Consider the following 57,333-nt stretch of genomic DNA (forward strand, 5'->3'; position numbering starts at 1 on the left):
GCGATGCCGTTCGGTCCTGGAGGGGCCCCTTACCGCCAGGGCAGTTTTGCCCCACCCCGCAAGACTTCTTCGACGTCTCGCGCTCCATGGGAGGGCGGGGCGCGTTCATATAAGTGACCGGCAGCCCCCGCAGGGGGATGTCGTATGGCACTTGGGTGCAAACGCCAACGCCGTTCAAGACGAACCAAAAACCCCACAAAACCCAGCCCTTGCTCCCAAAAGCCAATACCGCCAATACCACCAATACCGCCGACAAAACCATAAAAGAAAGGCCCCGCAAGGGGCCTTTCAAATGTACGGCTAGAAAACCGATGCAACTTACACAGTCACCGTATCCGCCACACCCTTGAAGTCCTCGATCTTGTCGAAGTTCAAGTACTTGTAGATCTGATCACCGTTGGTGGCCAGCACGCCCATGTCCGACATGTACTCTTCCTTGGTCGGGATGCGGCCAAGGCGCGAGCAGATCGCGGCCAGCTCGGCCGAACCCAGGTACACGTTGGTGTTCTTGCCCAGACGGTTCGGGAAGTTACGGGTGCTGGTCGACATCACCGTGGCACCTTCGCGCACTTGTGCCTGGTTACCCATGCACAGCGAGCAGCCCGGCATTTCGGTGCGGGCGCCAGCCGTGCCGAACACGCCGTAGTGGCCTTCCTCGGTCAGTTGCTTGGCGTCCATCTTGGTCGGCGGGGCAACCCACAGCTTGACGGGGATGTCGCGCTTGCCTTCGAGCAGCTTGGAGGCTGCGCGGAAGTGGCCGATGTTGGTCATGCACGAACCGATGAAGACTTCGTCGATCTTGGCGCCAGCCACTTCCGACAGGGTCTTGACGTCGTCCGGGTCGTTCGGGCAGGCCACGATGGGCTCATGCACGTCGGCCAGGTCGATCTCGATCACGGCGGCGTACTCGGCGTCCGCATCCGGCTCCAGCAGCTTGGGATCGGCCAGCCAGGCTTCCATGGCCTGGATGCGGCGCGACAGGCTGCGCGGGTCTTGGTAGCCTTCGGCGATCATCCACTTCAGCAGCGTGATGTTGCTGTTGATGTACTCGATGATCGGTTCCTTGTTCAGGCGCACCGAGCAACCGGCGGCCGAACGCTCGGCGGAAGCGTCGGACAGCTCGAACGCTTGCTCGACCTTCAGGTCGGGCAGGCCTTCGATTTCCAGGACGCGGCCCGAGAAGATGTTCTTCTTGCCTTGCTTGGCCACGGTCAGCAGGCCCGACTTGATGGCGTACAGCGGAATGGCGTTGACCAGGTCACGCAGGGTGACGCCAGGCTGCATCTTGCCCTTGAAGCGCACCAGCACSGATTCCGGCATGTCCAGCGGCATCACGCCGGTGGCAGCGGCGAACGCCACCAGGCCCGAGCCTGCCGGGAAGCTGATGCCGATCGGGAAGCGGGTGTGCGAGTCGCCGCCGGTGCCGACGGTGTCGGGCAGCAGCATGCGGTTCAGCCACGAGTGGATCACGCCATCGCCCGGGCGCAGCGAGATGCCGCCACGGGTGCTGATGAACTGCGGCAGCGTGTGATGGGTCTTGACGTCGACCGGCTTCGGATAAGCCGCGGTGTGGCAGAACGACTGCATCACCAGGTCGGCCGAGAAGCCCAGGCAAGCCAGGTCCTTGAGCTCATCGCGGGTCATCGGGCCGGTGGTGTCTTGCGAGCCCACCGAGGTCATCTTCGGTTCGCAGTAAGTGCCCGGGCGGATGCCCTTGCCTTCCGGCAGGCCGCAGGCGCGGCCAACCATCTTCTGGGCCAGCGTGAAACCGCGGCCAGTGTCGGCCGGGTTGTGCGGCAGGCGGAACAGCGTGGACGGGGCCAGGCCGAGCGCCTCGCGTGCCTTGGCGGTCAGGCCACGGCCAACGATCAGGGGAATGCGGCCGCCGGCGCGCACTTCGTCGAACAGCACGTCGGACTTGACGGTGAACTCGGCGATGACCTGGCCGTTCTTCAGGGCCTTGCCATCATAGGGACGCAGTTCGACCACGTCGCCCATTTCCATCTGCGACACGTCCAGCTCGATCGGCAGTGCGCCGGCGTCTTCCATGGTGTTGTAGAAGATCGGGGCAATCTTGCTGCCCAGGCACACGCCGCCGAAACGCTTGTTCGGCACGAAGGGAATGTCTTCGCCGGTGAACCACAACACCGAGTTGGTGGCGGACTTGCGCGAGGAACCGGTACCGACCACGTCGCCCACGTAGGCAACCAGGTTGCCCTTTTCCTTCAGCGATTCGATGAACTTGACCGGGCCGCGCTTGCCGTCTTCTTCCGGGGTGATGCCCGGGCGCGCATTCTTCAGCATGGCCAGCGCGTGCAGGGGGATGTCGGGGCGGGTGGTGGCGTCCGGCGCCGGCGAGAGGTCGTCGGTGTTGGTTTCGCCGGTGACCTTGAACACCGTCACGGTCAGGCTTTGCGGCACTTCCGGACGGCTGGTGAACCACTCGGCGTCGGCCCAGCTTTGCAGCACGGACTTGGCGATGGCGTTGCCCTTGTCGGCCTTTTCCTTGACGTCGTGGAAGGCGTCGAACATCAGCAGCGTCTTCTTGAGCGCTTCAGCGGCAACGGGACCAATCTCGGTGTCGTCCAGCAATTCGATCAGCGGGGAGATGTTGTAGCCGCCCAGCATGGTGCCCAGCAGCTCGGCTGCCTTGGCACGCGAGATCAGCTGGCAGGCTTCCTTGCCCAGCGCCACGGCGGCCAGGTACGAAGCCTTGACCTTGGCGGCGTCGTCCACGCCAGCCGGCACGCGATGCGTGATCAGGTCGACCAGGACTTGTTCCTCGCCAGCCGGCGGGGACTTCAGCAATTCGATCAACTCCGCAGTCTGCTTGGCGGTCAGCGGCAGAGGGGGGATGCCAAGCGCGGCGCGTTCGGCTACATGGGCGCGATAGTTTTCAAGCATGGGAACCTGCGGGGTGATAGGGTTATAAAAACCAGTTGTGCCGCGATTGTAAAATAAAGTGCCCCCTTGGGTCAAACGTCTTATATCTTATATAAGAGTTGAAAACAGAAAACCCAATCAAATCAAGGCCAGGCCGCATACAAGAGTTCCCCCGGCGCGATCAGGCCACCCGCCATCACTCCTGGCTCGGCGGCAGAAAAACCAGCTTCTCCTCCTCATACAGCCGGTAGATCATGTCCAGCATGGCGCTGATCTCCTCGGTCTCGTCGAGCCTGCGCATGCTCATGATGATGGGCGAGACCAGGTTGGGATCGTCCAGCTCCCGGTAGCTGATGTCGTCCCGCTTGAGGCCGTGCACGCTGCTCGGGACGATCGAGATACCCTCCCCGGCCGCCACCAGCCCCAGCGCGATCTGCAGCTCGCGCGCTTCATGGATGCGCCCGGGCTGCAAGGCCCGGTCGTGAAACGCTGCCAGCACCTGGTCGGCATAGCTTGGGCGGGGCGCCTTGGGAAAGATGATCAGGGTTTCGCCCAGCAGGTCGTGCAGGGCCAGCACGGGCTTGGCCAGCGAGAGCGGGTGCCCGACCGGCAGCGCCACGATCATCCGCTCCTCGCGCAGCACGACCCGGCGCACGTTCGGGTCCTCGTGCCGGATGCGGCCAAACCCCACGTCGATGGTGCCCTGCTTGAGCGCGGCGATCTGGTCCATGGTGGTCATCTCAACCAGGCTCAGCTCGATCTGCGGGTGCTCGGTGCGGAAGCGCCGGATGATCTTGGGCAGCATGCCGTACAGGGTCGATCCGACAAAGCCGAGCGACATCTTCCGCTCGATCTGCCCCACCCGCCGCGTCATCGACTCCAGTTCCGCGGCTTGCGCCAGCAACTGCTGGGCGTGCGCATAGAAAAAGCGCCCGGCCTCGGTCAGCTTGAGCGGGCGCGCGTTGCGCTCGAAGAGCTGCACCCCCAGGCCCTCTTCCAGTTGCTGGATCTGCCGGCTCAGCGGCGGCTGGGCGATATGCAGCCGTTCGGCCGCGCGGGTGAAGTTGAGCTCCTCCGCGACGGCAACAAAGTAACGTAAGTGACGCAAGTCCACGACTATACCTTTTGAGTATTCAGCCAATACTAAAACAGTGTTGGACCGCCGATTTTGGCACTCCTATCCTTCGCATCAGGCTGTGACAACGACTTTTTATACCTTTATGGCATTTTAGTTCGAATCACGCTGCCCTGGCGGAATGCCACTGCAAAGACGGACCCCACATAGAAAACCAGAGACAAGGAGCAGACAAATGACGCACCCGGAAATCGAAGCGCTGGTGAAAGCGTTCATCCTCGACACCGCCAACGGCAAGGCCGATGCGCGTGTGCAAAGCGTGGTGGTCCGCCTGACCACCGATCTCTTCAAGGCGATCGAAGACCTGGACCTGAGTGCCAGCGAAGTCTGGAAGGGGATCGAGTACTTCGCCGAGGCCGGCCCGGAACTTGGCCTGCTGGCCGCCGGCCTGGGCCTGGAGCGCTTCCTGGACATCCGCGCGGATGAAGCCGAGGCAAAGGCCGGTCTCGCCGGTGGCACGCCGCGCACCATCGAAGGCCCGCTGTATGTCGCCGGCGCGCCCGCGAGCGAAGGCTTCGCGCGGCTGGACGACGGCAGCGAAGATGGCCAGGGCGAAGTCCTGTTCATGCAGGGCACGGTGTTCGGCACCGACGGCAAGCCGCTGCCCGGCGCCGCGGTGGAGGTCTGGCATGCCAACCTGCTCGGCAACTACTCGTTCTTCGACAAGACGCAGTCCGACTTCAACCTGCGCCGCACCATCACCACCGATAGCGAGGGCCGCTACCAGTTCCGCAGCATCGTGCCGATGGGCTATGGCTGCCCGCCGCAGGGCACCACGCAGCGGCTGCTGGACCTGCTGGGCCGCCATGGCCGGCGCCCCGCGCACATCCACTTCTTCGTGTCCGCAGCCGGCCATCGCAAGCTGACCACCCAGATCAACATCGACGGCGACGAATACCTGTGGGACGACTTTGCCTTTGCCAGCCGCGAGGGCCTGGTGCCAGCGATCAGGCACATCGAGTCCCCGCGGGCACTGGCCGAGCACGGCCTGGACAAGCCGTTTGCCTCCATCGATTTCGATTTCCGCCTGTACGCCGATTGCGCGGCAGCGCCGGCACCGGAAGTGGAGCGCACGCGCGCCGCCGCGTAAGCCCCGGCGCCTGAGGCATCTCAGGCGCCTCCGACAGCATCAGCAACGACGCAGCAACATCAGGGCCGCCCTGAGGATCCCTCACGGCCCGGCGCATCCGCCACGGATGCAGGAGACACCTCATGATCCCCATTTACCCGGACCACAGCCCGGCCCTGAAGCGCCTGGACGACTACCTGGTGGAAGACCGCGAGACCGGCGACCACCGCCTGCATCGCAGCGCCTTCACCGACGAGGCCCTGTTCGAACTCGAGATGAAGCACATCTTCGAGGGCAACTGGATCTACCTGGCGCACGAAAGCCAGATCCCCGGCAACAACGATTACTACACCACCTACATCGGCCGCCAGCCGATCGTGATCGCACGCAACCGCCAGGGCGAACTCAACGCGCTGATCAACGCCTGTACCCATCGCGGCGCCATGCTGTGCCGCCACAAGCGCGGCAACAAGGCGACCTACACCTGCCCGTTCCATGGCTGGACCTTCAACAACAGCGGCAAGCTGCTCAAGGTCAAGGATCCGGAAGGTGCCGGCTACCCCGATTGCTTCAACAAGGAAGGCTCGCACGACCTGAAGAAGGTGGCGCGCTTCGAGAACTATCGCGGCTTCCTGTTCGGCAGCCTGAACCCGGACGTCGCACCGCTCAAGGATTTCCTGGGCGAGGCGGCCAAGATCATCGACATGATCGTGGACCAGTCCGCCGACGGCCTGGAAGTGCTGCGTGGCGCGTCCACCTATACCTTCGAGGGCAACTGGAAGCTGCAAACCGAGAACGGCGCCGACGGCTACCACGTCTCCGCCGTGCACTGGAACTACGCTGCCACCACCAATCACCGCAAGCAGGAAAACGCCCGCGAGGACAAGATCCGGGCCATGGATGCGGGCAACTGGGGCCGGCAAGGCGGAGGTTTCTACGCGTTTGACCACGGCCACATGCTGTTGTGGTCACGCTGGGCCAACCCGGAAGACCGGCCGAACTTCAACCGGCGTGATGAATTCGCCGAGCGCTGCGGTGCCGAGACGGCGGACTGGATGATCCAGAACTCGCGCAACCTGTGCCTGTACCCCAACGTCTACCTGATGGACCAGTTCGGCTCGCAGATCCGCGTGCTGCGCCCGCTGTCGGTTGGCAAGACCGAAGTCACCATCTACTGCATCGCGCCCAAGGGCGAAGCCGACGACGCGCGCGCGCGCCGCATCCGCCAGTACGAGGACTTCTTCAACGTCAGCGGCATGGCCACGCCCGACGACCTGGAAGAATTCCGCGCCTGCCAGCAAGGCTATGCCGGCAGCGCGGTGGCATGGAACGACATGTGCCGCGGCGCCACGCACTGGGTGGAAGGCGCCGACGAGGCCGCCCGCAAGATTGGCCTCAAGCCGTTGATGAGCGGCGTCAAGACCGAGGACGAAGGCCTGTACACGGTGCAGCACCGCTACTGGCTGGACGTGATGAAGCAGGCCACGGGTGCCGAAGCCAGCAAGATCAGCAGCGTCGGGAGCGAAGCATGAGCACGACCGCAGCTACCGCACCTACCGCACCCATCGGCCTTGCCGAGATCCAGGCCTTCCTCTACCGCGAAAGCCGCCTGCTTGACGACGAACAGTGGGATGAATGGCTGGCCTGCTATCACCCGGATGCCGCGTTCTGGATGCCGTCCTGGGACGATGACGACACCCTGGTGACCGATCCGCAGCGCGAGATCTCGCTGATCTACTACCCGAACCGCCAAGGCCTGGAGGACCGCGTGTTCCGCATCAAGACCGAGCGCTCCAGCGCCACCATGCCGGACACGCGCACCAGCCACAACCTCAGCAACGTCGAACTGGAGCGCCAGGAAGGCAACGTCTGCACGGTGCGTTTCAACTGGCACACGCTGAGCCACCGCTACAAGACCAACTACTGCTACTTCGGCATGTCGCGCTACGTCATCGACTTTGCCGGCGGGCGAGCGCAGATCCTGGACAAGTATGTCGTGCTCAAGAACGACTACATCAACCAGGTCATCGACATCTATCACATCTGAGCCGACGCGCCGGAGGAACCACGCCATGGAATACAACATCGCTCTGCAGTTTGAAGACGGCGTTACCCGCTTCATCACCTGCGCCGCCAACGAAACCCTGTCCGACGCCGCCTACCGCCAGCAGATCAATATCCCGCTGGACTGCCGCGACGGCGCCTGCGGCACCTGCCGCGGCTTGTGCGAATCCGGCGAGTACGACCTGCCGGCGTCGAGCTATATCGAGGACGCGCTGACGCCCGAGGAAGCGGCCAAGGGCTACGTGCTGGCCTGCCAGACCCGCCCGCGCTCCGATTGCGTGATCAAGGTGCCGGCCTCGTCGGCCGCCTGCAAGACCGGCGTGACCAGCTACCAGGGCAAGCTGGCGGCGGTGGACAAGCTGTCGGACTCCACCATCGGGTTCTCGATCGACCTCGGCGATACCGCTGCCCCGACCTTCCTGGCGGGACAGTATGTGAACGTGGAGATTCCGGGTACCGGCCTGACCCGTTCGTACTCGTTCAGTTCCGCCCCCGGCGCCGCGCGCACTTCGTTCGTGGTGCGCAACGTGCCCAACGGCCGCATGAGCGAGTTCCTGAGCAAGCAGGCGCTGCCCGGCCAGCCCATTTCCTTCGCCGGCCCCTATGGCAGCTTCTACCTGCGCGAAGTGGCCCGCCCGGTGCTGTTCCTGGCGGGCGGCACCGGCATCGCACCCTTCCTGTCCATGCTGGACGTGCTGGCCGCGAACGGCAGCCCGCATCCGATCCGCCTGGTGTACGGCGTGACGCATGAGATCGACCTGGTGGCCCTGGAACAGCTAGACGAAGCCAAGCGCAAGCTCGCCGGCTTCGAGTACCGCACCTGCGTGCTCGATCCGGTCAGCAGCGAAACCCGCAAGGGCTATGTCACGCAGCACGTGGAGCCGGACTGGCTCAACGGCGGCGATGTCGACATCTACCTGTGCGGCCCCGTTGCCATGGTGGACGCGGTGCGCGCCTGGCTGCAGGACGCCGGGGTGACGCCGGCCAGCTTCCACTACGAAAAATTCTCGGCCAGCAACGCTGCCTGACCCACCGTCCACGGATCACAGACATCACAGACAAGCCATGAACAACAACGCGCGCTTTAGCGGAAAAATCGCCGTGGTAACCGGCGCGGCGCAGGGGATTGGACGCGGCGTGGCGCTCGCCGCCGCGGCCGAGGGTGCCAGCCTGGTGCTGGTCGACCGCTCGGCACTGGTGCATGAGGTCGCCGCGCAAATCCTCGCGAACGGCGGCCAGGCACTGGCTGTGGAAGCCGACCTGGAGACCTATGCCGGCGCCTGCCTGATGACCAGCGCGGCGCTGGAGGCACATGGCCGCATCGATGTCCTCGTCAATAACGTGGGTGGCACTATCTGGGCCAAACCCTACCAGGAATACGAGGAAGCGCAGGTCGAGGCCGAGATCCGCCGCTCGCTGTTTCCCACCCTGTGGTGCTGCCGCGCCGTGCTGCCCGGCATGATCGCGCGCAAGCAGGGCGTGATCGTCAATGTCTCGTCCATCGCCACACGCAGCATCTACCGCGTGCCCTACGCAGCCGCCAAGGGCGGCGTCAACGCCCTGACCGCCAGCCTCGCCTTCGAGCACGCGCAGGACGGCATCCGCGTCAATGCGATCGCCACCGGGGGCACCGAAGCGCCGCCGCGCAAAGTGCCCCGCAACACGGCGGAGCAGACCCCGCGGGAAGCCGCGTGGTACCAGGGCATCGTCGACCAGACCATGGCATCCAGCCTGATGCACCGCTACGGCACCATCGATGAACAGGTGCGCGCGATTCTGTTTTTGGCGTCCGACGAGGCCTCTTACATCACCGGCACAGTGCTGCCCGTCGGCGGCGGCGACCTCGGCTGAGCCGCGGCGACGCCGGCTCGCGCCCTCCCCGATAGCCACCGCACGCGCTTCCAGCGGACTAACGCTTCGCATGTTCGTGTTTTTTCTTCCCGAAGCAGCTGGAGGCGGCGTTGTCGGGGCGACGCCCTGGATGGTGAGGCGCACAACGTATTGCCCACCTCCGGAATATGCCTTTAAGAGCATATTCCTGTACCGCCCCGGACGCGTAACGCCACACGCGAATGGGTTGACCCGGGTATGCGGATATCGCGGTCCGCAGCCGGCTCGCACGGCTCACCAGGCACGGCGTGGCGCCAGCCCCAGCTGGCACGCCGTTCTCCGCTCCGTCCCGGCGGCAGATTAAATCCGTAATCCAATCAATCACTTAGCAACGCGGCGCGACAAGCGGCGGCGCCATCGCCCGCGCCGACCCCACGCCCATGGCAGCCACCTGCGCCTGCCTGCCGCCATCTCGCCAACCTGGCAAATCATCGCGGTTTCCTGGTCCGTCACCCGCTATCCGGTACCCAGCGCGGCTTTTAGTCAAACATCCACTCAAGTTCCGTGCCCGTCATTCGTTAACCCCTGTAAGACCATCCGCGTAGCTCGGATGACAAGACCTGTTCGGCTCAAAGGGCCAAGCTGAGCGGGTTTCACCCTTTTTTTCGGCCCTTTGCTTGCCGGTCATTCCCTCAAGAATGGCAAGGCATTCCGATACAGGCATCTCATGGCGAATACGCTCACTTCTTCCCAGGCTGACGGCAACACGAGCAAGCGCGGGCGACTGCTGCTGGTGCTCGGCGTCGTGCTCGTCGCGGCGCTGGGTGCCGGGGGCTTTTTTCTGGGCAACATCCTGAGTAACCGCCAACCGGCCGCGCCTGCCGCTCCGGTTGTACCGCCGCCGATTTTTGTGCCGTTGGAAGCATTTACCGTCAATCTGAAGAGCGATGACGGCGACCGCTTCCTGCATACCGGTTTGTCGCTCAAGGTGGCGGACGCGAAGGACCAGGCGCGCATCACCGAGTACCTGCCGGAAGTCCGCAGCCGCATCTTGCTGCTGCTGTCGGCCAAGCAACCGCCCGATCTGGCGACGGTGGACGGCAAGCGCAAGCTGGCCCAGGAAATCAAGAGTGTCATCAGCCAGCCGTTCGCGCCCAACCTGCCCAAGCAGCAGATCCTGGACGTCCTATTTACTTCCTTCGTGGTGCAGTAAGCGCTTTGCCCTGCCCCACCAGCAACTCCGATATGAATGCGTCCTTGTTTTCCTTGCCTGTCTCACAGCGCGCGCGCCAACGCCAGCGCGCGGGCTGATCGGTACATGGTCGCTTTCATTCATCACGGCACTCAAGGGGCAGGACACTAGATGGCCTACGACAAGTTTCTCTCGCAGGACGAGGTAGACGAACTACTGAAAGGCGTGTCAGGCGAGACCGATACGCCCGAGGTCGCCGCGCCGGTCTCCGAGGATGGCGTGCGCCCGTACAACCTGGCCACGCAAGAGCGCATCGTGCGCGGCCGGCTGCACACGCTCGAAATCATCAACGAGCGCTTTGCCCGCCAGCTTCGGACCCAGCTGTTCAACTTCATCCGCCGCGGCGCCGACATCTCGGTTGGCTCGGTGCGGATCGAGAAGTACGGCGACTTCGTGCGCAACCTGCCGGTGCCGACCAACCTGAACCTGGTGCACATGAAGCCGCTGCGCGGCACGTCGCTGTTCGTGTTCGACCCCAACCTGGTGTTCCTGGTGGTCGACAACCTGTTCGGTGGCGACGGGCGCTTCCACACCCGTGTGGAAGGCCGCGACTTTACCCAGACCGAGCAGCGTATCATCCGGCGCCTGCTGGACCTTGCGCTCAACAGCTACGGCCAGGCCTGGAATGCCGTGCATCCCATCGAGCTGGAATATGTCCGCTCGGAAATGCACACGAAGTTTGCCAACATCGCCATGCTCAGCGAGGTGGTGGTGACCACCGCCTTCCATATCGAGCTTGGCGCGGTGGGTGGCCAGCTGCACGTCTGCTTCCCGTACTCGATGATCGAGCCGGTGCGCGACCTGCTGATGAACCCGCTGCAGGACGAGGTTGAAGTAGACAAGCGCTGGATCTCCCAGCTGTCGCAGCAGATTCGCTCGGCGGAGGTGGATCTGGTGGCCGAATTTGCCCACGTGGAAAGCACCGTAGCCGAAGTGCTGGCGCTGCGCGTCGGCGACGTACTCCCCATCGAGCTGCCCGAGCAGGTCTTCGGCAAGGTCGATGGCGTACCCGTGCTGCAGGCCGGCTTTGGCACCATGAACGGCCAGTATGCGTTGCGGGTAGAACGGATGATCAATCACCAAGAAATCGATTCCAACAAGGAAACCGACCATGACTGACGGCAAAGACGACAAGCCGGCCGACCCGATGGACGACTGGGCCAGCGCCCTGGCGGAGCAGACCAGCGCCGAGGATATCGCCGCTGCCGCCGCGCCTGCCCAGGCTGTCGCCGCCACGCCAGCCACAGCCACACCAGCCGCCTCCAAGGTCTTCCAGCCGCTGGAGAAGGAAACACCGAGCGGCTTCCACAACGATATCGAGATGATTCTCGATATCCCGGTCCAGCTCACGGTAGAGCTTGGTCGCACCAAGGTGCCGATCAAGACGCTGCTGCAGCTGGCCCAGGGCTCGGTGGTGGAGCTCGACGGCCTGGCCGGCGAGCCGATGGATGTGCTGGTCAACGGCTACCTGATCGCCCAGGGCGAGGTCGTCGTGGTGAACGATAAGTTCGGCATCCGCCTGACCGACATCATCACGCCGTCCGAACGCATCCGGAAGCTCAACCGATGAAAGCCGGCCTGCGCCGGACCGCCAACGCTGCGCTTGCCGCCGGCGTGGGCCTGGCGCATGCGGCGAGCGCGTACGCGCAAGCCAGTGCCGCGGTGGCCAGCCCCGCCGGTACCGGCACGATCGCCAGCAACGCCGGGGCCGGCAGCCATGTCCCGGTCAGCAGCGCAACGGGGCTGGCGCAAGCTGGCCTCGGCCTGTTCGCCGTCATCGCCCTGATCCTGTTGCTGGCCTGGCTGGCGCGCCGCGCCGGCCTGGTCCGGCACGGCCAGGGCGGCCAGATGAAGGTAGTAGGCAGCACCATGCTCGGCGCCCGCCAGCGCCTGGTGATGGTGGAAGTGGGCGACACCTGCCTGGTGCTGGGCGTGAGCGCCGGCGAGATTCGCACGCTCCACACGTTGCCCGCGCAAGCCGCGCACAAGCCGGACCACCCCTCCGGCAGCACGGCAACCCCGGGCTCGGCCGGCAGCTTTGGACAAAAGCTGCTGCGCGCCATGCAAGACAACCTGAAGTCATGAATTTCCTGCCTGACGCCTCCCGGCGCACTTTGCAACACCACCTGCAACGCCATCTCCGGTCCGTGCGCGAATGCGCCAGCCAACCCTCCCGGCTTGCGCTTGCGGCATTGCTGGTGAGCGCCTGCCTTGCGCTGGTGCTGTTGCCCGCCATGGCCCAGGCGCAGGCATTGCCCGGCCTGACCAGCAAAGCCGGCCCGGGCGGCAGCCAGACCTGGTCGCTGTCGGTGCAGACGCTGGTCCTGCTCACCTCGCTGTCGTTCCTGCCCGCGGCCATGCTGATGATGACGGGCTTCACCCGCATCATCATCGTGCTGGGGCTGCTGCGCAATGCGCTGGGCACGGCCAGTTCCCCGCCCAACCAGGTGCTGGTGGGGCTGTCGCTGTTCCTGACCTTCTTTGTCATGTCGCCGGTGTTCGACCGCATCTACACCGACGCCTACAAGCCGCTGTCCGAGAACAAGCTCAGCCTGGAAGACGCCGCCGCCAAGGCCGCCGCGCCGCTCAAGACCTTCATGCTCAAGCAGACCCGCGAGAAGGACCTGGCGCTGTTTGCCCAGATGGCCAAGGTGCCCGAGATGCAGGGCCCCGAAGACGTGCAGATGCACATCCTGGTGCCCGCCTTTGTCACCAGCGAGCTCAAGACCGCGTTCCAGATCGGCTTTACCGTCTTCATCCCCTTCCTGATCATCGACCTGGTGGTAGCCAGCGTGCTGATGGCGATGGGCATGATGATGGTGCCGCCGGCCACCATCGCGCTGCCATTCAAGCTGATGCTGTTCGTGCTGGTGGACGGTTGGCAATTGCTGCTGGGCTCGCTGGCGCAGAGCTTCCTGAACTGATCACGGGGCGCTAGCCCCACCCAAGGCCTTCGCCATGACGCCGGAAACCGTAATGAGCATCGCCACCCAGGCGATGAAAATGACCCTGATGCTGTCCGCGCCGCTACTGCTGGTGGCGCTGGTGGCCGGCCTGGTGGTCAGCCTGTTCCAGGCCGCCACGCAGATCAATGAAATGACGCTGTCCTTCATCCCCAAGCTGCTGGCCCTGTTCGCCACCATGGTGCTGGCCGGCCCGTGGATGATCAACACCTTTGTCGACTACATGCGCGAAGTGTTCCAGGGCATTCCCGCCCTGGTGCATTGAGTCTGATGCGTCCGATAAGCCTGGCGTCGCACCTGGCTGCGCTGGGCGACATCTAACGCCGCAATAGCTGCAACAGCCGTATCCGCCGCAACAGCCGCCGTGCTCTCCGTCACCTCCGCCCAGCTCTACGCCTGGATCGCCGCCTTCCTCTGGCCCTTGTTCCGCCTGCTGGCCCTGATCGGCACCGCCCCGCTGTTTGGCGAGTCGACCATCCCGAGACGCGCCAAGGTTGGCCTGGCGGCCATGATGGCGGTGATCATCTCGCCCACCATCGACCACCTGCCGCTGGTGCCGGTGTACTCGCTGGAAGGCTTCCTGATCATCCTCAACGAGGTCGGCATCGGGCTGGCAATGGGCTTCAGCATGCGGCTGGTGTTCTCCGCTGTGCAATTCGCCGGCGAAACCATCGGCCTGCAGATGGGCCTGTCGTTCGCCTCCTTCTACGACCGCTCCTCCGGCGGCCAGACCATGGTGCTGGCGCGCTTTCTCAACGTGGTCGCCATGCTGATGTTCCTGGCCATGGACGGCCACCTGCTGCTGCTGGCCACCATCGCCGATAGCTTCGCCAGCCTGCCCATCGCCGCTCAGCCCCTCACCGGCGCCGGCTGGGCAGCAGTGGCCGCCTCCGGCGCCACCGTGTTCTCCTCGGGGATGCTGCTGGCCCTGCCGCTGATCGCCGCGCTGCTCACGCTCAACCTCGCCATGGGCATCCTGAACCGCGCATCTCCCCAACTGTCGATCTTCGCGGTCGGCTTCCCGGTCACGCTGGGCGGCGGCATCCTGATGATGATGCTGATCATGCCGCAGATGAGCACCTTCATGGCGCGGCTGATCGAGGGCGGGTTGAGTACGGTGGCGACGGTGTTGGGGCAGTTTGGGCGGTGAGGGTCAGGTCTCGGCAGACCCGCCCCCTCACGCAACCACCACCCGCGTACACCCGTCCACCGCTTCAAACCCGATATCCACCGGCAGGAACTTGGCAATCACTTCTGCATTGCTGCGCACGTGATTGGTCACTTCGTCCACGGTGAAGCTGCCGCCGCCCGCCAGGGCCATTGGCAGCAGGAGCTGGTCGGCCAGGTGCGGGCCGACCGCACCCTTGCCGGCCAGGTAGGTGCTGGCCTGGCGGCACGCGGCGGCGGCCACGCTTTCCGCGGAGCGGCCCTTCTCGCCGAACTCGCAGAAGACCTCGGTCACGTGCTCGTGCGGCAGCGTCAGCAGCACGGCGTTGCCGGGGCCTTCCTCGTGGCGCAGGCCACCCACGTGCAACTGGCTGGCGTCCCATCCCATCTGCTCGCCAACGAGGTCGAGCTCGCGGCGAGCTACGTGGAACGGGACGCCGGCGATCAGCACACGCGCATCGGGCTTGCCGGATGCGCCACGCGCGTCCAGCGCCAGCGGGCGCCAGGCCGCGCCCGAGCGTCCGCTTACTGTCAGCTCACCGCCGCCGGCGGGATAGAAGCCGTGGCGGCGCAGCGCGAGCTCGGCAGGCGCGCCCATGCGGGCCATCAGCGGCAGCCAGGCGTCGCGCAGGAAGGTGGCTGAGGGCGCCATGGGGTTGTGGGTGCCGCCGGACAGGGTGAGCGTGAAGCCGTCGTCGCCTGCGGCGGACCACAGCGCCGGCAGCAGGGTCTGCAGCACCAGCGTGCAACTGCCGGCGGAGCCGATGGCAAAGTCGTAGTTGCCGGCGCGCACGGGCCCCGGCTCGAATGTCAGCGCTGTCGAACCGATCGCCGCACCTTCGGTGCGCGCGCCGCTGATGGCCTGCGCCGCCACCACGGCGGTCAGGTGCTGGCGCATCAGCCCGGGCTTGCTGCGCCGGGCGCGCACGTTGGCGATATGCACGGGCGTGCCGGTCACCATGGCAAGCGACAGCGCGGTGCGCAGGATCTGGCCCCCGCCCTCGCCGTAGGAACCGTCGATTTCAATCATCACGGAAAACTCTTCTGTTCTTGTTGTTATGCCAGCGCCGCCAGGGACAGGTTCGTCCCCGGCGGCGGCAGTTGCTGCCTTCAGCCCTTCACGCACACCACCTGCTTGAGCGTGTGGACGATCTCGACCAGGTCGGACTGCGCCGCCATCACCGCGTCGATGTCCTTGTAGGCCATCGGGATCTCGTCGATGACTTCGGCATCCTTGCGGCACTCGACGCCTTGCGTGGCCAGTCGCTGGTCTTCCACCGAAAACTGGCGCTTGGCTTCGGCGCGGCTCATGGTGCGGCCCGCGCCGTGGCTGCAGGAGCAGAACGATTCCGCATTGCCCTTGCCACGCACGATGTAGGAGCGCGCGCCCATCGAGCCCGGGATGATGCCAAGCTCGCCGGCCTTGGCGCTGACCGCACCCTTGCGGGTGACCAGCACGTCTTCGCCGAAGTGGCGCTCCTTCTGCACATAGTTGTGGTGGCAGTTCACCGCCTCCATCTCCGTGGCAAAAGGCTTGCCGATCACGGCGCGCGCGGCGTCCAGCACGTTGGCCATCATCGTCTCGCGGTTGCGGCGCGCGTACTGCTGCGCCCACTCCACCGCGAACACGTAGTCTTCATAGTGACTGCTGCCTTCCACCAGGTAGGCCAGGTCGCGGTCGGGCAGGTTGATGAAGTGCCGGCGCATATCCGCTTGCGCCAGCTCGATAAAGGTGTTGCCGATGGCATTGCCCACCCCGCGCGAGCCCGAGTGCAGCATGAACCAGACAGACTGGCTCTCATCCAGGCAGACCTCGATAAAGTGGTTGCCGGTACCCAGCGTGCCCAGGTGGTTGCGGTTGTTGGTGCGCGCCAGCTTCGGGTACTTCTGCGTGACGCGCTCGAAGCCACCTGCCAGCGCGGCCCAACTCGCGTCCACCGCATCCGGCACCTCGCCCCAGGCGCCCTTGTCGCGCCCGCTGCGGTTATTGGAGCGGCCGTGCGGCACGGCCTTCTCGATGGCGCTGCGCAGCGGGCCGAGGCTATCGGGCAGGTCGCTGGCGGTTAGCGTGGTCTTGACGGCGATCATGCCGCAGCCGATGTCCACGCCCACCGCCGCCGGGATGATGGCGCCGCGCGTGGGGATCACCGAGCCGATGGTGGAACCCTTGCCCAGGTGTACATCCGGCATCACGGCCAGATGCTTGAAGATGAACGGCATCTGTGCGGTGTTGGCGAGCTGCGCGCGCGCGCCGTCATCGACGGGCACGCCATGGGTCCACATCTTGACCGGGCGGCCGGTGCCGGACTGGAATACGTCGTAATTCTCCTTGCTCATGTCTTCATCTCTCTTTGCCTTGCGGCGGGACTACGCTGGCGTTGGCCAGCAAGATACCAAATAAGGTGGACGGCTAATGGTTGTGGAACCGGCACTCTAATCGTAGGGCAATGCGGCATCGCCACGACAAGGATCGGCAGGATTTACGCTGCATATGCCGCAGCGGCCGGAATTGAACCGGCAATCACCAGATGTAATCCTGGCCAGCATTCGTGGCGAGTCCGCATACCGCAGGCGCCACGCGCGGCGGCTGGGGTATGCTGGCTCGGGGGCGGTAACCAGCGACAAGGGATAGGACAGACAAGCCTCGGATGTAGTCTGCCCGGCATTCGCCAGTCACCGCCGAACTTCACAACTTCACAACTTCACAACCTCATAACTTCACAACGCCGTGGCCGAGATCTCGCCCACCCAGTGGCCGGCCTGCAGCTGCCCGGCGGCGAAGGCGGCGACGATCTGGAACACCGAGTCGGAGAAGCCCCCGATGTTCAGGATGTCGTCGCGATCCGGTGCCTGGCTGGACACGTAGGGCTGCATATCCAGGCACACCAGCCGCGCCTTGGGATTGCGCTGCCTGAAACGCTCCCACTCCCGCAACGTGGCCGTTTCGCCATGGCGTGCATCCATCCACGACTGGTTGTCCGACACCAGCATGACCACGTCGGCACACACGCGGCGATGGTTCAGCCACGCCAGCGGCGCGCTGCAGTTGGTGCCACCCGCGCCGATCGCCGCCATCTTCTGCGCGTTGGTCATCACCGTGTCGCGCGGGTTCAGCGTCAGCTTCACCACTTCCTCCTTGAACGGCAGCACCATCGTGTCCGGCTGCTTGCGCAGGAAGGTTGCAGCGACCAGCGCCGCGGCGTCCACGCAGCGCACCGCGCTGCTCGACCCCGCCCGGTAGCCCGTCACCGGCGAGTGCATGGAGCCCGACACATCAGGACAAACCACCATGCGGCCCGCCACCGGCGGCACATTGGCCAGCGCCAGTTCCAGCGCATCCTGCAAGGCCTCGCGCACGCCCGCCGGCATGTCTTCCCCGGCGGCGTGGTACGCGGCCAGCAACTGGTACGGAAACACCCGGGCCCGCGCAATGGCATCGGCCTGCCGCAGCTTTGCCGCGATCTCGTCCGCCATGCCCGGCAGGGCAAACACGCCGTGGCGCGCAAAGGTGTTCAGGTTCATGCGCACCATCTGCCAGCCGCCATGGCGTGCCACCTCGGCCCAGGCCTGGGTATCCAGGTCCAGCGACGCCAGCATCTGGAACGGCACAGCCGGCACCGGTGCCTGCCGCCCTTCGGCCCGCGCCAGCTTGTAGGCCTCCAGGGCCTGCGTCACCGGCGGCAGCGCAGACACGTCATACGGCTTGCCGATCAGCCGGGCAAAGAAGGCGGCACGCCAGGCTTGCGCCGGCTTCGGGTGCACCATCTTCACCACATCGGCCAGCGACGGGCTGGTACCCACCGATGCCGACAGCAGCGCACGCTCATCGGCCGTGTTGAGCCATTGCTGCACTAGCTTCTTGGGCCGCGTGCCCAGCGACTTTCGGCCCGCCGCGCCGCTGCGCAGGATCTGCACAAAGGTGCGCAGCATCTTGCCGTTGTCGATCACGCGGCCGAACACCGCCGGCAGGTACTGCGGGCCCTGCACGGTCAATGCGGCCAACAGCAGGGCCGGCATGTCCTTCATATAGCCGCGCTCGCGGCAATACACGGCGGCCTTGGCGATAAAGGCCGGATCCACGTCCTCGCACAGCGCCATCACGGCGTCGAGCTGCGCTTCGGCGCTGGCATAGAAGGTGCCGTTCAGGCAGCCCGTTGCCGCGTACTGCGCCAGGCGATGTTCGCGTCCCAGGGCATAGGCAGCGCCGCCCGCCTCGTTGATCGCGTCTGCCGGTGGCAGGAAGCGGCCACGCAGGCTTTGGAACAGATTGGTATTTGCCATTTGCATTCTCCGCTGGAGACAAGGTTGCGTCGGATTCGATGGTCTCTATTTCGCAATCGGCGTGCCAGGGGCTGCAGGCAAGCATCAACAAATATACAACCCTATGATTCAAAACGATTTTTATTGAATTTCGCCAGGAAATGCGCCAGTCTCCAGCTTGTTATCCCCGCCTAATATCTATATATTTATCTAGTTTTCTATAAATACAAAGAACATGAAAAAGGTCGTCATCGGCTTCATCGGCACGCAGCTCGACCGGGGCAAAGGCTCCGCGCGCTGGGAAAAATGGCGGCCCAGTGTGGCGCTGTGCCAGCACGAAGACCTGCTGCTGGATCGCTTCGAGCTGCTTTATACCGGCCGCCACCGGGCGCTGGCCGAGCAGGTCGCAGCCGACATCGCCAAGGTCTCGCCGCAGACGGAGGTCAGGCTGAACCTGCTGGCGCTGGAGGATCCCTGGGATTTCAGCGAGGTCTATGCTTCGCTGCATGAGTTCACGCGCGGCTACCGCTTCGATACGGAGCGCGAGCAGTACTGGGTACACATCACCACCGGCACCCACGTGGCGCAGATCTGCCTGTTCCTGCTGACCGAGGCGCGCTACCTGCCGGCCTGCCTGTTGCAGACCTCGCCGCCCTTGCGGCAGGCCAGCGGCCAGCCGGGCCACTACGCCGCCATCGATCTCGACCTGTCCCGCTACGACCAGCTGGCCGCGCGCTTCTCGCGCGAGCAGCAGGATGCGGTGTCGTTGCTCAAATCCGGCATTGCCACCCGCAACGCCGCCTTCAACCAGATGATCGACGAGATCGAGCGCGTGGTGCTGCGCTCGCGCGCGCCGGTGCTGCTGACCGGCCCGACCGGCGCCGGCAAGTCGTTCCTGGCGCGGCGCGTGTTCGAGCTGAAGAAGGGCCGCCACCAGCTCAGCGGCGGCTTTGTGGAAGTGAACTGCGCCACCATCCGCGGCGACGGCGCCATGTCGGCGCTGTTCGGCCACGTCAAGGGTGCATTTACCGGCGCGCAGGGCGAGCGCACGGGCTGGCTGCGCTCGGCCCATCAGGGCTTGCTGTTCCTGGATGAGATTGGCGAGCTGGGGCTGGACGAGCAGGCGATGCTGTTGAAAGCCATCGAGGAGAAGCGCTTCTTTCCGGTAGGCGGCGACAAGGAAGTGCAGAGCGATTTCCAGCTGATCGCCGGCACCAACCGGGACCTGCGCGCCGAGGTGCGCGCCGGGCGCTTTCGCGAGGACCTGTTTGCCCGCATCAACTTGTGGACCTACCGGCTGCCGGGGCTGGCCGAGCGCCCGGAGGACGTGGAGCCCAACCTGGACTACGAGCTCGTGCGCCAGGCGCGCGAGCTCGGCAGCCAGGTGCGCTTCAACAAGGAAGCGCGCCAGGCCTGGCTGGATTTTGCCGTATCGCCGCAGGCCTGCTGGCGCGGCAACTTCCGCGACCTCGCCGCGTCGGTGACGCGCATGATGACGCTGGCCGACAGCGGCCGCATCGATACCAGCGTCGTGGACGCGGAAATCGCGCGGCTGAACGACTCGTGGCAGGACGGCGCCCAGCAGGCGGTGGCGCAGGGCCAGGCGCTGGCCATCCTGGATCCCGCCGTGCTGGCCGCCACGGACCCGTTCGACCTGGTGCAGCTCGACTATGTGCTGGGCGTGTGCCGCCGAAGCAAGAGCCGGGCCGAGGCCGGGCGCACGCTGTTTGCCGTATCGCGGCTGGGCAAGAGCAGCAGCAACGACAGCGACCGGCTGGCCAAGTACCTCGGCAAATTCGGCCTGACCTTCGCCGCCGCGAGCCAGTCCTAGCTGAGCGCCTCGACCGCGATCCGCGCGGCGGAGGCCAGCACGTCGTTGCGATAGGCGGCGTCCTTGCCGGGTTGCATGAAATAGATGGCCAGCACGATGGGCGGTTTTCCGGGCGGCCATGCCACACCGATGTCGTTGGCCGTGCCGTAGTCGCCGGAGCCCGTCTTGTCCGCCACCTGCCAGTCCGCCGGCACGCCGGCGCGGATCCGCGTGGCGCCGGTGGTATTGCCGCGCATCCATGCCACCAGCTGTTCGCGCTCTGCCACGCCCAGCGCATCGCCCAGCGCGAGCCGTTGCAGGCTAGCCGCCATGGCCGCGGGAGTCGACGTATCGCGCGGGTCGCCAGGCAGTGCGGTGTTGAGCTCGGTCTCCCAGCGGTCGAGCCGGAACTGGTCGTCGCCGATCGCACGGGCAAACGCGGTCACGGCGGCGGGGCCGCCAAGCAGCTTCATCAGCAGGTTGGCGGCCGTGTTGTCGCTGTACTGAAGGGCGGCCGCGCACAGTTCGGCTACCGTCATGCCGTCACCAACGTGCTTCTCGGTGATCGGCGAATAGGCAACCAGTTCGTCCTTCTTGTAGGCAATGCGCCGTTGCAGCAGCCCGTCCTGCGTTGCGCTGCGCTGCAGGACGGCGGACGCGGCGATCACCTTGAATGTGCTGCACAGCGCAAAGCGTTCGTTTGCGCGGTGACTGAGCCGCGCGCCGCTGGCGGTGTTCAGCGCGGCGATGCCAAGGCGCCCGCCTGCTGCGGATTCGAGCGCGGCCAGGCGGTCTTGCGCCGCGGCGCGCCCTTCGGTCCTGCCGGCCCACGGCGTACAGGCGGCGGCGAAGGGGGCCGTCGCGGCGGCGAGCAGCAGTGTGCGGCGAACGGGGCAATGTGTCATCGGTCCTTTCCTGTGATTGAGCGGCTGCATCAGAGCGATCCCAACAGTCCCGGCAACGCCTGCATGAAGGCATCGCGCGCGCGCAATCCTGCGCTGACAGGCTCCTTCTTCTCATCCTGGATCATGCGCGCAAAGACGACGTTCCGGCCGTCCTTCGCCGCCCAGCCGACAAACCATCCATAGCCGTGGCTCCAGTCCTCGGCGCCATTGGCCAGGCGCGGGGCGCCGGTGCCCGTCTTGCCGTAAACGGCCCATCCGTTTGGCAACTCGCCGAGCGCCATGATCCGGCTTGTCATGTCATAGGCATGCGCGGTCACGGGCAATTTGCGATTGACCACCTTTTGCAGGAAAGCGACCTGCTCCAGCGGCGAGATCTTCAGCGACGAGCTAAGCCACGAGTGCGTCAGCCCGTTGTGCTTGCCGGGGTCGCCGGAGACGTCGCCGTTGCCGTACTGGAACGCACGGATGTACCGCGCGAAGCGCGCCTGACCAAGCTGTTGCGTCAACTGCTGCGAGTACCACACGACCGAGGTCTTCATCCAGCTCTGCGGGTCCGTGGTGACGCGCTTGGCCGGGTTGCTCTCGCGATACGCCTCGCGATACGGCATGGCTGGCGCGTGCTCATCCGCCAGCAGTCCCGCGTCGAAGCCCATCAGGCTGAGCGGGACCTTGAATGTCGATGCCGCGGTCACGCGCTGGTCGCAGGTGCCCTCTTGTTTAAGCAGCTTGCCGCTACTGGCATCCGCCAGGACCGTGCACGTCAGCTCGGCACGGGCGGTTGAGAAAGACAGCGCCGCGCAAAGCGCGGCAAAAATGGCGATTGGCTTCAAGATGATCTCCGTGATTTCCATGAGCGCGATCGATTTGGCTGGCCAGGCCGGCGCACGAAGCGGAGCATAGGAGCGCGGCGGCATGACGCCAAGCCCGCTGGCTGTAACCTGCGTAACATGGCATCCTCAGCGCGCACGCTGATGGCACAATTCCCATACGTCCCGCTAGAAGGTGCCGCTAGGAGGTGCCGCTAGCGAGTGCCGCTAGCAAGTGCCGCCGCAAAGTCCCGTTTCAACGTCCCGCACACAACAGTCCCGCATGCGCCAGCCCGCCCTTGCCATCGAGCTATCCGCTCCCTACCTCGTCAACGGCGAGCCCGCACGCTACCAGAGCCTGTGGCTGCTCGCCGCCGTCTGCGCGGCCGCGCGCGACCGCGGGGGCAGCCTGCCGGCGGCGCATTTGCAAACCCGCTTCCCCGAGGCCGCCAATATCCGCATGATGGTCTCACGCGCCTTTGCCGACTTCGCACGCTGGGGCGTGCCGGTGGGCTGGGGACCGGACCGGGGCCGGGGCATCGCGGGCCTCAATCCGGCGCGCCGCAGCCGCGGGCCGTTCTGGATCGAACCGGCGGCGGGCAAGCGCGTGCGCTTCACCGTCGATGGCCGCAGCGCTGGCGATGCGGCATTGGCGCGCTTTGTGGGGCTGGGCACTGCCGCCGCGAAGCACGCCGCCCGCCAGGGGGACGAGGCCCACCCCGCGGTCGACTATGTGATGCGCGACATCAGCTACTGGAGCCACCTCACGCAAGCCATGCGCGGCATGCAGGACGGCGTGGGCGTTGCCGGCGTTGCGGGTGGTGGTGCCAGCAATGGGGTAGCGGACGCCCTGCGCGCCGCGCAGCGTTGCGCCACCGACGATTTCCAGCACGCCTTCGCGCTGCTCAAGGAGAGCCTGGCCTGGCGCCGCGGCGACGACCTTGCGCGCAGCCGCGCGGCGCTCCAGCGCTTTGATCGCATCGTGGGCACCGGCACCGTGGACACGGCCTTACCCACCTTCGCCGCCATGGCGCGCGTGGTGCGGGCCTGGGAGCGCTATGCGTGCAACCAGATGGAGGCGGCGCAGGCAGAACTGGAAGGCCTTGCCGCCGACCCGGCGCTGCAGCCCGTGGTGCGCTACAACCCGCGCGTGCGCTTCGAGACCCTTAACCTCGGGGCGCTGATCCACAAGACGGTGGCGATCCGCGACATGGCAACGCAGCCAGAGGCGGCGCGGCAAGCGGCCGAAGCGGCCGTGGCAGGCTTCTCCGGCGCCCTGCAGGCAGCCTATGAGGCGGACTCGGTGGATGCCGCGCAGCACGTGGCGGCCAACCTTGGCCTTTGCCTGTGGCTGTTCTGGAACCACGCGCTGATCGATCCCCGGCGCGCGTGGCCCGCGGGCCAGGTGCAGCGCCAGGCCGTGCGCTGGCTGGGCTTGTCGGAATGGATCTGCGACCGCTTTGGCGTGGGCGGCGGCTCGGCGTGGAACATCATCTTCCTGCTGCGCATTGCGCGCGGCAACTGCGCGCAGGACGGTGGCGGGGCGCTCAAGGCGTTTCGCGCGCAACAGCCGCTGCTGCTGGATGAAGCGGTGGACGCGCTGCGCCCCTTCCACGCGCCCTTTGCCCGGGCCAAGGGCTTTATCAGCTGGTCGTCGCTGGCCAGCTTTGCGCTCGACGAGCACGACACCGGCCACGTGCATTACGGCGCCCTGCCGCTCGCCAACCTGCTGCTGGAAGCGAGCTGGTTCCACGCCTTCGAGCATGGCGCCACGCCTGCCGCGTTTGCCAYGGTGGAGCGCCTGGCCGGGCTGCTCGGCAAGCTGCGCCCGGCGGAGCGCCGCTTCTTCATCTCAGCCATCACCGCACTGCCACGCGAGCTGCAATTGGCCGCCACCGAAGCCATCCGGGCCGCACCACGCCCTGCCCGCAAGGCAAAAAACACGCCACGCCGGACAGGCTGACACATAACATTCATCGCGCCGAAACATCCCATCCGTATATTTCCGCCTCGCAATCAGGGATAACAGGGAGATATAAGAATGGATAACCACAGCACCAACCGGCAAGCCGGTCCCGCCATGCGCGTGGGCGCTTGCGCCATCCTCGCCATGCTGGCTGCGGCCGCCGTGCTGCACGGCTGCGGCAGCGACAGCACGGACGCGGCGCCAGCCGCCGCCGCGCCGGTCACGCTGTCCGGCGATGCAGCCAGCGCCAGCGCCAACATCCAGGCCGCGTGGGTCGAGATCGGCGACAGCAACCAGGCCATCGCTCGCGTCATCACCAACTATGCGGCGCCAACCGCCGCCGCAGGCAGCGCGTTGCCCTCGAACGCCCTTTGCCCGCTGCTGACGGTGGACGGCGTGCAGCAACGCATGGCGCTGCGGGTCGGCGCCGGCACGATGGCGCAGCGCACCACGGCCAGCGCCGCGGCTGACTCCAAACCGTCGGATTTCCCGGTCTCCGTATGCGAGGCCACGCTGCCGGCCGGCGCCGCCGCCGCCAGCGTGGCAGGCCAGACGCTGCCGCTGCCCAAGGCCCAGCCGCAACGCGTGCTGGTGCTGGCCGACACCGGCTGCCGCCTGAAGAAGGCGGATAACGCCTACCAGCCTTGCAGCGACGGCACCGCCTGGCCGTTTGCCGCGCTGGCCACCACCGCCGCCGGCATGAACCCGGACCTGGTGCTGCATATCGGCGACTACCACTACCGCGAAAACCTCTGCCCGCCCGACATCGCCGGCTGCCAGGGCACGCCGTGGGGCTATGGCTGGGATACGTGGCAGGCCGATCTCTTCAAGCCCGCCGCGGCACTGATGGCCAAGGCGCCGTGGGTGGTCGTGCGCGGCAACCATGAGGAATGCGCGCGTGCCGGCCAGGGCTGGTTCCGCTTCCTCGATCCGCGCCCGTACTCGGATGCGCGCTCCTGCAACGACCCCGCCAACGACAGCAACGCGAACTACTCGGATCCCTATGCCGTTGCGCTGGGTACCGGCTCGCAGGTCATCGTGTTCGACTCGGCCAAGGCCGGCAAGGCCGCCCTGCCGACCACTGACCCGCAGTTCATCGCCTACCAGAAGCAGTTCCAGACGGTGGGCTGGCTGGCAGCCAAGCCAGGCATGACCACAACCATATTCACCAACCACCATCCGATCCTGGCCTTTGCGCCGGTGGCGGGCAGCAACCCGGCGCCGGGCAACCTCGCCCTGCAGTCGGTCATGAGCAACGCCAACGCCCAGGCCTACTACCCGCCCGGCGTACAAGTGGCGCTGCACGGCCACGTGCATGACTTCCAGGCCATCAACTTTGCCTCCAGCCACCCGGCCACCATCGTGTCCGGCAACGGCGGCGACAACCTGGACGTAGCGCTGCCCGATCCGCTGCCGCCCGGCACGATTCCCGCGCCTGGCACCGTGATCGACAAGATCACGCACAGCGCAAGCTTTGGCTTCGTGATGATGGAGCGCAACGCGTCGCCCGCCTCCGGCTGGACCTTCAAGGCATACAGCGTGGCCGGCAAGCTGATGGCGACCTGCGTGCAAACCTCCAATACGCTGGCTTGCGACAAGACCGGCTTCCTGGCGCCGTGACCGGGGCCATGCGCGCCGCCAGCGCCGCCGTCGCCGCCATCTGCCTAGCGGCTGGCACCGGCGGCGCGGCGCTTGCCGCGCCCGCGCCGGGTGTGGTGCTGATGCCCGGCGCCCCGCCCGCCAGCGTGGTGGACACCATCGGCAAGGGCACGCCCAAGGTCGCCGCCAAGGTCGACCCCACCGCCGCCGTGTTCCGTCCCGATCCGGCGCTGGCCGCGCTGGGCAAGCGCATCTTCTTCGATGCGCGCCTGTCCGAGCCACGCGGCACGTCCTGCGCCGGCTGCCACGACCCCGCGCGCGCCTTCGCGCCGACACTATCGCCCGCGTCGCTGGCAGGCCCGCACGTGCCCCAGGGCAGCCGGCCCGGCCGCTTCAGCCTGCGCAACGCGCCCTCGCTGCTGTACGTGCGCTACATCCCGCGCCGGCACTTCTACCAGGACGACGACGCGCCTTACGCCTCGCCCTTCGGCGGCCTGTTCGCCGATGGCCGCGCCGATACGCTTGCCGAACAGGCGCGCGGCCCCTTGCTCGATCCCAACGAGATGAACAACGGCACGCCGGCCAGCCTGCTGCGCAAGGTCAAGGGGACAGAGCTGGCGCCCGCGCTGGCGGCGCGCTTCGGCCCCGCCGTGCAGACCGATCCCGAGCAAATGCTGCTGGCGCTCGGCAAGGCGCTGGAGGCCTACCTGCAGAGCGATGAGATGGCGCCGTTCAGCTCCCGCTTTGACGACTACCTGCGCCACCGCACGCCGCTGGCGCCGGCGCCAGCCCGCGGGCTGGCCTTGTTCAAGAACCCGGACAAGGGCAACTGCATGACCTGCCACACGCTCTCGGACACCGCCAGCCGGCCGGAGCGCTCGCTGTTCACGGATTTTGGCTATGACGCGATTGCCGTGCCCCGCAACCGGGCACTAGCCGCCAACCGCGACCCCAAGCGCTTCGACAATGGCCTGTGCGACACCGCCCGCCGCCTGCGCTGGCCCGAGCCGGAGCAATGGTGCGGGTATATCCGCACGCCCGGCCTGCGCAATGTCGCGGTGCGCCAGAGCTTCATGCACAACGGCGTGTTCACCTCGCTGCGCGATGCCGTGGCCTTCTACAACACGCGCTCGACCGACCCGGGCAAGTGGTATCGCGGCGGCAAGACCTTCGATGACGTGCCGGCGGCGTATCGGGGCAATATCAATATCAACTCGACGCCGATGAACCGGCGCGCGGGCACCACGCCAGCCATGACCGAAGCGGAAATCGACGATCTCGTGGCGTTCCTGCGCACGCTGACCGATGCGCCCTATGTGGGCATCATGCCCGCCGCAAAGCCCTAAGGACCCCGCGCCGCACAGACGGCATCGGCCTCGAACCCGCGAAAGACCAGCTGCGTGGGATCCGGCTCAGGCTCGATCTCGCGGCCGTCCTTACCGGCCAGCCGAAGCACCTGCCCGGTGCAGCTCTTCGCCGCTGCGTTGCGCTGGTAGCGCAACTCGTACTGCCAGCCCGGCAGCGGCACAAAGGAAACCCCCACCGCGCACCGATAGGGCTGCTCGCCAGCGGCAACCGCCGCTGCCGTGAGGTAGATGCGCTGGCCAGCTACCAGCCACCGCTCGCGCGTGCGGCCGGGCGGCTCCGGCGATATCCCCACCATGGCCAGGTCGCGCTCCGCGCCCATCGCGGGCAACTGCTTGCCCGTGCCGCCCAGCAGGAGCGGCCTGGGCGGCTTCGGGCACCTGGTGGCGTCCACCACGCTGAAGGTCGTGTTGTCGTCCGTATTGGTCACCAGCCGGATGCGGGCGGCGGGCGTGCCGGTCTCGACCCGGTAGTGGGAGATGCAGCCGGACAGGGCAAGCGCCAGGATGCAGAGCGAACCGGGCGGGATGGCGGCTTTGCGGACTTTCGACATGGGGATGCAGGAAAGTTGGCCATCGGCAAAGCATACCTGCTTTGATTTCATGACGGTTGTCCCCAAGAGGCCAACCATATGGCCCATGGCACAATGGCCGAGAACGCGTGGCGGATAGCATCGCTGCGCGCATCCGGGCGCACCCGACAAACGCAACGGACCTCTATGCAAACGCCTTCCCTTGTCGATGCCTGGCCCACCATCCGCGCGCTGATCGAGCGCGGACAGCGATCCTCCCTTTACTGCGCCCTTGCCACCGTCGGCGCCGACGGCATGCCCACGGTCACGCCCATCGGCACCGTGTTCGCGCGCGCGGACCAGACGGCCTTCTTCTTCGACCGCTACACCAGCACGCTGGCCGCCAACCTTGCGCACAACGACCAGGTTTGCCTGATGGCCGTCGACTCTGGCAAAGGCTTCTGGTTTCGTTCGCTGCTGCGCGGCCGCTTTCACCAGCCGCCAGGAGTACGCCTCTATGGCACCGTCGGGCCGCTGCGCCCGGCAACGGCCGCAGAGCTTCAGTTGATCCAAGCCAGGGTAAAGGGGTCAGGCTGGCTCAAAGGGACCCGGCTGCTGTGGTCGAGCTTCACCCACGTGCGGGATATCCAGTTCTCTGCCTTCAGGCCAGTGGCCTACCCGGTCATGATGGAGGGGCTGTGGGAGACGGCGCGCAAGCCCTGACCTTGCCCGCCAGCCGAACCCAGCCTTTGCCATATCCAGATTGACAGCGCTTGCGCTCGGACTTACCCTCGGCCGGGTTATCCGATCGGCCCGCATATCCATATCACTTCACGGCTACGTGGCTTCACGGCTGCCCGGAGTGTGCCGATCAGGTCACGACAAAGAAGAAAACAATAACAACAATACAAAGACAGAGACCGTTCCACCGTGCCCCCTCGCCTGTCCGACCTCCGCCCCGTCCTGCCGATCCTCGTCGGCGCTTCCGTCATGCTGAGCCTGGCCATGGGCCTGCGCCAGAGCCTTGGTATCTTCATGCCCCCGCTGACCAGGGACATCGGCATCTCGGTGTCGGATTTCACGATTGCGATCGCGGTGCAGAACCTGGCCTGGGGACTGCTCCAGCCCATGGCCGGCGCCTGGGCCACGCGGGTGGGGTTCCGGCCGTTGATGATGAGCGGCTCACTGCTCTATGTGCTGGGGCTGGCGCTGCTGGCCACGGCGCACGGCATCGCAGGCGTGACGCTCGGCGCGGGCGTGGCGATCGGCGCATCGATGGCTTGCACGGGCAGCGCCATTGCCATGGCGGTGGCCGCGCGGCCGGTGCCGGCGGCGTTGCGCAGCGCCGTGCTTGGCATTGTGTCCGGCGCCGGCTCGCTCGGGGCGCTGGTGGCGGCGCCGATCGGGCAGGTGGTGGCGCAGTCGTTCGGCTGGCGCGTGGGGCTGGCGGCCTTTATCCTGCTTGCGCTGGTGATGCTGCCGGCCGCGTGGTACGCGGGCAAGGTGGATCGCCTGCCGCTGCCCACTTTGCCCGGCGCGGTGCAGCAGAATGCGCGCGAGGCGCTTGGCACGGCCCTGCGGAACAAGGCGTTCCTGGTGATGGGCGCCGCGTATTTCGTGTGCGGCATGCAGCTGGTCTTCCTCACCACGCACCTGCCTTCGTATCTCGACATCTGCGGCATGGACCCGATGCTCAGCGCCAAGGCGCTTGGCGTGATCGGCGGCTTCAATGTGCTGGGCAGCCTGTTCTTTGGCTGGGCCGGCGGGCGAGTCAACAAGCTGGTGCTGCTCGGCATCATCTACAGCGTGCGCTCGCTGGCGCTGGCCTGGTACTTCTCATCCGCGCCCACGCCGGGCAGCACGCTGGTGTTTGCCGCCGTGATGGGCTTCCTGTGGCTGGGCGTGGCACCGCTGGTGGCGGGCTGGATCGCGCAGACCTTCGGCCTGCGCTGGCAGGCCATGCTGGGCGGCGTGGCGTTCTTCAGCCACCAGATCGGCAGCTTCGTCGGCGCGTTTGGCGGCGGACTGGTCTACGATGCGCTAGGCTCCTACACCCTGGCGTGGCAGATCGGAGTGACACTTGGGCTGGCCGCCGGGCTGGCGCAGATCGCCTTCGCGGTGGCCACGCGCCCGCGGCCGCCGCAGCTGATGGCCACGTAAGCGGGCACTACGGCAAGGAGCAACCATCATGGCCCTGACTCTCCATTACCATCCACTGTCTTCGTTCTGCCACAAGGTGCTGATCGCGCTCTACGAGAACCAGACGCCGTTTTCCAGCGTTGTGGTGCACCTTGGCGAGAAGGACTCGCGCGCCGCGTTCCTGGCGCTCTGGCCCGTGGGCAAGATGCCGGTGCTGCGCGACGACAGCCGCGACGTGACGCTCCCGGAATCCACGATCATCATCGACTACCTCGACCAGCACTACCCGGGGGCGCGCGCGCTGCTGCCGGCCGATGATGACGAGCGCCGCGAGGCGCGGCTGTGGGATCGCATCTTCGATCTCTACGTGCACCTGCCGATGCAGAAGATCGTGGGCGACCGGCTGCGCGCGGAGGCAGAGCGCGACCCGCGCGGCGTGGCGGACGCGCAAGCCGCCCTGCGCACTGCTTACGACATGATCGAGCAGCGCATGGCCGGCCGCACCTGGATGGTCGGCGAGCACTTCACGCTGGCGGACTGCGCCGCGGAGCCCGCGCTGTTTTACGCGGCCGTGGTGGTGCCTTTCGCGCCAACGCATCCGCGCCTTGCCGCCTATTTCGAACGGCTGGTGGCTCGTCCCGCGGTTGCGCGCGTGCTGGCCGAGGCCCGCCCCTACTTCTCCATGTTCCCGATCAAGGACGCCATCCCGGCGCGTTTTCTCCAGGACGAACCGCCGGCTGCCTGATCCTGTTTACGCAAACTTGCGAAAGACGACCTCAAATGCCAGTTGCAGATCGCAGGGAATTCCTGCTCAAGTCAGGTGCGCTGTTAATGACCGGCGTGGCCGGCGTCGGGGCCAGCGGCATGGCGCGGGCCGCCGGGTGGCAGGCCATTTCGCCGGCGGACGCCGGATTCAAGCCCGACCTGGAAGGCCGCTTCAATGCGCTGCAGGCAAACGGCAAACTGGCTGGCCTGCATGGGGTCGTCGCCTTGCGCCATGGCCGCATCGTGTTCGAGAAATACATGGCCGGCCCGGATGCCCGCTGGGGTGAACCGCTAGGCAAGGTCAGCTTCGGGCCGGACACCTTGCACGATATGCGCTCCGTGACCAAGAGCGTTGTCGGCCTGCTATACGGCGTCGCGCTGGCCAGCCAGAAGGTGCCCGCGCCGGACCAGCCGCTGCTGGCGCAGTTTCCCGAGTACCCCGACCTGGCAGCCAACCCAAAGCTCGCGCCGCTGACGGTGGCACACGCGCTGACCATGACGCTGGGCACCGAGTGGAATGAGAATGTGCCGTACACCGACCCGGCCAACAGCGAGATCGCCATGGAGATGGCGTCGGACCGCTACCGGTTTATCCTCGAGCGCCCCGTGGTAACAACGCCCGGGCGCGGCTGGATCTACAACGGCGGGGCGCCGGCATTGCTGGCCAGGCTGATCGAGAAAGGCACCGGCCAGTCGCTGCCCGCGTTTGCTAACACGGTGTTGTTCGCACCGCTGGATATCGGCAAGACGGAATGGGTGCAGGGCGCCGACGGCGTGCCATCGGCAGCGTCCGGGCTGCGGTTGACGCCGCGGGACCTGGCGCGGATCGGCCAGATGGTGCTGGCCGGCGGCAAGTGGCATGGCCGGCAAGTGGTGCCCAAGGCTTGGCTCGACGCCAGCCTGCGCCCAGCCGCGGTAGTCGACGATACGCGGCGCTATGGCTACCTGTGGTACGTCGGCGAGATTCCCCTGAACACCAGGGGTGGCGTCATCGGACAGCGCTGGGCGGGCGCATTCGGCAACGGCGGGCAACGCCTCTTTGTGTTTCCGGACCTGGATTTCGTGCTGGCCGTCACGGCCGGCAACTACGACACGCCGGACCAATGGGTTGCACCCGTTGTGGCCCTGCGACAAGTCTTCCTGGCCAGCCTGGCGGAATAAATGCTTGCGTGTTGAACGGCACGACAGCATTGCGCGGTGTTTGCACCTACATATGCACCAATATGCGGCAAATTGCCGTGCCAGCAGCCCATCAGGTGATGCACGCGACAGTTCATCCGCCCGCCTCGCTCCCGCCTGGCCGGCCACGGGCAGCGCCGCCGTTCCTAAAGCCGGGATAAAGCTGCAATGGCCCTGCTCCTCCTCGCATTGATCCCTCTTCCCGCTGCTTAATATGCCCCCGCACGCCGCGAAACGCGACGAGGTGCCACAGCGTTGCAACCCATCAGGGAAGAAGGATCCGGCCCGCGCCGGTGCAGCAGACATGGAACGAGCAATGATTGCTGGCGGCCGGCATGCTGACAGTCTTCCCCGTGCTGCGCGTGGGCATCAGCTACACATTCCGCGGCGCCTTGCGCGCGGCGCGCTGACTGAACTGGAACCCCGAACTTTGAAGATCTGAAGATTTGCTGGCCCGGCAGCGCCCTTGCGGGTGCCGCCATTTCGTCCTGGTCGCCCCGCGTGTGCTCCCGCCGCGCGGGGTGCTTTTTTTTTCAGGCTGCGGCAAAGCCTGCGCGGCCCGGGCAAGGGCATCATGTTGCGCTCGCGGCCTCGGCGACAAGCGCATCGATCAGCGCGGCCATCGACGCGCGCTTGAGCGACGACTGCCGGACCAGCACGCCGATCTCGCGGAATATGGGTTCGCCGGGCAACGGTATTTCCACAACGTTACGCGCGGCCCGCAGCGGCACCAGCGCGGCCGGAATGATCGCGCAGCCCAGCCCTTCGTCGACCATCTGCAGGATCACCGCGGGCTCGTCCAGCTCCATGCCCTCCTCGACCCACAGCCGGTGCCGGCGCAGATAGCGGTCCACCAGTTGCCCGCCCATGGAATGCCGGTTGTAGCGGATGAAGGGCATGGCCGCCAGCACCGCCTTCAAGTCGCGCGGCGAGCCCGCCGGCGCCACGCCGACAAAGCGCTCGCGCATCAGCGGCACCCATTTGAGTTCCTGCGGGATGCCGAGCCTTGGCTTGATCAGCACCGCCACGTCGAGCTCGCGGGCATCGACCTGGGTCAGCAACTGGGTCGACATGCCGGGGACGATGTTGACGTGCGTCTTGGGAAATCCGGCGCGAAAGCGCTTCATGGCCCCGGGCAGCAGCGCGGCCTGCACGGTGGAGACAGCGCCAAGTTCCAGCGGCGTGGTGTCGGAGGCGGAATGCGCGCGGCCCTTCATGGACTCGTACAGCTCGACAAAGCGCACGGCTTCCGGCAGCAGCTTGCGGCCCTCCTCGCTCAGCGCGACCGATTTGCCGGCCCGGTCGAACAACGTGCAGCCAAGGTCCTCCTCCAGCCGGCGTATCTGGGTGCTCACCGCTGACTGGGTGAGGGCAAGGCGCGTGCCGGCAGCGGAAAAGGACGAGGTCTCCGCTGCCACAAGGAAGGTGCGGAAGTAACGGATCATGTGGGGATCATGTGAGGATCACAGGCGACATGGCGTGATTCATATTGAAATCTTTGATGCTGAGCACGGAAATGATTCGTTTCATATTACGACTTCTGCTGATTACAATCAAACGCGGCAGCACACCGACAACCCCCACGCACAAGAGCCCCTTTGATGAGCGCAACCCCGCTGTTCCACCTGGCCTTTCCCGTCAACGACCTGGAAGAGGCCCGCCGCTTCTATGGCGAGCTCCTTGGCTGCCCTGAAGGGCGCAGCTCGAACGCCTGGATCGATTTCAATTTCTATGGCCACCAGGTCGTCGCCCACCTCGCGCCGGAAGAATGCGGCCACCGTGCCACCAGCGCCGTCGACGGCGACGAAGTGCCGGTCCGCCACTTCGGCGCGATCCTGTCCATGGATGCCTGGGAGGCACTGGCCGAGAAGCTGCGCGCCGCCGGTACGCAGTTCGTGATCGAGCCGCATGTGCGCTTCAAGGGGCAGGTCGGCGAGCAGGCGACGATGTTCTTCCTGGATCCGTCGGGCAACGCGCTGGAGTTCAAGGCGTTTGGCGACATCAGCCAGGTCTTCGCAAAGTAATCCCTCCCCCCGCTTTCGTCACAGACGGACCCAGACATGACCGAATTCGTTATCCAGCCCGCCGAACAGGCAAGCGTCGCTGTAGCCGGCAGCAGCGCCCGCTTTCCCATCCGCCGCGTGTTTTGCGTGGGCCGCAACTACGCCGCGCACGCCCGCGAGATGGGCAATGACCCGGACCGCGAGCCGCCGTTCTTCTTCACCAAGCCGGCCGATGCCGTCGTCGCCGCCGAAGGCACGGTGCCATATCCGCCGCTCACGGAAAACCTGCACCACGAGATCGAACTGGTGGTGGCAATCGGCAAGGGCGGCGCGGACATCCAGCCCGAGCAGGCACTCGACCTGGTCTGGGGCTACGCCGTGGGCGTGGACCTGACCCGCCGCGACCTGCAGGACACCGCCAAGAAGATGAGCCGTCCGTGGGACTGGTCCAAGGGCTTCGACGCCTCCGGCCCGTGCGGCCCGCTGCACCCGGTGGCCAGCATCGGCCATCCCGGCGCAGGCCACGTGTGGCTCAAGGTCAATGGCGAGACGCGTCAGGAGGGCGACCTGAACGAGCTGATCTGGCCCGTGGCCGATGTCATTGCCTATGTGTCGCAAAGCGTGACCCTGGCCCCTGGCGACCTGATCTTCACGGGCACGCCGGCCGGCGTCGGCGCGCTGCAGCCCGGCGACGAAGTGACCGCCGGCGTGGCGGGTGTCGGCGAAATCGCTTTCCGCGTGGGCAAGCGTTAAGACGCATTGCATTAGCAAGACCTCAAGACATACTATGACATGGCTCATCGCGAGCCATGTCATGGCCTCAGCGCGATTCCCGCCTGCCCCGGGCCTCTCAGCGCACTAACTTTCCCCAAACCGGCCTAAACCGCGCCGCTTCGCTTGACGGCGTGCGCGCGGGGGTTATACTTGCCCGATGTTGTACGATAACTTATAAGTCAAGCTACAGGAGACACAATGCGCGAGAACCGGATACGGAACATGTGGGCGAACGGGCAAGCCGTCGTCAATGGCTGGCTGTCCATCCCCAGCAGCTTTGCCGCGGAGACCATGGCCCACCAGGGCTGGGACTCCCTGACGGTGGACCTGCAGCACGGCGCGCTGGACTACCGCGATGCCCTCAGCCTGTTCACGGCGATCTCCACCACCGACACCATGCCGGTGGCGCGCGTGCCCTGGAACGAGCCAGGCATCCTGATGAAAGTGCTCGACGCCGGCGCTTACGGTGTGATCTGCCCGATGATCAACACGCGCGAAGACGCGGAGCGCCTGGTCGCGGCCACCCACTATCCGCCGATGGGCACGCGCAGTTTCGGGCCGATCCGCGGCATGCTGTATGGCGGCCCCGACTATCCCGAGCGCGCCAACGAAACCATCGTCGTCTTCGCGATGATCGAAACCAAGCAGGGGCTGGATAACCTGGACGACATCCTCTCGGTCAAAGGGCTCGATGCGGTTTATATCGGCCCGTCCGACTTGTCGCTCGCGCTCGGCTGCCGCCCGACCTTCGACGATGTCGACCCGCCCGTCGCGGAGGCGATCGCGCACGTGGTGGCCCGCGCCAAGGCGCACGGCGTGGTCGCCGGCATCCACAACGGCGCGCCAGCGGCGTTGCGCAGGATCGAGCAAGGCTTCCAGTTCGTCACCGTTGGCTCCGATGCGCGCCTGATGGCGGCCGGTGCCCGGCAGGTGGTGACGCAGATGCGCGACGGGCAGGCAGCAGGCGGCGAAACATCGGGATACTGAGCCGGCCCGTTTCGGGACAAGAATTTCAGCCAGAGATTCAGACAGCAATTCAGACAGCGTTTCAGACAGTATCGAGACCAGAGATCTAAGAGATTTGAGGCACCGGTATCGCGGTGCCCGCTGCGCAGGCGTCCGGCGGCAAGCGATGCCATTGAGATCGACTAACGGAGAACGAAAGTGAAGCTTGGATTTATTGGCCTTGGCATCATGGGCACCCCGATGGCCGCCAACCTGATCGCAGGCGGGCACGAAGTCAGCCTGTCCAGCCGCAGCGGCGTGCCGCAATCCCTGCTGGACAGCGGTGGCGTGGCTTGCCACTCCGGCAAGGAAGTGGCCGAACGCGCCGACGTGATCTTCCTGATGGTGCCGGACACCCCGCATGTGGAAGCCGCGCTGTTCAACGACGGCGGCATTGCCGCCGGGCTGAGCGCCGGCAAGATCGTGGTCGACATGAGCTCGATCTCGCCCATCGCCACCAAGGGCTTCGCCGAGCGCGTGAACGCGCTTGGCTGCCAGTACCTGGATGCGCCGGTGTCCGGCGGCGAGGTCGGCGCCCGCAACGCCACGCTGTCGATCATGGTCGGCGGCCCGGTGGCGACGTTCGAGGCCGTCCGCCCGCTGTTCGAACTGATGGGCAAGAACATCACGCTGGTGGGCGACAACGGTGCGGGGCAGACCGCCAAGGTGGCCAACCAGATCATCGTGGCGCTGAACATCGAGGCGGTTGCCGAGGCCCTGCTGTTCGCCTCCAAGGCCGGCGCGGATCCGGCGCGCGTGCGCCAGGCGCTGATGGGCGGCTTTGCGTCGTCCAAAGTGCTGGAAGTGCACGGCGAACGCATGATCAAACGGACGTTCGACCCGGGCTTTCGCATCGGGCTGCACCAGAAGGACCTGAACCTTGCGCTGTCGAACGCGCGCGAGATGGGCGTGTCGCTGCCGAACACGGCCACCTGCCAGGAGTTGTTCAATGCCTGCGCAAGCCATGGCGGCTCGGACTGGGATCACTCCGCGCTGGTCCGCGCGCTTGAGCTGATGGCCAACCATGAAGTCGCGGCCAAGAAGGATTGAGGGCACGACTTAGCCAGCAGTCTTTGCCATCGGGCGGCACCTGCTGCCGCCCGGCCGCCCTTCCCCCGTTTCCTCTTTTCCTCTTTTCCTCGGTATGGCGTTTGCCCTGCGGTGAGCGCCGTTCACCCCGCCGCGCCCTATGCCTAGCCTTCCCGATCCCCTTATCGTCATTGCCCCCGATTCATTCAAGGGCTCCCTTGCGGCCGACCAGGTCGCCGCCGCCATCGCCGCCGGGATCCTGCGCGCGCTGCCCGGAGCGACGATCCGGCAACGCCCGATGGCGGACGGCGGCGAAGGCACCATCGACGCGATGCTGGCCGCCGGCGGCCAGCGCGCCCGCATCAAGGTGCGCGGCGCGGACGGCGCCACGCGCATTGCCACGGTAGCGCTGCTCGCGGGCGACCGCGCCGTGATCGAGTCCGCGGAAATCGTCGGCATCACCGATCCGGCGGGCATGGCATGCCCCGTGGCGCAGCGCTCCACCGCCGGCCTCGGCGATGCCATCAAGGCCCTGCTCGACCTGGGCGTGCGCGAGATCTTCGTCGGCCTTGGCGGCAGCAGCACGAACGACGGCGGCGCCGGGCTGCTGCATGGCCTGGGGCTGCGCTTGCTGGATGCGCAGGACCGCGACATTCCGCCAACGCCCGCCGCGCTGCCGCAGCTGGCGGCGGTCGATACCAGCCAGCTCGACCCACGGCTGGCCACCACCAGGCTGGTGGCAATGTGCGATGTCAGCAACCCGCTGACCGGGCCGCGGGGCGCCACAGCCGTGTTCGGCCCGCAAAAGGGCGTGCAAGCGCAGGATGTGGATGCCATCGATGCCGCGCTCGCCGGCTACGCAAGCTTGCTGGAGCCGGCGCTCGGGCGCTGCGCCAGGGACGCGGCAGGCGCGGGAGCGGCAGGCGGCCTCGGCTACGCCTTGCTGATGCTTGGCGCGCAGATGCGCCCGGGCGCCGACATCGTGGCGGACTGCGTAGACCTCGATGGCGCGCTCGCGGGCGCCGACTGGCTGATCACCGGCGAGGGACGCAGCGATGTGCAAACGCTAAGCGGCAAGGCGCCGTTGATCGCCTGCCAGCGCGCCCATGCCTGTGGGGTGCCCGCCTCACTGCTTTCCGGCGCCATCGACCCCGCCGCGCTGCCGGCCCTGGGGACACATTTCACGGGCTGCTTTTCCCTGGCGCCCGGCCCGATCACTGTCGAGCAAGCCATGGCCAACGCGAGCGCTTTGCTATCGGATGCGGCGGAGCAGATGGCAAGGCTGCGCTTCACCAGCACCCACCCGCTCGAACATGGGCGCACCCGGCCTGCAAATCCAGAAATTTCTTAAAGGTGAGCGACCGCAGAAGCAGTATGCTTTTACGAGTCCGCCACGCTCGCGTTGAAGCAGGCGGCCAGGTCTTGCCCCCATAGCCTCCCCCTCTTAAGGAGCTTGCATGCATCCTAGCGCCCGAGCCGGCCCCAATTCGATCACGCGCGGCGGCAGTCCCACCGACCCGCTCCTCGCCATCAGCAGGCAAGGCGATCTCATCGCCGAGCTGATCGGCATGACGCGCCCCGCCAATGCCGAGGAACAGCCCCTCGTATCCGCACTGATCGACCGGATCGAAACGCTGGACCGCGGCCTGCGCGAACGCATCGCCAACGGTTGCGCGGAGTTGCAAAGCGTCAGCGCCGGGATGGATAGCCTGCTGCAACTGGCGGAGCTGCAGAGCGAGAAGACGGAGGAGGCTTACGGCTTGTATTGCTTGCTCAAGCTGCTGAAGCTGCAACTGGATGACGCCGTGGAGGACGTGGCCCGACTGGTCTGAGACGCCGGCGGCCGGGCTGCAACCGCGACAGCCATTCCACAGTGGCCGCGGCCCTCACGTTGAAGACGTTGCAAACCGTGCCGCTACGCCAGCGGTCGTGCGAATTGGATTTTATTTAAATAGAATTATTTAAATAATCCTGATGGAACGCACTTTCCCGGCGGGATTTTCCCATAGGCCTTTCCGTGCCGCATCCCACATTCATGGGATAAGCCCTCCCCCGCCATGGAGCCGCAAGCTCCCTCTCCTGCTAAGAGGCCGTTTCAAAATGATTCTGGCGTCGTTGCGCGGCCTTGCCGTACCGCTTGTACTGTCTGCGGCCGCGCGCCTAGCCAGAACCGCTTCGCTTCACTTTGAAACGGCCTCTTAGCCAGTAGTGGCAAGCCACTGCGGGGATTCACGGCCCTGCATCGCAATGCGGCGGGCCTGCCCGCGTGGTTTCAAAAAACCAACGTCACGGCATCTCTCACCCATTCGGAGGTGGGCACCTTATTTCTCGGTCGATACAATCGCCAGCACGGGAAAAACCAGCGTGTGATGCGTCGGCAGTCAATCAATAATGCACAAATTATTTCGCACCGCCATTGGCGTGAGCGCGTTGGCACTGATCCTGCCGGCGCACGCCGTCGTCACCAGCTTTCGCATCTCCGGCGACCGCTACATCCTGCGCGTACTCGCCCAGACCACCGAACCGGTCGACTGCCAGCTCGACTGGCAGGTCCGCACCACGGCTGGCTTTACGCGCCAGGGCTCCGTCTTCATCAACAACGTCCCCGGCAATAGCTGGAACGAGGCGCTTGGCCCGTTGGTGCAGGACGCGGAACCGCCGGCTATCGGCGCCCGTTGCCAGCTGTCCGACATCGAGCGAACGCGGCGCGCGCAGGAGCAGGCGCAAGAGCAGGAACGCCAGGCGCGGGCACGCTGGCTCGAAGAGGAACGCCGCCTGGCAGCGCAACGGCAAGCCGAGCTGAGGCAGCAGGCAGCGTTGCAACAGCAGTTGCGGCAGCAGGCGCAACAAGCCCGCGAGCGGGAGACAGAGCGTAAGGCCGAAGCGGCATCGCTGGACCAGGGCCGGGGCAATGCGCAGCAGGCGGCCCGCGAGCGCGAGCAACAGGAGCGCGCCGCCGCCGCGCAGCAGCGCCAGGCGATGCTGGAGGAACAGCGCCGGGCCGAGCTACAGCGCCGCACCGAACAGCAGCGCCGGGCGGAACAGGAGGCGCAGGAGCGCGAACGCCTCGCCCGCCAGAAAGCGGCAGAGCTGCAGCAGCGCCGCGCCGCGCTGGGGCAATCCGCCATGGCGATGAGCGGGTCCATGAGCCAGCAGGCCGCGACGATGGGCTCGGACATCGCGCAGATCGCCGGGGCCGGGCAGGGGCGTGTTGCCGAAATGGCGCGAGAGGCCCCCCAGGGCGATTCGCTGGCGCCGGTGTCCGGCGAGGCGATGCGCAGCTTCTTGCTGGGCCAGGTCGAACTGCCCGCCGGCGTGCATGCCGATGCGCCCGGCGCCGGCATCCCGGGTTGCCGGGCGCGCGCCGCGCAAGCCGCCAGCGCGGCAGAGGCGTCTTGCCCACCCATCACCAAATTGCCCGCCACAGAGGCGAACCCAGCCACGACGAGGAAACTGCCTTGAGCCAAACCAACCGAACCCTGCTGCGCGGCGTCGCCGTCGCGGCCACCGCGCTTTGCCTGGGCGCTTGCAGCACGACAAATTTCTCCAGCATGGATGCCGCGTACAAGCAGCAAGGCACCGTAGCCGCCGTGCAGCCGCTGACGGGCAGCACGCTGGTGGCCGTGCGCTGGCCGCAGGCCATCACGGAATCCGCGCAGGCGCTCCTCAAGCCGAACTGGGTCAGCCGCTACAACGATCTCGTGTGGAACAACCCGGTGTCCATCATGGGCTTTGACGGCATCCACGACGCCTACCAGGGCATTCCCGCCGGCTCGATCTACTACGCGGCGGAGTTCACCCGCCTGCTTGGCCGCTACATCCCGCCCGCCGACATCGCACTGGAGCCGCTGATACTCGATGCCGAGAACGGCAAGCTGGTCTATCGCCCGCTGGTGCGCAATCGCTTCCCGGCGCGCATGGTCGTGGACCTGTGGGATGTCCCGCTAACCCACAAGGGCAGCACGCATGGCGCGGCCCAGGTCATCGCCAGCGTGTCCACGGCCGGGCTAGCGTCGGCCAAGACCTGCGGCGTGCTCGCCTACAAGCCGGCGCTGAATATCATGCCGGCCTTCGATGCCGCGGCGTGCCCCGCGCTGGAGGCCCGCGACGTGCCCCATCCGGATGTGATCTACGGCTTTGCGGGCGACTCCTGGGACTACAGCACCCCCATCCCGACCAAGGCGGGCGTGCCACTCGCACCGGATGCAGCCGTGGCGTTCCCGCAGACCTACGAGCCGTTCAGCAAGGCGTACTACGAAGCCTCCGCGGCACCGGATTTCGATGCCGACGGCAAGCTGCGCAACGAAACGCTGGACAACCTGGCGCGTGTGGTGGCCGACGGACTCGCACGGATCGATGCCGCGCAGGCAACCCGCGTGGCATTCGAAGCCTATGTCGCGCGCTACGACAAGCCGCTGGCCGAGCGCCTGGCGGCACGCACACCGGCCCCCGGCGATGAGGCCAAGCTGAAGCTGATCTCGCAGCTTGCCGATGCCGAACGCAAATGGGTCGGCGCGCAGGACCGCGCCCTGGTGGCCAAGCTGCTCGACGGCGCCTATGGCAAGAGCTTTCGCGCGATGCGGCTAGCCAAGGAAAGGCAGGGGGCGCGCCAACAGATGATGTCGATGGCCGGCGCCTTCGCCATGGCCGGGGCGGGCATGGCCAGCGGCGCGTTCTCGGGTGCGGGCGCGTTCAACGCCCAGATGGGCAACACCATGGCGCTGCAGGCCGCCATGCAGTACTACAGCGCATCGGGCCAGGCCGCCACGGCGTTCTACGCGCAGTTCGGCGCGGAGATGGCTGCGCAGGACAGGCTGGTCCAGATCGAAATCGGCGGCAAGCAGATCGGGCTGCAGGCGGACAATCGCGCGCGCTTGTATGAGGAGGCTGGGAAGATCTATCAAGCGTCTTTTGGCGGCGCTACCGAGGCGCCAAAGCCCAAGCCTGCCATGGCGCGGCGCGCGGGCGGCGCGGCCAAGTAGGGCGGCAAAGCAAGGCGTCGCCAGGTTAGAGAATTTTAGGGGTTTTGGACGGGCTTGCCGCCCGCCTTCAACGATCGACGATCGTGCCCAGGTTTTGCCGCACGCGCTGGAGCAGGCCGATCAGTTGCTCCCGCTCCGGCTCGCTGAGGCCGGCCAGCGCCTCCGCCGCAACCTCGTCGCCAACCCGCCGGGCCTTGTCCAGTGCTCTTTCCGCCTTGGGTGTCATGCGCACCACACGCTCACGGCGGTCTTCCGGGTTGGGCACCCGCTCGATCCAGCCGCCCTCTTCCATCCGGTCAAGCAGGCGTCCCGCCGAAATCGGCGCGACTTCCAGCAGCTCGGCCAGCCGCACCTGGTTGACTTCGCCGTAGTGCGACAGGTAGGCGAGTGCGCGGCATTGCGCCCGGGTGAGGTCGAGGGACGACTTGGCCAGTTCATCGAACCGCTTGCCGTTGAGGCGGCCAACGTCCGAGACCAGGAAGCCAAAGCGCTTTTCCAGTTTCGTTTCCATGGCGCGATTGTACAAAGATCTCCTTCGGGCACGCCGCCACGCCTGCAAAAAGCGGCTTGCCACGCTTTGGTGTGATCGTATAATAAGCATGCTTATTATCTAACCCAACCCCTCCAGGTTGTTCAATCCATGTCTTCCGAAGCGGTAGCCGGGCGCGTAGAAATGCCGCTCAACCGGCCCATGATCACCATCGCGATCATGGCAGCGACCCTGATCCAGACGCTCGACAGCACCATCGCCAACGTGGCGCTGCCGCACATGCAAGGCAGCCTGTCGGCGTCGCAGGACGAGATCACCTGGGTGCTGACCTCGTACATCGTCGCTGCCGCGATCGCCACGCCACTCACCGGCTGGCTGTCCGACCGGCTCAGCGTCAAGCGTCTGCTGGCCATCTCGATCACCGGGTTCACCATTGCCTCGGCGTTCTGCGGGATGTCCGACACGCTGGCGCAGATCGTGGCGTCGCGGCTGCTGCAAGGCATTTTCGGGGCGTCGCTGGTGCCGCTGTCGCAATCCATCCTGCTGGATATCAACCCCCGCGAAAAGCAGGGACAGGCGATGGCGGTATGGGGCATGGGCGTGATGGTGGGGCCCATCCTGGGCCCGACGCTGGGCGGCTGGCTGACCGACAGCTACAACTGGCGATGGGTGTTTTTCATCAATGTGCCGATTGGCGCATTCGCGTTGTTTGGCGTGCTGTCCTTCCTGCCCAACCGGGCGCCGGCGCGGGCCGTGAAGTTCGATGCGTTTGGCTTCATCACGCTCGGCCTGGCCATCGGCGCGCTCCAGGCCATGCTCGACCGCGGCGAACAGCTCGACTGGTTCGGCTCGCTGGAGATCCGCATCGAGGCCATCCTGGCGGGGGTCAGCTTCCTGTATTTCCTGGCGCACACCGCCACGGCCGGGCCCAGGTCATTCTTCCGGTACCAGTTGCTCAAGGACCGCAACTTTGCCACCGGTGCCTGCTTCATCTTCGTGATCGGCGCGGTGATGTACGCCACCCGCGCCCTGCTGCCGCCGATGTTGCAGAACCTGATGGGCTATCCGGTGGCCACCACCGGGCTGGTCACCGCGCCAAGCGGCGCCGGCACCATGCTCTCCATGCTGCTGGCCGGACGCCTGCTCAAGCGGATCGACGCCCGGGTGCTGCTGTTTGCGGGCTTCCTGATTTCCGCTTTCGCGCTGTGGCAGATGATGCAGTACACCGTGGTGCTGTCGGTGTCCGATATCGTGTGGCCCGGCATCATCCAGGGCTTTGGCCTGGGGCTGGTGTTCGTGCCGCTGAGCGCGCTGACGTTTTCCACGCTCGCGCCGGCACTGCGCGCGGACGGCACGGCTACCTACAGCCTGATGCGCAATATCGGCAGCAGCATCGGCATCTCCGTGATCCAGACCTTGATGACCCGCAACACGCAGGTGGCCCACGCCGACCTGGCGGCCAATGTGAGCGTGTACAACCCGGCCCTGCAATCCCTGCTAGCAAGCGGCTCGCGCTATGACCTGGCCATGCTCAACCAGTCGATCAACCAGCAGGCCGCGATGATCGCCTACCTCAACGATTTCAAGGTCATGTTCCTTGCCACGCTGCTGGTGGTGCCGCTCATCCTGCTGATCAAGCCCACGCGCCACGCCGACGGCGATGCCGTCGCGCATGCGGCCATGGATTGACGCGCTTTTAGCCTTCCTTTGGCTGACCTATAGCTAACCGCTAGCTGGCGGCCCCGGCGATGCGCTGCCGGGCATCAAGGTACTCCGCCACAGCGCGCTGGAACACCGGCAGCTTGCCAGTGAAAAAATGGTTGGCGCCGGGCACCACCACGACCGGCAGCTCCTGCGGGCGCGCCCAGTCGAACACCGCTTGCAGCGGCACATTGGCGTCGTTCTCGCCATGGATGACAAAGGCATCGGCCGGCACCGCTGGCGTGTCGTAGGTGCGCCCGCCGGCCGCCGGCCCGGCCGGCATGCCGGCCAGGATCAGGTGCGCGACAGGCTCGCCGCCGCGCAGCAAACGCTGCGCCACGCGCGTCTGCACATAGGCGCCGAACGAGAATCCCGCCAGCGCCAGCGGCAGGCCCGGGTGCGCTGCCTGGATCTGCCGGACCACGGCAAGCACATCGTCCGTCTCGCCCTCTCCCGCATCGTGGCTGCCTTGCGTGCCGCCCACGCCCCGGAAATTCGGCCGCACGGCAAGGAAGCCTCGCGCCTGGAAGATCCTGGCCAGCGCCACCGGGATCTTGTGTTCCGCGCTGCCACCTAGCAGCGGATGCGGGTGCGCCACGACGGCGATCGCGCGGATCGGGCCTTGCGGCGCATCCGCCAAGGCTTCGATGCTACCGGCGGCACCATCGAACCAGATGCGATTACCTGAGGGGGGAAGCGAGGACATAACGAGGTAGGGGATTAGGCGTAGGCAAAAAAAACAGGCCGGCCAGCTTTGCGGGCAATGCGGCGGCATTGAAGCCGCATTGTAATGCCCGCAGAGGGTGGATAACGACCAGGTGCCCGAATACCGCAAGACGGTGCGGTGGTTCATCGCCTCGGCCATCGCGCTGCTGATCGGGTTGTTCGGCGCCATGCTGGATGCAGCCGTGGCGGGATCGGCGCCCGGAGGGCCCGCCCTGCAGCCTGCATCGCGGCCAAGTAGAATGCACTCCGCCATTCAGGAAACACGAAACACAAACAACAGGAGATAACGCCTATGCAGATTCCCGCTACGTTGGAGTGCCTTTGCGGCCGGGTGCAGCTGCGCATTGCCGGAGAACCGGTGGCGAGAGCCAATTGCCATTGCCAGGCCTGCCGGGATTTCTATGCCACGCCGGTGTTCGCCGCCACGGCCTGGGAGCCGGCCAACGTGGTGGTGGAGCGCGGCGGCCAGCACCTGGCCACCTATCACCATGCAACCCGGCAGCTCCAGCGCCAGTTTTGCCCGCAGTGCGGCGAGACGCTCTTTGGCATCAACCGGCTGGGTATGTCGGTGATCCCGAACACCCTCTTCGCGCGGGCCTGCGGCGGTGCGCTGCCGGATGCGCTGCAGCCGGCCATGCACCTGTTCTATCGCCATCGCGTGCTGGAAGTCGACGACGCCCTGCCCAAGTACCTCGACGGCTGGGATGGCCCGATGCACAAGGCCGGGTTCTGAGCCAGTAGCCAGTAGCCAGTAGCCAGTAGCCAGTAGCCAGTAGCCGGGAGCCAGGGGCCCGGATGCCATCGGCAGTGCCAGGCCCCTTAAGCGTGTTCAGTCATGCGGGTGCGGGTGCGAATGCCCGTGCATGTGACCGGCGTCGGCGTCGGCCTCGACCATCACGATATTGAGCTTGCCCTGGCGCACGCCGCGTTCGCTGCGGATGGCATCCTCCCCGCGGCTGGCCGGTGCCGCGCAGGCATCGTCATGGCGGCTACGCCCGCGACGACACACGCCAGGCCGGCCCACGCCCCCGCAGCCAGCGATTCCCCAAGAAACACGATGCCGATGGCCACGCCGATCGGCACCCGCAGATAGGCTTGCGCCGTGGTGCCCACCGGCCCCAGCGTGCGTACCAGGCGGAAGTAGATGACAAAGGCCAGCGCGGTCGAAAACACGGATAGCGCCAGCAGCGCGGCAAGCGATGACAGCGACGGATGCAGCGTCCAGGGCCGGTCGATGGCCAGGCTTGCCGGCACCAGCAGCGCCGCCCCGACGAGCATCGAGCCCGCGGCGGGCGCGGCGGCGGGCAGGTCCTTGAACGCGCGCCCGTAGATGGCCGCGCCGGCGTAGCACACGGTAGCGGCAACGATCGCCAGTTGCGCAAGCAGTTGCTGCCCAAGGCCGCCCAGCGCGCTGGTGCCGACGATCAGGCAGATGCCCGCAAGCCCCGCCGCCACGCCGAACAGCTTGCGTGCCGTGATGCGCTCATGGCGCGTGACCAGCCAAGTGCCCAGTACGGCGATCACCGGCGATGCGGCGTTCAGGATCGTCGCCAGCCCCGCCGGCACCGATTGCTCCGCCCACGCGATGAGCGTAAACGGCACCACGCTGTTGAGCATGGCCTGCACCGCAAGGCGGCGCCAGACTGCCGCGCCGCGCGGGATCTGCATGCCTCTTGCCGCCATCCACGCCACCAGCAGCGCACCGGCGATCAACGTCCTGGCGGCAATCAGCGTGACCGGGGGAATCGTGGCCACGCCAAGCCGTATGAATGTGTAAGACGCGCCCCAGAGCGTGGACAAAGCCAGCAGCAGGGCCATGTCCAGCGCGCGGCCGCTGGCGCCTTGGGCGTGGTTGGCGCGTGCATCCGCGCTGGGCAGGGCTGGCATGGGGTTCTCTCCGGAAGGGCTCGCCGCCATTGTGGGCGCGCGCTGGGGGAGAACGTTTCAGCTTGTGGCGAAGCATGGATTGCAGGCCATGCCAACGCATATCAGTGCGCCCTGCTGGAATCCCCACCCAGCGGATCCTGCGTGATCTGCACCTGCCTCAGGATGCCCTGCTTGTCGAAGTAGCAATTGAACAGCGAGGACAGGTTGCCGTCCTGGCGGAAGCGATAGGACCAGACATCGCGCTGCATCAGCGGGTAGTACTGCACCGGATCGAGCGGCTTGCCGAAATGCTCTTCCACGTCGCGCTTGGTCCAGCTATCGACCTTGGCCTGGTAGATCTCGGAATTGACCAGCATCTGCCGGAAGTTCGTGAGTTTTCCGCCGGCATCGAAATCGGCCGCGTAGGCCTCATAGCCCAGCGGTTGCTTGGAGTAGATCCAGCGCGCGGAGCCATCGGCCAGCCGGTAGACACCGCTGGGCTCGCCGAAGGTCGCGCGCACCGCGCTTTCCGGGGAGCCGATCAGTTTCTGGCCTTCCTGCACCGGTTGCAGGATGGCGCAGGCTGGCAGCATCAGCAGCGCGGCCGCGCAGATCAGCCAGCCGCCCACGTATTGCGAGGGTGATTTCATAGCGTTCCAGAGTGGAAACCGCCATGCCCGGCATGGCGTCCAAGGCTGAAATATATAGCATCCCCCGCCAGCACGGCGTAGCGCGACAATACGGCATTGCCACGCCTTTCCACCTTGCCCATGGCCATCCGAACCGCCGCCCCTGCCCTGGCCGCCGCCCTGCTGTTTGGGGCAAGTACGCCACTTGCAAAGGCCCTGGCCGGGTCGATCCCGCCGTTGCTGCTGGCCGGCCTGCTTTACCTGGGCAGCGGGCTGGGGCTTGGCATCCTGCTGGCGCTGCGGCGCAGCATGACCGGCGCTGCCGCAATCCCGCTCACCGTGCCGCGCCACGAGACGCCATGGCTGCTGGGCGCCATCCTGGCCGGCGGCGTGGCGGGGCCGGCCCTGCTGATGACTGGCCTGGCCAGCACCAGCGCGGCATCGGCCTCCCTGCTGCTGAACGTGGAAGGGGTATTCACCGCGTTGATCGCCTGGCTGGTCTTCAGGGAAAACGCCAGCCGCCACATCGTCCTTGGCATGCTTGCCATCGTGGCGGGCGGCCTGCTGTTGTCCTGGCAGCCGGGCAGCCTGCGGTTGTCCGCCGGCGCCTTGCTGATCGTCGGCGCGTGCCTGTGCTGGGCCATCGACAACAACCTGACGCGCAAGGTGTCAAGCAACGACGCCATGCTGATCGCCTGCATCAAGGGGCTGGTTGCCGGACTGTGCAACACCGGGCTGGCACTGGCCGGCGGTGACCACCTGCCGGCGCTGCCCGCGCTGGGCGCGGCCATGATCATCGGGTTCCTCGGCTACGGCGTGAGCCTGGCGCTGTTCGTCATCGCGCTGCGGCTGCTGGGGACCGCCCGCACCGGCGCGTATTTCTCCGTAGCGCCGCTGTTCGGCGTGGCGATCGCGTTCGGCATGTGGCCGCAGGCTCCGCAGCCGGTGTTCTACGTGGCGGCGCTGCTGATGGCGCTGGGCGTATGGCTGCACCTGCGCGAGCATCATGAGCACGAGCACAGCCACGTGGCAACCGAGCACACCCACGCGCATCGCCACGATGCGCACCACCAGCACGCGCACGCCTTCGACTGGGACGGGCAGGAGCCGCACCGGCACCTGCACCGGCACGAGCCGCTGGTGCACAAGCACCCGCACTATCCGGATACGCATCACCGGCACTCGCACTGAGGCCAACATGGCCCTGAGCGAGGTTGCCGTTGTTGAAATCGGTGATCGGCGGCGGTGGTGTGTGGTGTCTTTCAATTTCGCCTGAATTCAATGCCAAGAAACGGAGTTCTTGCGCCTCAAGAGGCAGGCAGACTGACGGCTGATCGATTTGAACATAGGAAAGAACAATGAATGCGCTTGCGAACAAAGTCGCCATCGTCACCGGCGCCAGTTCCGGGATTGGACGCGCGACCGCGCTACTTTTCGCTCGTGAGGGCGCGGCGGTGGTCGTTGCCGCCCGTCGCAAGGCTGAGTTGGAAGACCTTGTGAGGGAAATCACTGGAAATGGCGGAACGGCTGCATACGTCGCAGGCGACGTCAGGGAGGAGGCATATGCACGAACTCTCGTGCAGACGGCCGTTGACCGTTTCGGTGGATTGGACATCGCGTTCAACAACGCGGGGACACTCGGCGAAATGGGGCCCACGCCGGGCGTCTCGGCGGCGGGTTGGGGCGAGACCATTGACACCAACCTCACCAGCGCGTTCTTTGGCGCGAAGTATCAGATCCCCGCGATGGAGCTTCGCGGCGCCGGAAGCCTCATCTTCACTTCGACGTTTGTTGGGTACACCGTCGGCTTCCCCGGCGTCGCAGCCTACGCTGCCAGCAAAGCAGGATTGATCGGGTTGACACAATCACTCGCCGCAGAGTTTGGACCGAAGGCCATTCGCGTCAATGCCATCCTTCCTGGCGGAGTAGACACGCCCATGGGGCGCACAATGAGTGCGTCGCCCGAAGCCATGGCGCATGTGGCAGGACTACACGCGCTCAAACGCATCGCTACGCCGGAGGAACTTGCGCAGTCGGTTCTCTACCTGGCGTCCGGCGCCTCGTCATTCATGACCGGCGCAGCGCTGCTGGTTGACGGAGGCGTGTCGATCAATCGCACCTGATGTTGTTGGGGCTTGCGCTGCTAGACGACTTTGGAGTGGCGGGACTATGCCTCGCGCTTGAGCAATTCCCGCTTGCGCGCAACGCCCCATCGATATCCGGAGATGTCGCCATCTCGCCGGACAACGCGATGGCAAGGAATGGCCACCGCGATATGATTTGCGCCGCAAGCCTGGGCAACTGCGCGCACGGCCTTCGGTGAACCTATACGCGCTGCGATCTCGGTGTAGCTGGCCGTTGCACCTGGCGGAATCTCGCGAAGCGCTTGCCAGACCCTCTCCTGGAACGCGGTACCTCGGACGTCGAGCGGAAGATTCAACCCGATTGCCGGCGCCTCGACGAAGCCAACAACGTTCGCGACCAATCGCTCGAAATCCGCGTCGCCGCCGACGAGACTTGCTTTGCGGAACAGATCCTGCAGATCACGCACGAGAAGGTCGGGGTCATCTCCCAACAAGATCGCGCAGATGCCCCGTTGGCTTTGCGCGACCAGGATGGCACCCAGTGAGCACTGGCCGACAGCGAAGCGGATTACCGCGTTCTGGCCGCCATCCCGATAGTCACGTGCGCACATGCCGAGCATGCCGGCGGATGCCTCGTAGAAGCGGCTGTTCGAATTGAACCCGGCCTCGTAGATTGCATTCGTGATGGTCTCGGCACCGGCGAGTTCCTCGCGGAGCCGCCGGGCGCGGGACGCGCTCGCGTACACTTTCGGCGTCAAACCAGTCTCGGCTTTAAATATCCGGTGGAAGTGAAACATGCTCATGCCAGCTTGCAGAGCCAGAGCTTCGAGATTGGGCTGGACCTCCGAGACTTCGATAAGCCGGCAAGCTTCGGCGACCAGGGCGGCACGCTGGGCAGCCGCGGCACTTCGGTCCGAAGAGACACGTCGGCTGGATCGGTAACCAGCGGCTTCCGCGGCTTCGGCGGAATCGAAGAACTCGACGTTCTCCCGTTTCGGGAGACGGGCCGAGGAACTCGGGCGACAGTAAATCCCCGTCGTCCTGACTCCGTAGACAAATTTGTCGTCTGCCGAAGGATCTCGCGCTGCCACGGCCGCCCATCGCTCGTCATCAAGCGAAGGAGCCCCTGGCATATTGGCATCTCCATGCATGATCACGTCCAGGAACTGCTTAGTGTGAGGACACTATAGTCCTCAATTCGATCGCAAGAACTCCGTTTCTTGCGATCGAAACGCCTCACGGCGTGCACTGCCACAAAGACCCGAAGTACCCGAAGCGATTCCCGCTATCCGGGGCTGCCGAGGCCGCCCCTAGGGCGCGGCGGCGCCGTCCAGCGTGGCCAGCGCCGCCGCGTAGTCGTAACGCTCGACCTGTGCCTGCAGGCGCTCGCAGCCTTCGGCGGACAGCAGGCGGGTAAAGATGTCCCGGTGGCGGGCAAAGGTGTGATTGGCCGCGCTGTCGCCCTCTTCCAGCTGTTCGCGCACAAGCTTGAGCACGGCCTCCTGCGTGACATCGGGATCCGCAAGCGGGCCGCACGCGTCTGGCGCGCCGGCATCCAACGCTGCGGGCCCGGTTGGCAGGTGCGTGCGCAAGGTCGCCAGCAATGGCAGGAAGGTGGTGCGCAAGGCGGCCAGCAGCGTGGCGGGATCGGGGCGCCCAGGCACGTGAGGGAGTTGCAGGCTCGCCTCCAGCGTGGCCGCCGCGCGCGAGACCGACATGGCGCCGAGATTGGCGGCCAAGCCCTTGAGCGAGTGCGCGAGCGACAACGCGCCGTCGCGGTCGCCGCGGGCCAGGCGCTCGCCGATCCGGTCCGGCATGTCGGCGTAGCCGCTGGCAAAACGCTCAAGCAACTGCCGGTAGACTTCCGCGCGGCCGCTGACACGGCCCAGGCCGCCGCCGACGTCAAGATGCGCAGAGCTTGCCAGCGCGTCCACCCAGGCCGGCCGGGACCCGGCTGGCGGGGCTGCGTCGTCGCCGCCCGGCACCGCCAGCCACTGGCGCAGCATGGCATAGAAGGCCGGCGGGCTGATCGGCTTGGCGATATGGTCGTTCATGCCGGCCGCCAGGCAGCGCGCCCGGTCCTCCGGCAACGCGTTAGCCGTCATCGCCACCACCGGCAGGCTTGCGAACTTCTCTTGCTCGCGGATGTGCCGGGTGGCTTCAAACCCGTCCATCACGGGCATCTGCACATCCATCAGGACCAGGTCGTAAGCGCCCGCCTGGAGCAGGTGCAGCGCCACGGCGCCGTTCTCGGCCGTATCGGGGTAGATGCCCGCGGCCTGCAGCAAGTGGACCGCGACCTCGCGGTTGATGTCGTTGTCTTCCACCAGCAGCACGCGCGCGCTCGGCAGCGCCGGCATGACGTCGAGCGCCGCCGAATGCGGCTCCGCCACCTCCGGTGGCGCGTCATTGTCCGGGGACAGCGTGCGCACTGTCGCCTCCAGCAGCAGGGACGCGCTCACCGGCTTGATCAACGTGGCGTCAAAGCCCGATCGCTCGCCCTCGCGCAAGACTTCCTCGCGGCCATGGGCGGTAATCATGACGCGGCGCGGGCGCGGGTGGCGCAGGCGCAGGGCGTCGATATGGCGAGCGGTCTCGATGCCGTCTAGGCCGGGCATCTTCCAGTCGATGAACACGGCCTGGTAGGGATCGGCGGCTTCGTCAGCCTGGGCGATCCTTGCCAATGCGGCCCGGCCTGAGGCGGCCTCGTCCACGCGGAAGCCAAAGTTGCGCAGCATGGCAATGATGACTTGGCGGGCGTAGTCGTGATCGTCCGCCACCAGCAGGCGGCAGCCCGCCAGCTGTGGCGCGACCATGGCGCTGGCAGGCCGCTTCTTGCCCGCCAGCAGGTCCAGCTCGAACCAGAAGCTGCTGCCCTGGCCCGGGGTGCTTTCGACCCCGAGGGTGCCGCCCATCAGCTCCACCAAACGGCGGCAGATGGCCAGGCCCAGGCCGCTGCCGCCGTAACGCCGGGTAGTCGAGGTGTCGGCCTGCTCGAAACTCTGGAACAGGCGCGAGCGGATCGCGGGATCGATGCCGATACCAGTGTCGCGCACCTCGAAACGCAAGCGGATGCGGGGCTGGCATTGCCCTGCGCCGCGGCGCTCGACGCGTATGACGATTTCACCCTGGTGGGTGAACTTGACCGCGTTGTTGGCGAAGTTGATCAGGATCTGGCGCAGCCGCAGCGGATCGCCGCGCAGCGAGTCCGGCACGTCCGGCGCGACTTCGACGATCAGCTCGAGGTGCTTGGCCACGGCCCGATCGGCCACCAGGTCGCTCACCGTGCGCAGCATCCGCTCCAGCGAAAAATCGATCCGTTCGATCTCCAGCTTGCCGGCCTCGATCTTCGACAGGTCGAGGATGTCATCGATGATCTCGAGCAAATGCTGGCCCGAATGCTGGATCTTTTCCAGGTAGCCGCGCTGCTTGTCGTCGAGCCGCGTGCGCAGCGCCAGATGCGCCATGCCGATCACCGCGTTCATCGGGGTACGGATCTCATGGCTCATATTGGCCAGGAAGCTGGCCTTGGCATGCGCGGCGCTCTCCGCGGCCTGCTTGGCCACGACCAGCTCGGCATTGGTCTCGGCAAGCTCGCGCGTACGTTCCTCGACGCGGCGCTCCAGCGTCTGGGACAGCGAGGTCAGCCGGTGGTTGGCCTCGACCTGCTCCGTGATATCGATGCCCACCGCGCCGACCCCCACCACCTCATGGGTAGCCGGGTTGCGCACCGGGAAGCGCGTCACCTGGAGATGGCGCTCGCCATGGGGCGTCTCCATCGCGTAGACGTGCTCCTCGGCCTTGCCCGAGGACATCACGCGCGCCTCCATTTCCCGGCGTGCCTGCGCGACATCGGGGTTGGCGCCGAAATCCCAGTCGGACCTGCCCAGGACTTCGCTCTCGCTCGCGCCGAGCAGCGCCTGCATCGCCGGGTTAAGGGCCAGCATGGCGTGACCGCGGTCCTTGAGCGACATGATGGCGGGCGAGTGCTCGAGCATCGCGCGCATCCTTTCCTGGCTTTCCGCCAGGCGCCTGCCGTCGCGCCGCGCGATCCACGTGGCGGTGCCGATCAGCAGCAGGATGATGGCCGTCAGTGCCGCCAGGACGTCGCGGGTAAACAGGTATGGGGCGAACGCTTCGCCCATGTCCTGCTCCACGATCAAACCCATCTCCAGACCGGGGACCCAGATGCCTGCGCCCGCGGCCCGCTGGCCACGGTAGTCGGCGTAGTCGTAGGCAAGCACAGAGGAATGGTCGCGCAGCAAGCGCTCGGCAACCAGGGTCAGCGGGCCGCCCGGCTGGGCGCTGCCCCCGTCCTTGCCACTTTGGCCAGGGACCCGTGCCCATACATTGAGCATGGACGCGGTGCCCGGCGCCAGCCGGCCCTTGGCCTCCAGCTCCGGGCCGAAACGGCTGGGCGACACCAGCCGGCCCCGGGCGTCGATGGCGTAGAGCTCACCGGTGCGGCCGAACTGGCCGGCCGCAATGATCGGCAGCATCACGGCACCGGGATCCAGCCGCAGGCATAGCACGCCAATGGCGCGTCCCGCGTCCAGCAACCGGGCGCACACCACCTGGAACGGCAGGTCCGTCAGCGTGCCCCAGGGGTCCCGGGTTCGCTCCGGGGCAGGATAGGGCGGCGAGGCCGCGCTGCCCTCTTCCAGCGCCCGCCGGGCCGTCTGGGCAGGCTCCGGCAGGAGCAAGCGGCCGGTGCGGCCGGGCAGCTCCGACGCCACGATCTTGAGGTCTGGCGTAGCCAGGACATAACCGAGGTAGCCATTGCTCTGGAAGACTGGTGTCACCCATTGCTCGAACCTGGCCACGGCCTCGCCATCCGGCAACGGCTGGCCCGGCGCCAAGAGCAGCGGGCGCGCGAGCCTGAGCGCCTCTGGCAGGCGCGCGACCCGCTCGGCCCGCCGCTGTTGCTCGCCGCTCCAGAGCCCCAGCAGCCGCGCGTTCGTCGCCAGCATCGACTCCACCCGCGCGCCCAGGCTGGCCCGGTCGTTCTCGTACACCAGCTGGGTGGCGCCGCCAGCCAGCAGGCAGACGGTCACCACCAGCAGCATGGGATAGGTGTAGCGCCGGATACCGGCGCGCGTCGCCGCCCGCCTGCGCCAGGCAGCCAGGAATGCAGAGGCAGATGCGGCGATCATGCTTAAGGCGTCGTAGCGGTCGTGGCAGTCGTGGCGGGATAGCCATTGGCGGCCAGCAATGCCGCCTCGCGCGCATGGTCGGCGTCGGTGTCCGCGTAGCGCTGCGAAATGGCCAGGAACTCCGGCGCGATGGCCAGGAACGCGTCCACCATGTCCGGATCGAAATGACTGCCGCGCCCTTCGCCGATCATCCTCACCGCCTGCTCGTGGGGAAACGCGGGCTTGTAGACGCGCCGGCTGATGAGCGCATCGTAGACATCGGCGATCGCCATCAGGCGCGCGGAGACCGGAATCGCATCGCCCGACAACCCGTCGGGGTAGCCGCTGCCGTTCCATTTCTCCTGGTGATAGTGCGCGATCTCGCGGGCGTAGCGCAGGAAGGAGTTGGGGGTGCCGCACTGTGCCTCGGCATGCGCAATGGCGTCCCGCCCCAGCGTGGTGTGGGTCTTCATGACCTCGAACTCTTCGGGGGTCAGCTTGCCGGGCTTGAGCAGGATGCGATCGGGGATGCCGACCTTGCCGATGTCGTGCAGCGGCGCCGATTTGAACAGCAGTTCGATGGTCTCGTCGTTGAGCTCCTCGCAAAAGCGAGGATGGTGGCGCAGCGCCTGCGCCAGGCGGCGCACGTAGTGCTGGGTGCGCCGCAGGTGGTTGCCGGTTTCGTTGTCGCGCGTCTCCGCCAGGGATGCCATGGCCATGATGGTGACGTCCTGGATCACGGAGATCTCCCGCAACCGCCGCTGCACCTCCTGCTCCAGGTAGGCCGATTTGTCCCGGAGGAAATCCCTGGCGTTCTTGAGGGTGAGATGGGTAGCGATGCGCGCGTGCATCACCAGCGGGCTGAGCGGCTTCATGATGTAGTCCACCGCGCCCACCTGGAACCCGYGCGTCTCGTCGTGCTCACCGGTACGGGACGTCAGGAAGATTACCGGCACGTCCATCGTGGCCGGGTTCGCCTTGAGCTGCCGGCACGCTTCGTAGCCATCCATGTCCGGCATCATCACGTCAAGCAAGATCAGGCTTGGCGGCGCCGCCGTAGCGATGCGCACCGCCGCGCTGCCCGAGGTCGCCACCTTCACCCGATAGCGATCCTGAAGCAACGCGGCCATCATCGCGATGTTTTCTGGAAGATCATCCACCACAAGAATCGTGGGCTGGGCGTCGGCATTATCAGAGCGCATGGGGAGATTCAGGTCGGGATACTTGCCGGGCAGGCAACAAGACGGCGTTTCCGGCGCGCTTCGAAAGACATGCCGTCATATTGCGTTGACATAGCGGATTACTCGCACCGGTTCGCTTTTCGCCCGGACTTGGCCACAGATTGCACGGGACGCAACAACCCCAGGCGTCCCGGCCCCTGTCTTGCCATAACGGCCATCTCGCGCCGCAATTCAGCCCCCTCTTGCGGAGGGGATCAAGTATTGGCATCCGCTGCCGTTAACCCCACTCCGGGCGGCGTGGCAAAAAAAAAGCCCACCGAGGTGGGCTTTCCCAAGAGAAACGGACATCGGTCGCATGGCATTGACACTGACACCCCCGCAATCGCTTCAATGCACGCCGACTACGTCAAAAGACGTGTCCGCATTGCCGGCACCGCCACACGCCATGTGCCAAACCGGCATGTTGCCCGGCCAACAGCGAGTCCATGCAGGCATCGAGGCCCGTCTTTCGCTGAATCGAAGCAACGGCCGCATTGTCACGAGTTCCCGCTGGACCGGAAAGAGTAAAAATACTCTCCTCCTCCCCCATTTCTCCCCCTGGCAACGGAAGCGAATACCGGGTGCGCGACCTGAGTAATTCCACTCTTTCGCGGCAGCCGTCGCCAAGCCATCATGAGGCATGGAAACGCATCAACAAACTGTTCGCCATACCCTGCGCATCGACCAGTGGATGACGGCGGTGGGCAGCGGCGAAACCTCGCTGGCGTATGACGACTGGTTAAGCGGCGTGCTCAATGCGCTGGCGCCCGGGCCGCCGGAGCACGCGATATGGATCGTGACCCGGGAAGGCAAGAACGAGTTCCGGCTCCAACATCGCGCGCGCTATGAGGTACGGCATCCGAGGATCGGCATCCGGCGCTTCGTTTGCGCGGTCGACAGCGACGCGACATTGATCGCCTTCGAGAACACGATCTCCGGTGTCCGCTACCCATGGGTGACGATCGACGGCGCATTCACGCAGGCTGAACTGTGGTCGCTCAGGTTGCTGTCCACCGGACTCGACCTGTGCGCTGCCCCGGTCGGTGTGGAGAGCCGCTGAAACGTTGGCGACTCCGGGGCACGATGTCACGGCCGCCCCCCCTTTTTTCCGGTCCAGAGCGTGCCTGGCGTGTGAGGCTTACCAGCATGGCCGATTCTTGCAGGGAAACAGCACTCCCCTGTGTCCCCTCCTGCGGATGAAGCGCCAGATTCACGCGCCGGGATGGCTCTGGACTCTTTTTATACCGCGCCCACGGCGCACGCGGAGCGCAGGTTGGCGATCAGCGCCGGGAAGTCCCGGGCCAGCGTGGAGAGCGCCACGGCATCCGCCCGGTCATCCTGCAAGCCACGGTCCAGCACCGAACATGCCTGCGCGAGCTCGGCTGCCCCAAGCATGCCGAGCACGGCCTTCATGCCATGGACATGCAGGCTTGCCTGGCCAAAGTCGCCAGCCCCGATGGCCTCATGGATCCGCGTTACCACGTCCGCGCGTTCGGCGCATACGCGCCTGGCCAGATTGATGTAAATATCCTCGCGGCCGAACAAGAGCTTGATCCCCGCGGCGGCATCCAGTCCCGGTACGCCCTTCAGGGCCTGCGTCACCGCCAACGCCTGTGGCCTCGCCTGCGCCGCCATCGCCGTTCCCGCGCCAGCCGGGCTGCGAGCCGCGCCCGATGGCGCGGCGTCGGGCGGCAGCCATGCCGCAATGGTGCGGAACATCGCCTGTGCGTCAATCGGCTTTGAAATGTGATCGTTCATCCCGCCCTTGATGCAGCGGATGCGGTCCGCCGACATCGCGTCCGCCGTCAGCGCCAGCACCGGCAGGGCATGAAGACCCAGCCCGTGGCGAATCGCGCCGGTGGTCTCGATACCGTCCATGCCCGGCATATGGATGTCCATCAGCACGATATCGAATGCGTGTTCCTTGAGCGCCACCAGCGCCCGCTGACCGTCGCCGGCAACATGCACGTCCATGCCCGCCAGTTCGAGAAGATCCCGCGCGACCTCCTGATTGATCGGATTGT

51 protein-coding genes (1 of these 51 only partly in view) are annotated in these 57,333 nt (G+C 66.2%); 34 read left to right on the forward strand and 17 right to left on the reverse strand.

The features are described from left to right. Positions 1-318: 318 nt before the first annotated feature. Positions 319-2,904 (reverse strand): bifunctional aconitate hydratase 2/2-methylisocitrate dehydratase, encoded by a 2,586-nt coding sequence (acnB, locus tag AB4061_RS27700; RefSeq protein WP_441639453.1) that lies wholly within the window; start codon positions 2,902-2,904, stop codon positions 319-321. Between the two features lie 175 nt (positions 2,905-3,079). Continuing rightward, a complete protein-coding gene (locus AB4061_RS27705) occupies positions 3,080-3,997 on the reverse strand; it encodes a LysR family transcriptional regulator (RefSeq protein WP_441639454.1) in 918 nt (305 codons plus the stop codon). A 196-nt stretch (positions 3,998-4,193) separates the two neighbouring features. Between AB4061_RS27705 and catA the strand changes: the two genes are divergently transcribed. From catA to fliR, 12 genes are all read left to right on the forward strand, one after another. Next, positions 4,194-5,108, forward strand: a complete 915-nt coding sequence (gene catA, locus AB4061_RS27710; RefSeq protein ID WP_441639455.1) for a catechol 1,2-dioxygenase — start codon at positions 4,194-4,196, stop codon at positions 5,106-5,108. A gap of 122 nt (positions 5,109-5,230) precedes the next feature. After that, positions 5,231-6,619 carry a benzoate 1,2-dioxygenase large subunit gene (benA, locus tag AB4061_RS27715; protein WP_441639456.1) on the forward strand — a complete coding sequence of 463 codons (1,389 nt, stop codon included), beginning with the start codon at positions 5,231-5,233 and terminating at the stop codon, positions 6,617-6,619. Next, positions 6,616-7,134, forward strand: coding sequence for a benzoate 1,2-dioxygenase small subunit (gene benB, locus AB4061_RS27720; protein ID WP_441639457.1), 519 nt, complete (start codon positions 6,616-6,618; stop codon positions 7,132-7,134). Before benA ends, benB begins: the two co-directional genes overlap by 4 nt. Before the next feature lie 25 nt (positions 7,135-7,159). Next, positions 7,160-8,179, forward strand: a complete 1,020-nt coding sequence (gene benC, locus AB4061_RS27725; protein WP_441639458.1) for a benzoate 1,2-dioxygenase electron transfer component BenC — start codon at positions 7,160-7,162, stop codon at positions 8,177-8,179. A gap of 37 nt (positions 8,180-8,216) precedes the next feature. Continuing rightward, positions 8,217-9,002 (forward strand): 1,6-dihydroxycyclohexa-2,4-diene-1-carboxylate dehydrogenase, encoded by a 786-nt coding sequence (locus AB4061_RS27730; protein ID WP_441639459.1) that lies wholly within the window; start codon positions 8,217-8,219, stop codon positions 9,000-9,002. Positions 9,003-9,708: 706 nt separating this feature from the next. Beyond that, positions 9,709-10,194 (forward strand): flagellar basal body-associated protein FliL, encoded by a 486-nt coding sequence (gene fliL / locus AB4061_RS27735; protein ID WP_441639460.1) that lies wholly within the window; start codon positions 9,709-9,711, stop codon positions 10,192-10,194. A gap of 150 nt (positions 10,195-10,344) precedes the next feature. Continuing rightward, entirely contained in the window at positions 10,345-11,352 is a 1,008-nt protein-coding gene (gene fliM, locus AB4061_RS27740; protein WP_150990478.1) for a flagellar motor switch protein FliM, read from the forward strand. Continuing rightward, positions 11,345-11,803: a flagellar motor switch protein FliN gene (gene fliN, locus AB4061_RS27745; protein ID WP_150990476.1), complete on the forward strand. Its 459-nt coding sequence runs from the start codon at positions 11,345-11,347 to the stop codon at positions 11,801-11,803. The genes fliM and fliN overlap by 8 nt, the downstream gene beginning before the upstream one ends. Next, positions 11,800-12,318, forward strand: a complete 519-nt coding sequence (gene fliO, locus AB4061_RS27750; RefSeq protein ID WP_441639461.1) for a flagellar biosynthetic protein FliO — start codon at positions 11,800-11,802, stop codon at positions 12,316-12,318. The genes fliN and fliO overlap by 4 nt, the downstream gene beginning before the upstream one ends. A 149-nt stretch (positions 12,319-12,467) precedes the next feature. Continuing rightward, on the forward strand, positions 12,468-13,157 hold the full coding sequence (gene fliP, locus AB4061_RS27755; RefSeq protein WP_174425299.1) for a flagellar type III secretion system pore protein FliP: 690 nt from the start codon (positions 12,468-12,470) through the stop codon (positions 13,155-13,157). 34 nt (positions 13,158-13,191) lie between these two features. Further along, complete coding sequence (gene fliQ, locus AB4061_RS27760) at positions 13,192-13,461, forward strand: flagellar biosynthesis protein FliQ (RefSeq protein WP_043353410.1); 270 nt, start codon at positions 13,192-13,194, stop codon at positions 13,459-13,461. Positions 13,462-13,560: 99 nt separating this feature from the next. Continuing rightward, on the forward strand, positions 13,561-14,346 hold the full coding sequence (gene fliR, locus AB4061_RS27765) for a flagellar biosynthetic protein FliR (RefSeq protein ID WP_441639462.1): 786 nt from the start codon (positions 13,561-13,563) through the stop codon (positions 14,344-14,346). Positions 14,347-14,373: 27 nt separating this feature from the next. Here the strand turns inward: fliR and rtcA are convergent, their stop codons facing one another. From rtcA to AB4061_RS27780, 3 genes are all read right to left on the reverse strand, one after another. Beyond that, complete coding sequence (gene rtcA, locus AB4061_RS27770) at positions 14,374-15,393, reverse strand: RNA 3'-terminal phosphate cyclase (protein WP_441639463.1); 1,020 nt, start codon at positions 15,391-15,393, stop codon at positions 14,374-14,376. An 80-nt stretch (positions 15,394-15,473) separates the two neighbouring features. Further along, complete coding sequence (locus AB4061_RS27775) at positions 15,474-16,700, reverse strand: RtcB family protein (RefSeq protein ID WP_441639464.1); 1,227 nt, start codon at positions 16,698-16,700, stop codon at positions 15,474-15,476. A 381-nt stretch (positions 16,701-17,081) separates the two neighbouring features. Beyond that, complete coding sequence (locus AB4061_RS27780) at positions 17,082-18,644, reverse strand: RNA-binding protein (RefSeq protein ID WP_441639465.1); 1,563 nt, start codon at positions 18,642-18,644, stop codon at positions 17,082-17,084. Between the two features lie 214 nt (positions 18,645-18,858). On the opposite strand from AB4061_RS27780, the gene rtcR reads away from it, so the two are divergent. Next, on the forward strand, positions 18,859-20,454 hold the full coding sequence (gene rtcR, locus AB4061_RS27785; protein WP_441639466.1) for an RNA repair transcriptional activator RtcR: 1,596 nt from the start codon (positions 18,859-18,861) through the stop codon (positions 20,452-20,454). Here rtcR and bla read toward each other — a convergent pair. Together bla and blaOXA are read right to left on the reverse strand one after the other, a co-directional pair. Beyond that, positions 20,451-21,338 carry a class A beta-lactamase gene (gene bla, locus AB4061_RS27790; RefSeq protein ID WP_441639467.1) on the reverse strand — a complete coding sequence of 296 codons (888 nt, stop codon included), beginning with the start codon at positions 21,336-21,338 and terminating at the stop codon, positions 20,451-20,453. The two genes, rtcR and bla, sit on opposite strands and share 4 nt — an antisense overlap. A 29-nt stretch (positions 21,339-21,367) precedes the next feature. Continuing rightward, entirely contained in the window at positions 21,368-22,189 is an 822-nt protein-coding gene (gene blaOXA, locus AB4061_RS27795; RefSeq protein ID WP_441639468.1) for a class D beta-lactamase, read from the reverse strand. A gap of 238 nt (positions 22,190-22,427) precedes the next feature. Between blaOXA and AB4061_RS27800 the strand changes: the two genes are divergently transcribed. The 3 genes from AB4061_RS27800 (at position 22,428) to AB4061_RS27810 (ending at position 27,055) form a co-directional block, all read left to right on the forward strand. Beyond that, positions 22,428-24,107, forward strand: a complete 1,680-nt coding sequence (locus AB4061_RS27800) for a hypothetical protein (protein WP_441639469.1) — start codon at positions 22,428-22,430, stop codon at positions 24,105-24,107. 117 nt (positions 24,108-24,224) lie between these two features. Continuing rightward, positions 24,225-25,730 carry a metallophosphoesterase family protein gene (locus AB4061_RS27805; protein WP_441639508.1) on the forward strand — a complete coding sequence of 502 codons (1,506 nt, stop codon included), beginning with the start codon at positions 24,225-24,227 and terminating at the stop codon, positions 25,728-25,730. An 8-nt stretch (positions 25,731-25,738) separates the two neighbouring features. Then, positions 25,739-27,055, forward strand: a complete 1,317-nt coding sequence (locus AB4061_RS27810; protein ID WP_441639470.1) for a cytochrome-c peroxidase — start codon at positions 25,739-25,741, stop codon at positions 27,053-27,055. Here the strand turns inward: AB4061_RS27810 and AB4061_RS27815 are convergent. Continuing rightward, positions 27,052-27,627 (reverse strand): hypothetical protein, encoded by a 576-nt coding sequence (locus AB4061_RS27815; RefSeq protein WP_441639471.1) that lies wholly within the window; start codon positions 27,625-27,627, stop codon positions 27,052-27,054. The two genes, AB4061_RS27810 and AB4061_RS27815, sit on opposite strands and share 4 nt — an antisense overlap. 165 nt (positions 27,628-27,792) lie before the next feature. On the opposite strand from AB4061_RS27815, the gene AB4061_RS27820 reads away from it, so the two are divergent. The 4 genes from AB4061_RS27820 to AB4061_RS27835 all read left to right on the forward strand — a co-directional run bounded on the left by AB4061_RS27820 (position 27,793) and on the right by AB4061_RS27835 (position 31,650). Next, positions 27,793-28,308, forward strand: coding sequence for a pyridoxamine 5'-phosphate oxidase family protein (locus tag AB4061_RS27820; RefSeq protein WP_441639472.1), 516 nt, complete (start codon positions 27,793-27,795; stop codon positions 28,306-28,308). Between the two features lie 267 nt (positions 28,309-28,575). Continuing rightward, entirely contained in the window at positions 28,576-29,745 is a 1,170-nt protein-coding gene (locus tag AB4061_RS27825; protein WP_441639509.1) for an MFS transporter, read from the forward strand. 28 nt (positions 29,746-29,773) lie between these two features. Then, positions 29,774-30,469: a glutathione S-transferase family protein gene (locus AB4061_RS27830; protein ID WP_441639473.1), complete on the forward strand. Its 696-nt coding sequence runs from the start codon at positions 29,774-29,776 to the stop codon at positions 30,467-30,469. A 35-nt stretch (positions 30,470-30,504) separates the two neighbouring features. Then, complete coding sequence (locus AB4061_RS27835; RefSeq protein WP_441639474.1) at positions 30,505-31,650, forward strand: serine hydrolase domain-containing protein; 1,146 nt, start codon at positions 30,505-30,507, stop codon at positions 31,648-31,650. Positions 31,651-32,240: 590 nt separating this feature from the next. On the opposite strand, the gene AB4061_RS27840 is transcribed toward AB4061_RS27835, so the two are convergent. Further along, entirely contained in the window at positions 32,241-33,113 is an 873-nt protein-coding gene (locus AB4061_RS27840) for a LysR substrate-binding domain-containing protein (RefSeq protein WP_441639475.1), read from the reverse strand. A gap of 156 nt (positions 33,114-33,269) precedes the next feature. On the opposite strand from AB4061_RS27840, the gene AB4061_RS27845 reads away from it, so the two are divergent. From AB4061_RS27845 to AB4061_RS27880, 8 genes are all read left to right on the forward strand, one after another. Continuing rightward, entirely contained in the window at positions 33,270-33,692 is a 423-nt protein-coding gene (locus AB4061_RS27845; RefSeq protein ID WP_441639476.1) for a VOC family protein, read from the forward strand. A gap of 36 nt (positions 33,693-33,728) precedes the next feature. Next, positions 33,729-34,424, forward strand: coding sequence for a fumarylacetoacetate hydrolase family protein (locus AB4061_RS27850; RefSeq protein WP_441639477.1), 696 nt, complete (start codon positions 33,729-33,731; stop codon positions 34,422-34,424). 219 nt (positions 34,425-34,643) lie between these two features. After that, a complete protein-coding gene (locus AB4061_RS27855; RefSeq protein ID WP_441639478.1) occupies positions 34,644-35,432 on the forward strand; it encodes an HpcH/HpaI aldolase family protein in 789 nt (262 codons plus the stop codon). 177 nt (positions 35,433-35,609) lie between these two features. Beyond that, the gene (gene glxR, locus AB4061_RS27860) at positions 35,610-36,500 is read left to right on the forward strand and encodes a 2-hydroxy-3-oxopropionate reductase (RefSeq protein ID WP_441639479.1); all 891 of its coding nucleotides are present in this window, start codon (positions 35,610-35,612) and stop codon (positions 36,498-36,500) included. Positions 36,501-36,639: 139 nt separating this feature from the next. Further along, positions 36,640-37,830 (forward strand): glycerate kinase, encoded by a 1,191-nt coding sequence (locus AB4061_RS27865; RefSeq protein ID WP_441639480.1) that lies wholly within the window; start codon positions 36,640-36,642, stop codon positions 37,828-37,830. A 106-nt stretch (positions 37,831-37,936) separates the two neighbouring features. Beyond that, positions 37,937-38,311, forward strand: a complete 375-nt coding sequence (locus AB4061_RS27870; protein WP_441639481.1) for a hypothetical protein — start codon at positions 37,937-37,939, stop codon at positions 38,309-38,311. 559 nt (positions 38,312-38,870) lie between these two features. Then, positions 38,871-39,941 (forward strand): hypothetical protein, encoded by a 1,071-nt coding sequence (locus AB4061_RS27875; protein WP_441639482.1) that lies wholly within the window; start codon positions 38,871-38,873, stop codon positions 39,939-39,941. Then, the gene (locus AB4061_RS27880; protein ID WP_441639483.1) at positions 39,938-41,461 is read left to right on the forward strand and encodes a hypothetical protein; all 1,524 of its coding nucleotides are present in this window, start codon (positions 39,938-39,940) and stop codon (positions 41,459-41,461) included. Before AB4061_RS27875 ends, AB4061_RS27880 begins: the two co-directional genes overlap by 4 nt. 67 nt (positions 41,462-41,528) lie before the next feature. On the opposite strand, the gene AB4061_RS27885 is transcribed toward AB4061_RS27880, so the two are convergent. Further along, the gene (locus tag AB4061_RS27885; protein WP_183033405.1) at positions 41,529-41,972 is read right to left on the reverse strand and encodes a MarR family winged helix-turn-helix transcriptional regulator; all 444 of its coding nucleotides are present in this window, start codon (positions 41,970-41,972) and stop codon (positions 41,529-41,531) included. Positions 41,973-42,101: 129 nt separating this feature from the next. On the opposite strand from AB4061_RS27885, the gene AB4061_RS27890 reads away from it, so the two are divergent. Then, the gene (locus AB4061_RS27890) at positions 42,102-43,640 is read left to right on the forward strand and encodes a DHA2 family efflux MFS transporter permease subunit (protein ID WP_441639484.1); all 1,539 of its coding nucleotides are present in this window, start codon (positions 42,102-42,104) and stop codon (positions 43,638-43,640) included. 40 nt (positions 43,641-43,680) lie between these two features. Here AB4061_RS27890 and AB4061_RS27895 read toward each other — a convergent pair whose 3' ends face one another. Next, positions 43,681-44,358 (reverse strand): alpha/beta hydrolase, encoded by a 678-nt coding sequence (locus tag AB4061_RS27895; protein WP_441639485.1) that lies wholly within the window; start codon positions 44,356-44,358, stop codon positions 43,681-43,683. Positions 44,359-44,455: 97 nt separating this feature from the next. On the opposite strand from AB4061_RS27895, the gene AB4061_RS27900 reads away from it, so the two are divergent. Continuing rightward, positions 44,456-44,665: a hypothetical protein gene (locus AB4061_RS27900; RefSeq protein WP_441639486.1), complete on the forward strand. Its 210-nt coding sequence runs from the start codon at positions 44,456-44,458 to the stop codon at positions 44,663-44,665. A 5-nt stretch (positions 44,666-44,670) separates the two neighbouring features. Continuing rightward, complete coding sequence (locus AB4061_RS27905; RefSeq protein ID WP_441639487.1) at positions 44,671-45,111, forward strand: GFA family protein; 441 nt, start codon at positions 44,671-44,673, stop codon at positions 45,109-45,111. Between the two features lie 161 nt (positions 45,112-45,272). Here the strand turns inward: AB4061_RS27905 and AB4061_RS27910 are convergent, their stop codons facing one another. Together AB4061_RS27910 and AB4061_RS27915 are read right to left on the reverse strand one after the other, a co-directional pair. Further along, a complete protein-coding gene (locus AB4061_RS27910; protein ID WP_441639488.1) occupies positions 45,273-46,265 on the reverse strand; it encodes a DMT family transporter in 993 nt (330 codons plus the stop codon). Positions 46,266-46,366: 101 nt separating this feature from the next. Next, complete coding sequence (locus tag AB4061_RS27915) at positions 46,367-46,894, reverse strand: hypothetical protein (protein ID WP_441639489.1); 528 nt, start codon at positions 46,892-46,894, stop codon at positions 46,367-46,369. Between the two features lie 120 nt (positions 46,895-47,014). On the opposite strand from AB4061_RS27915, the gene AB4061_RS27920 reads away from it, so the two are divergent. Both AB4061_RS27920 and AB4061_RS27925 read left to right on the forward strand, forming a co-directional pair. Beyond that, positions 47,015-48,064: a DMT family transporter gene (locus AB4061_RS27920; protein ID WP_441639490.1), complete on the forward strand. Its 1,050-nt coding sequence runs from the start codon at positions 47,015-47,017 to the stop codon at positions 48,062-48,064. A gap of 167 nt (positions 48,065-48,231) precedes the next feature. Further along, positions 48,232-48,996: an SDR family oxidoreductase gene (locus AB4061_RS27925; protein ID WP_441639491.1), complete on the forward strand. Its 765-nt coding sequence runs from the start codon at positions 48,232-48,234 to the stop codon at positions 48,994-48,996. Between the two features lie 44 nt (positions 48,997-49,040). On the opposite strand, the gene ada is transcribed toward AB4061_RS27925, so the two are convergent. From ada to AB4061_RS27940, 3 genes are all read right to left on the reverse strand, one after another. Continuing rightward, complete coding sequence (ada, locus tag AB4061_RS27930; RefSeq protein ID WP_441639510.1) at positions 49,041-50,090, reverse strand: bifunctional DNA-binding transcriptional regulator/O6-methylguanine-DNA methyltransferase Ada; 1,050 nt, start codon at positions 50,088-50,090, stop codon at positions 49,041-49,043. 177 nt (positions 50,091-50,267) lie between these two features. Further along, positions 50,268-54,110 carry a response regulator gene (locus AB4061_RS27935; RefSeq protein WP_441639492.1) on the reverse strand — a complete coding sequence of 1,281 codons (3,843 nt, stop codon included), beginning with the start codon at positions 54,108-54,110 and terminating at the stop codon, positions 50,268-50,270. A gap of 2 nt (positions 54,111-54,112) precedes the next feature. Further along, positions 54,113-55,291, reverse strand: coding sequence for an HD domain-containing phosphohydrolase (locus tag AB4061_RS27940; RefSeq protein WP_441639493.1), 1,179 nt, complete (start codon positions 55,289-55,291; stop codon positions 54,113-54,115). A gap of 658 nt (positions 55,292-55,949) precedes the next feature. On the opposite strand from AB4061_RS27940, the gene AB4061_RS27945 reads away from it, so the two are divergent. Then, positions 55,950-56,369 carry a hypothetical protein gene (locus AB4061_RS27945; protein ID WP_441639494.1) on the forward strand — a complete coding sequence of 140 codons (420 nt, stop codon included), beginning with the start codon at positions 55,950-55,952 and terminating at the stop codon, positions 56,367-56,369. Between the two features lie 179 nt (positions 56,370-56,548). Here the strand turns inward: AB4061_RS27945 and AB4061_RS27950 are convergent, their stop codons facing one another. Then, positions 56,549-57,333, reverse strand: the final stretch of a protein-coding gene (locus AB4061_RS27950) for a response regulator (protein ID WP_441639495.1). The gene runs 2,413 nt beyond the window's last position; only the last 785 of its 3,198 coding nucleotides appear in the window; the start codon falls outside the window, past its right edge; the stop codon is at positions 56,549-56,551.

This window comes from Cupriavidus sp. YAF13 (genome assembly GCF_052113425.1).
Taxonomy (GTDB): Bacteria; Pseudomonadota; Gammaproteobacteria; order Burkholderiales; family Burkholderiaceae; genus Cupriavidus.

Bases quoted from the DNA above. Each gene is read 5' to 3' on its own strand.
- AB4061_RS27730 (WP_441639459.1), top strand. From the start codon at position 8,217: ATGAACAACAACGCGCGCTTTAGCGGAAAAATCGCCGTGGTAACCGGC.
- AB4061_RS27945 (WP_441639494.1), top strand. From the start codon at position 55,950: ATGGAAACGCATCAACAAACTGTTCGCCATACCCTGCGCATCGACCAG.
- fliP (WP_174425299.1), top strand. From the start codon at position 12,468: ATGGCCCAGGCGCAGGCATTGCCCGGCCTGACCAGCAAAGCCGGCCCG.
- AB4061_RS27895 (WP_441639485.1), bottom strand. From the start codon at position 44,358: ATGTCCTCGCTTCCCCCCTCAGGTAATCGCATCTGGTTCGATGGTGCC.
- fliL (WP_441639460.1), top strand. From the start codon at position 9,709: ATGGCGAATACGCTCACTTCTTCCCAGGCTGACGGCAACACGAGCAAG.
- AB4061_RS27935 (WP_441639492.1), bottom strand. From the start codon at position 54,110: ATGATCGCCGCATCTGCCTCTGCATTCCTGGCTGCCTGGCGCAGGCGG.
- catA (WP_441639455.1), top strand. From the start codon at position 4,194: ATGACGCACCCGGAAATCGAAGCGCTGGTGAAAGCGTTCATCCTCGAC.
- AB4061_RS27925 (WP_441639491.1), top strand. From the start codon at position 48,232: ATGAATGCGCTTGCGAACAAAGTCGCCATCGTCACCGGCGCCAGTTCC.
- AB4061_RS27915 (WP_441639489.1), bottom strand. From the start codon at position 46,894: ATGAAATCACCCTCGCAATACGTGGGCGGCTGGCTGATCTGCGCGGCC.
- AB4061_RS27775 (WP_441639464.1), bottom strand. From the start codon at position 16,700: ATGAGCAAGGAGAATTACGACGTATTCCAGTCCGGCACCGGCCGCCCG.
- AB4061_RS27840 (WP_441639475.1), bottom strand. From the start codon at position 33,113: ATGATCCGTTACTTCCGCACCTTCCTTGTGGCAGCGGAGACCTCGTCC.
- AB4061_RS27890 (WP_441639484.1), top strand. From the start codon at position 42,102: ATGTCTTCCGAAGCGGTAGCCGGGCGCGTAGAAATGCCGCTCAACCGG.
- ada (WP_441639510.1), bottom strand. From the start codon at position 50,090: ATGCCAGGGGCTCCTTCGCTTGATGACGAGCGATGGGCGGCCGTGGCA.
- fliO (WP_441639461.1), top strand. From the start codon at position 11,800: ATGAAAGCCGGCCTGCGCCGGACCGCCAACGCTGCGCTTGCCGCCGGC.
- blaOXA (WP_441639468.1), bottom strand. From the start codon at position 22,189: ATGGAAATCACGGAGATCATCTTGAAGCCAATCGCCATTTTTGCCGCG.
- benB (WP_441639457.1), top strand. From the start codon at position 6,616: ATGAGCACGACCGCAGCTACCGCACCTACCGCACCCATCGGCCTTGCC.
- AB4061_RS27885 (WP_183033405.1), bottom strand. From the start codon at position 41,972: ATGGAAACGAAACTGGAAAAGCGCTTTGGCTTCCTGGTCTCGGACGTT.
- AB4061_RS27910 (WP_441639488.1), bottom strand. From the start codon at position 46,265: ATGCCAGCCCTGCCCAGCGCGGATGCACGCGCCAACCACGCCCAAGGC.
- benA (WP_441639456.1), top strand. From the start codon at position 5,231: ATGATCCCCATTTACCCGGACCACAGCCCGGCCCTGAAGCGCCTGGAC.
- AB4061_RS27825 (WP_441639509.1), top strand. From the start codon at position 28,576: ATGCTGAGCCTGGCCATGGGCCTGCGCCAGAGCCTTGGTATCTTCATG.
- AB4061_RS27830 (WP_441639473.1), top strand. From the start codon at position 29,774: ATGGCCCTGACTCTCCATTACCATCCACTGTCTTCGTTCTGCCACAAG.
- AB4061_RS27780 (WP_441639465.1), bottom strand. From the start codon at position 18,644: ATGGCAAATACCAATCTGTTCCAAAGCCTGCGTGGCCGCTTCCTGCCA.
- rtcA (WP_441639463.1), bottom strand. From the start codon at position 15,393: ATGATTGAAATCGACGGTTCCTACGGCGAGGGCGGGGGCCAGATCCTG.
- AB4061_RS27875 (WP_441639482.1), top strand. From the start codon at position 38,871: ATGCACAAATTATTTCGCACCGCCATTGGCGTGAGCGCGTTGGCACTG.
- fliN (WP_150990476.1), top strand. From the start codon at position 11,345: ATGACTGACGGCAAAGACGACAAGCCGGCCGACCCGATGGACGACTGG.
- AB4061_RS27870 (WP_441639481.1), top strand. From the start codon at position 37,937: ATGCATCCTAGCGCCCGAGCCGGCCCCAATTCGATCACGCGCGGCGGC.
- AB4061_RS27850 (WP_441639477.1), top strand. From the start codon at position 33,729: ATGACCGAATTCGTTATCCAGCCCGCCGAACAGGCAAGCGTCGCTGTA.
- AB4061_RS27835 (WP_441639474.1), top strand. From the start codon at position 30,505: ATGCCAGTTGCAGATCGCAGGGAATTCCTGCTCAAGTCAGGTGCGCTG.
- AB4061_RS27905 (WP_441639487.1), top strand. From the start codon at position 44,671: ATGCAGATTCCCGCTACGTTGGAGTGCCTTTGCGGCCGGGTGCAGCTG.
- fliQ (WP_043353410.1), top strand. From the start codon at position 13,192: ATGACGCCGGAAACCGTAATGAGCATCGCCACCCAGGCGATGAAAATG.
- AB4061_RS27810 (WP_441639470.1), top strand. From the start codon at position 25,739: ATGCGCGCCGCCAGCGCCGCCGTCGCCGCCATCTGCCTAGCGGCTGGC.
- AB4061_RS27805 (WP_441639508.1), top strand. From the start codon at position 24,225: ATGCGCGTGGGCGCTTGCGCCATCCTCGCCATGCTGGCTGCGGCCGCC.
- benC (WP_441639458.1), top strand. From the start codon at position 7,160: ATGGAATACAACATCGCTCTGCAGTTTGAAGACGGCGTTACCCGCTTC.
- fliM (WP_150990478.1), top strand. From the start codon at position 10,345: ATGGCCTACGACAAGTTTCTCTCGCAGGACGAGGTAGACGAACTACTG.
- bla (WP_441639467.1), bottom strand. From the start codon at position 21,338: ATGACACATTGCCCCGTTCGCCGCACACTGCTGCTCGCCGCCGCGACG.
- AB4061_RS27920 (WP_441639490.1), top strand. From the start codon at position 47,015: ATGGCCATCCGAACCGCCGCCCCTGCCCTGGCCGCCGCCCTGCTGTTT.
- AB4061_RS27845 (WP_441639476.1), top strand. From the start codon at position 33,270: ATGAGCGCAACCCCGCTGTTCCACCTGGCCTTTCCCGTCAACGACCTG.
- AB4061_RS27855 (WP_441639478.1), top strand. From the start codon at position 34,644: ATGCGCGAGAACCGGATACGGAACATGTGGGCGAACGGGCAAGCCGTC.
- AB4061_RS27820 (WP_441639472.1), top strand. From the start codon at position 27,793: ATGCAAACGCCTTCCCTTGTCGATGCCTGGCCCACCATCCGCGCGCTG.
- rtcR (WP_441639466.1), top strand. From the start codon at position 18,859: ATGAAAAAGGTCGTCATCGGCTTCATCGGCACGCAGCTCGACCGGGGC.
- AB4061_RS27865 (WP_441639480.1), top strand. From the start codon at position 36,640: ATGCCTAGCCTTCCCGATCCCCTTATCGTCATTGCCCCCGATTCATTC.
- AB4061_RS27815 (WP_441639471.1), bottom strand. From the start codon at position 27,627: ATGTCGAAAGTCCGCAAAGCCGCCATCCCGCCCGGTTCGCTCTGCATC.